This window comes from Micrococcus sp. Mcc89 (assembly GCF_024519795.1).
GTDB lineage: Bacteria > Actinomycetota > Actinomycetes > Actinomycetales > Micrococcaceae > Micrococcus > Micrococcus luteus.
Genome location: NZ_JALJRI010000078.1, coordinates 1 through 56778 on the forward strand (window position 1 = coordinate 1; position 56778 = coordinate 56778).

53 protein-coding genes, 1 tRNA gene and 1 pseudogene (1 of these 55 only partly in view) are annotated in these 56778 nt (G+C 73.4%); 34 read left to right on the forward strand and 21 right to left on the reverse strand.

The genetic code is table 11. The features are described 5' to 3' along the window. A pseudogene (locus NR072_RS07710) lies at positions 1 to 202 on the forward strand (hypothetical protein); the annotation flags it as partial. Positions 203 to 385: 183 nt separating this feature from the next. Here NR072_RS07710 and NR072_RS07715 read toward each other — a convergent pair. From NR072_RS07715 to sdhC, 4 genes are all read right to left on the reverse strand, one after another. After that, the gene (locus tag NR072_RS07715; RefSeq protein ID WP_010079347.1) at positions 386 to 1177 is read right to left on the reverse strand and encodes a succinate dehydrogenase iron-sulfur subunit; all 792 of its coding nucleotides are present in this window, start codon (positions 1175 to 1177) and stop codon (positions 386 to 388) included. Next, positions 1177 to 2964: a succinate dehydrogenase flavoprotein subunit gene (gene sdhA / locus NR072_RS07720; RefSeq protein ID WP_036314558.1), complete on the reverse strand. Its 1788-nt coding sequence runs from the start codon at positions 2962 to 2964 to the stop codon at positions 1177 to 1179. Before sdhA ends, NR072_RS07715 begins: the two co-directional genes overlap by 1 nt. A 77-nt stretch (positions 2965 to 3041) precedes the next feature. Beyond that, positions 3042 to 3521, reverse strand: coding sequence for a succinate dehydrogenase hydrophobic membrane anchor subunit (locus tag NR072_RS07725; RefSeq protein WP_036314556.1), 480 nt, complete (start codon positions 3519 to 3521; stop codon positions 3042 to 3044). Positions 3522 to 3524: 3 nt separating this feature from the next. Next, a complete protein-coding gene (gene sdhC / locus NR072_RS07730; protein WP_078025777.1) occupies positions 3525 to 3929 on the reverse strand; it encodes a succinate dehydrogenase, cytochrome b556 subunit in 405 nt (134 codons plus the stop codon). Between the two features lie 246 nt (positions 3930 to 4175). Between sdhC and NR072_RS07735 the strand changes: the two genes are divergently transcribed. The 20 genes from NR072_RS07735 (at position 4176) to ilvA (ending at position 27327) form a co-directional block, all read left to right on the forward strand. Then, positions 4176 to 5327 carry a mannose-1-phosphate guanylyltransferase gene (locus tag NR072_RS07735; RefSeq protein ID WP_144818790.1) on the forward strand — a complete coding sequence of 384 codons (1152 nt, stop codon included), beginning with the start codon at positions 4176 to 4178 and terminating at the stop codon, positions 5325 to 5327. 61 nt (positions 5328 to 5388) lie between these two features. Beyond that, positions 5389 to 6645, forward strand: a complete 1257-nt coding sequence (locus NR072_RS07740) for an amidohydrolase (RefSeq protein WP_036314553.1) — start codon at positions 5389 to 5391, stop codon at positions 6643 to 6645. 144 nt (positions 6646 to 6789) lie between these two features. Then, entirely contained in the window at positions 6790 to 7947 is a 1158-nt protein-coding gene (locus tag NR072_RS07745) for a BMP family protein (RefSeq protein WP_256836743.1), read from the forward strand. A 126-nt stretch (positions 7948 to 8073) separates the two neighbouring features. Further along, entirely contained in the window at positions 8074 to 9672 is a 1599-nt protein-coding gene (locus tag NR072_RS07750) for an ABC transporter ATP-binding protein (RefSeq protein ID WP_036313325.1), read from the forward strand. Continuing rightward, the gene (locus tag NR072_RS07755; RefSeq protein ID WP_134416298.1) at positions 9669 to 11084 is read left to right on the forward strand and encodes an ABC transporter permease; all 1416 of its coding nucleotides are present in this window, start codon (positions 9669 to 9671) and stop codon (positions 11082 to 11084) included. Before NR072_RS07750 ends, NR072_RS07755 begins: the two co-directional genes overlap by 4 nt. After that, complete coding sequence (locus tag NR072_RS07760) at positions 11081 to 12388, forward strand: ABC transporter permease (protein ID WP_095347466.1); 1308 nt, start codon at positions 11081 to 11083, stop codon at positions 12386 to 12388. Before NR072_RS07755 ends, NR072_RS07760 begins: the two co-directional genes overlap by 4 nt. Before the next feature lie 2 nt (positions 12389 to 12390). Further along, positions 12391 to 12822 carry a cytidine deaminase gene (locus NR072_RS07765; RefSeq protein ID WP_010079337.1) on the forward strand — a complete coding sequence of 144 codons (432 nt, stop codon included), beginning with the start codon at positions 12391 to 12393 and terminating at the stop codon, positions 12820 to 12822. Positions 12823 to 12896: 74 nt separating this feature from the next. Beyond that, complete coding sequence (locus tag NR072_RS07770) at positions 12897 to 14231, forward strand: thymidine phosphorylase (protein ID WP_256836745.1); 1335 nt, start codon at positions 12897 to 12899, stop codon at positions 14229 to 14231. A gap of 4 nt (positions 14232 to 14235) precedes the next feature. Next, a complete protein-coding gene (locus tag NR072_RS07775) occupies positions 14236 to 14883 on the forward strand; it encodes a DedA family protein (protein WP_230277876.1) in 648 nt (215 codons plus the stop codon). Between the two features lie 24 nt (positions 14884 to 14907). Next, positions 14908 to 16119: an adenosine deaminase gene (locus NR072_RS07780; protein ID WP_036336747.1), complete on the forward strand. Its 1212-nt coding sequence runs from the start codon at positions 14908 to 14910 to the stop codon at positions 16117 to 16119. Positions 16120 to 16126: 7 nt separating this feature from the next. Continuing rightward, positions 16127 to 16933 carry a MazG nucleotide pyrophosphohydrolase domain-containing protein gene (locus tag NR072_RS07785; RefSeq protein WP_073115971.1) on the forward strand — a complete coding sequence of 269 codons (807 nt, stop codon included), beginning with the start codon at positions 16127 to 16129 and terminating at the stop codon, positions 16931 to 16933. A gap of 177 nt (positions 16934 to 17110) precedes the next feature. Continuing rightward, positions 17111 to 18388: a phosphopyruvate hydratase gene (gene eno, locus NR072_RS07790; RefSeq protein WP_060974053.1), complete on the forward strand. Its 1278-nt coding sequence runs from the start codon at positions 17111 to 17113 to the stop codon at positions 18386 to 18388. Between the two features lie 136 nt (positions 18389 to 18524). Beyond that, positions 18525 to 19343, forward strand: a complete 819-nt coding sequence (locus NR072_RS07795; protein WP_256836747.1) for a septum formation initiator family protein — start codon at positions 18525 to 18527, stop codon at positions 19341 to 19343. Positions 19344 to 19393: 50 nt separating this feature from the next. After that, positions 19394 to 20992 (forward strand): DUF501 domain-containing protein, encoded by a 1599-nt coding sequence (locus tag NR072_RS11495; protein WP_306230955.1) that lies wholly within the window; start codon positions 19394 to 19396, stop codon positions 20990 to 20992. Positions 20993 to 21045: 53 nt separating this feature from the next. Beyond that, complete coding sequence (locus tag NR072_RS07810; RefSeq protein WP_256836754.1) at positions 21046 to 22461, forward strand: NAD(P)/FAD-dependent oxidoreductase; 1416 nt, start codon at positions 21046 to 21048, stop codon at positions 22459 to 22461. A gap of 91 nt (positions 22462 to 22552) precedes the next feature. After that, positions 22553 to 22629: transfer RNA gene (locus NR072_RS07815), tRNA-Leu, on the forward strand. A gap of 184 nt (positions 22630 to 22813) precedes the next feature. Next, on the forward strand, positions 22814 to 23689 hold the full coding sequence (locus NR072_RS07820; RefSeq protein ID WP_036384970.1) for a Bax inhibitor-1/YccA family protein: 876 nt from the start codon (positions 22814 to 22816) through the stop codon (positions 23687 to 23689). Positions 23690 to 23810: 121 nt separating this feature from the next. Then, positions 23811 to 24782, forward strand: coding sequence for an aldose 1-epimerase family protein (locus NR072_RS07825; protein WP_063189020.1), 972 nt, complete (start codon positions 23811 to 23813; stop codon positions 24780 to 24782). Next, a complete protein-coding gene (locus tag NR072_RS07830; protein WP_041102929.1) occupies positions 24779 to 25996 on the forward strand; it encodes an AI-2E family transporter in 1218 nt (405 codons plus the stop codon). The genes NR072_RS07825 and NR072_RS07830 overlap by 4 nt, the downstream gene beginning before the upstream one ends. After that, positions 25996 to 27327 (forward strand): threonine ammonia-lyase, encoded by a 1332-nt coding sequence (gene ilvA / locus NR072_RS07835; protein ID WP_256836757.1) that lies wholly within the window; start codon positions 25996 to 25998, stop codon positions 27325 to 27327. The genes NR072_RS07830 and ilvA overlap by 1 nt, the downstream gene beginning before the upstream one ends. Positions 27328 to 27337: 10 nt before the next feature. On the opposite strand, the gene NR072_RS07840 is transcribed toward ilvA, so the two are convergent. The 3 genes from NR072_RS07840 to NR072_RS07850 form a co-directional block, all read right to left on the reverse strand. Further along, positions 27338 to 27976, reverse strand: a complete 639-nt coding sequence (locus tag NR072_RS07840) for a GPP34 family phosphoprotein (RefSeq protein ID WP_010079323.1) — start codon at positions 27974 to 27976, stop codon at positions 27338 to 27340. Between the two features lie 96 nt (positions 27977 to 28072). Next, the gene (gene greA, locus NR072_RS07845; RefSeq protein ID WP_002856531.1) at positions 28073 to 28567 is read right to left on the reverse strand and encodes a transcription elongation factor GreA; all 495 of its coding nucleotides are present in this window, start codon (positions 28565 to 28567) and stop codon (positions 28073 to 28075) included. 257 nt (positions 28568 to 28824) lie between these two features. Next, on the reverse strand, positions 28825 to 29271 hold the full coding sequence (locus NR072_RS07850; RefSeq protein WP_036316331.1) for a DUF4307 domain-containing protein: 447 nt from the start codon (positions 29269 to 29271) through the stop codon (positions 28825 to 28827). Between the two features lie 115 nt (positions 29272 to 29386). Here NR072_RS07850 and mca point away from each other — a divergent pair, with 115 nt between their 5' ends. Both mca and NR072_RS07860 read left to right on the forward strand, forming a co-directional pair. After that, entirely contained in the window at positions 29387 to 30379 is a 993-nt protein-coding gene (gene mca / locus NR072_RS07855) for a mycothiol conjugate amidase Mca (RefSeq protein ID WP_256836759.1), read from the forward strand. Between the two features lie 48 nt (positions 30380 to 30427). Beyond that, positions 30428 to 30832 carry a hypothetical protein gene (locus tag NR072_RS07860; protein ID WP_036384966.1) on the forward strand — a complete coding sequence of 135 codons (405 nt, stop codon included), beginning with the start codon at positions 30428 to 30430 and terminating at the stop codon, positions 30830 to 30832. A 153-nt stretch (positions 30833 to 30985) separates the two neighbouring features. Here NR072_RS07860 and NR072_RS07865 read toward each other — a convergent pair whose 3' ends face one another. Further along, entirely contained in the window at positions 30986 to 31705 is a 720-nt protein-coding gene (locus NR072_RS07865; RefSeq protein ID WP_256836760.1) for a hemolysin III family protein, read from the reverse strand. Between the two features lie 105 nt (positions 31706 to 31810). Here NR072_RS07865 and NR072_RS07870 point away from each other — a divergent pair, with 105 nt between their 5' ends. Beyond that, positions 31811 to 32584 (forward strand): isoprenyl transferase, encoded by a 774-nt coding sequence (locus NR072_RS07870; RefSeq protein WP_036316326.1) that lies wholly within the window; start codon positions 31811 to 31813, stop codon positions 32582 to 32584. On the opposite strand, the gene NR072_RS07875 is transcribed toward NR072_RS07870, so the two are convergent. Continuing rightward, positions 32563 to 33204, reverse strand: coding sequence for a rhomboid family intramembrane serine protease (locus tag NR072_RS07875; protein WP_256836818.1), 642 nt, complete (start codon positions 33202 to 33204; stop codon positions 32563 to 32565). The two genes, NR072_RS07870 and NR072_RS07875, sit on opposite strands and share 22 nt — an antisense overlap. A 227-nt stretch (positions 33205 to 33431) precedes the next feature. On the opposite strand from NR072_RS07875, the gene NR072_RS07880 reads away from it, so the two are divergent. Then, entirely contained in the window at positions 33432 to 34880 is a 1449-nt protein-coding gene (locus NR072_RS07880; protein ID WP_256836761.1) for a PhoH family protein, read from the forward strand. A 330-nt stretch (positions 34881 to 35210) separates the two neighbouring features. Then, positions 35211 to 35714: a prepilin peptidase gene (locus NR072_RS07885; RefSeq protein ID WP_126860052.1), complete on the forward strand. Its 504-nt coding sequence runs from the start codon at positions 35211 to 35213 to the stop codon at positions 35712 to 35714. A gap of 90 nt (positions 35715 to 35804) precedes the next feature. Here the strand turns inward: NR072_RS07885 and NR072_RS07890 are convergent, their stop codons facing one another. From NR072_RS07890 to NR072_RS07900, 3 genes are read right to left on the reverse strand one after another with little or no spacing between them, the layout of a single operon-like run. Continuing rightward, positions 35805 to 37226: a class II fumarate hydratase gene (locus NR072_RS07890; protein ID WP_256836762.1), complete on the reverse strand. Its 1422-nt coding sequence runs from the start codon at positions 37224 to 37226 to the stop codon at positions 35805 to 35807. A gap of 55 nt (positions 37227 to 37281) precedes the next feature. Beyond that, positions 37282 to 37953, reverse strand: coding sequence for a carbonic anhydrase (locus NR072_RS07895; RefSeq protein WP_236252094.1), 672 nt, complete (start codon positions 37951 to 37953; stop codon positions 37282 to 37284). Further along, on the reverse strand, positions 37950 to 38540 hold the full coding sequence (locus NR072_RS07900; RefSeq protein ID WP_256836764.1) for a DUF4245 domain-containing protein: 591 nt from the start codon (positions 38538 to 38540) through the stop codon (positions 37950 to 37952). Before NR072_RS07900 ends, NR072_RS07895 begins: the two co-directional genes overlap by 4 nt. A gap of 107 nt (positions 38541 to 38647) precedes the next feature. Between NR072_RS07900 and glpX the strand changes: the two genes are divergently transcribed. Next, positions 38648 to 39670: a class II fructose-bisphosphatase gene (gene glpX / locus NR072_RS07905; RefSeq protein WP_020624637.1), complete on the forward strand. Its 1023-nt coding sequence runs from the start codon at positions 38648 to 38650 to the stop codon at positions 39668 to 39670. 23 nt (positions 39671 to 39693) lie between these two features. Here glpX and manA read toward each other — a convergent pair whose 3' ends face one another. The 4 genes from manA to NR072_RS07925 are packed head-to-tail and all read right to left on the reverse strand — an operon-like array spanning position 39694 to position 44352. Continuing rightward, a complete protein-coding gene (manA, locus tag NR072_RS07910; protein ID WP_256836766.1) occupies positions 39694 to 40938 on the reverse strand; it encodes a mannose-6-phosphate isomerase, class I in 1245 nt (414 codons plus the stop codon). Between the two features lie 41 nt (positions 40939 to 40979). Beyond that, positions 40980 to 42572, reverse strand: a complete 1593-nt coding sequence (locus tag NR072_RS07915) for an LCP family protein (protein WP_256836767.1) — start codon at positions 42570 to 42572, stop codon at positions 40980 to 40982. Between the two features lie 20 nt (positions 42573 to 42592). Further along, the gene (gene purE / locus NR072_RS07920; protein WP_002854497.1) at positions 42593 to 43150 is read right to left on the reverse strand and encodes a 5-(carboxyamino)imidazole ribonucleotide mutase; all 558 of its coding nucleotides are present in this window, start codon (positions 43148 to 43150) and stop codon (positions 42593 to 42595) included. Next, a complete protein-coding gene (locus tag NR072_RS07925; protein ID WP_256836768.1) occupies positions 43147 to 44352 on the reverse strand; it encodes a 5-(carboxyamino)imidazole ribonucleotide synthase in 1206 nt (401 codons plus the stop codon). The genes purE and NR072_RS07925 overlap by 4 nt, the downstream gene beginning before the upstream one ends. Before the next feature lie 162 nt (positions 44353 to 44514). Between NR072_RS07925 and NR072_RS07930 the strand changes: the two genes are divergently transcribed. After that, positions 44515 to 45075: a GtrA family protein gene (locus tag NR072_RS07930; RefSeq protein WP_256836769.1), complete on the forward strand. Its 561-nt coding sequence runs from the start codon at positions 44515 to 44517 to the stop codon at positions 45073 to 45075. 27 nt (positions 45076 to 45102) lie between these two features. On the opposite strand, the gene NR072_RS07935 is transcribed toward NR072_RS07930, so the two are convergent. Further along, positions 45103 to 45726, reverse strand: a complete 624-nt coding sequence (locus tag NR072_RS07935) for a hypothetical protein (RefSeq protein ID WP_256836770.1) — start codon at positions 45724 to 45726, stop codon at positions 45103 to 45105. A gap of 170 nt (positions 45727 to 45896) precedes the next feature. Here NR072_RS07935 and NR072_RS07940 point away from each other — a divergent pair, with 170 nt between their 5' ends. Next, positions 45897 to 46418, forward strand: coding sequence for a WhiB family transcriptional regulator (locus NR072_RS07940; protein ID WP_148408474.1), 522 nt, complete (start codon positions 45897 to 45899; stop codon positions 46416 to 46418). Between the two features lie 55 nt (positions 46419 to 46473). Here the strand turns inward: NR072_RS07940 and NR072_RS07945 are convergent, their stop codons facing one another. Further along, positions 46474 to 47019, reverse strand: coding sequence for a hypothetical protein (locus NR072_RS07945; protein WP_256836771.1), 546 nt, complete (start codon positions 47017 to 47019; stop codon positions 46474 to 46476). A 62-nt stretch (positions 47020 to 47081) separates the two neighbouring features. Between NR072_RS07945 and NR072_RS07950 the strand changes: the two genes are divergently transcribed. The 3 genes from NR072_RS07950 to NR072_RS07960 are packed head-to-tail and all read left to right on the forward strand — an operon-like array spanning position 47082 to position 50257. Beyond that, the gene (locus tag NR072_RS07950) at positions 47082 to 47384 is read left to right on the forward strand and encodes a DUF3499 family protein (RefSeq protein ID WP_020628239.1); all 303 of its coding nucleotides are present in this window, start codon (positions 47082 to 47084) and stop codon (positions 47382 to 47384) included. A gap of 45 nt (positions 47385 to 47429) precedes the next feature. After that, positions 47430 to 48989, forward strand: coding sequence for an adenosylhomocysteinase (ahcY, locus tag NR072_RS07955; protein WP_230260086.1), 1560 nt, complete (start codon positions 47430 to 47432; stop codon positions 48987 to 48989). 47 nt (positions 48990 to 49036) lie between these two features. Beyond that, positions 49037 to 50257 carry a TIGR01906 family membrane protein gene (locus NR072_RS07960; protein ID WP_036384952.1) on the forward strand — a complete coding sequence of 407 codons (1221 nt, stop codon included), beginning with the start codon at positions 49037 to 49039 and terminating at the stop codon, positions 50255 to 50257. 75 nt (positions 50258 to 50332) lie between these two features. Here NR072_RS07960 and NR072_RS07965 read toward each other — a convergent pair whose 3' ends face one another. The 3 genes from NR072_RS07965 to NR072_RS07975 all read right to left on the reverse strand — a co-directional run bounded on the left by NR072_RS07965 (position 50333) and on the right by NR072_RS07975 (position 54780). Next, the gene (locus NR072_RS07965; RefSeq protein ID WP_113914001.1) at positions 50333 to 52171 is read right to left on the reverse strand and encodes a long-chain fatty acid--CoA ligase; all 1839 of its coding nucleotides are present in this window, start codon (positions 52169 to 52171) and stop codon (positions 50333 to 50335) included. Between the two features lie 67 nt (positions 52172 to 52238). Next, complete coding sequence (locus NR072_RS07970) at positions 52239 to 53852, reverse strand: dolichyl-phosphate-mannose--protein mannosyltransferase (protein ID WP_373021542.1); 1614 nt, start codon at positions 53850 to 53852, stop codon at positions 52239 to 52241. 55 nt (positions 53853 to 53907) lie between these two features. Beyond that, positions 53908 to 54780 (reverse strand): hypothetical protein, encoded by an 873-nt coding sequence (locus tag NR072_RS07975; protein WP_256836773.1) that lies wholly within the window; start codon positions 54778 to 54780, stop codon positions 53908 to 53910. Between the two features lie 67 nt (positions 54781 to 54847). On the opposite strand from NR072_RS07975, the gene rsmI reads away from it, so the two are divergent. Both rsmI and NR072_RS07985 read left to right on the forward strand, forming a co-directional pair. Further along, on the forward strand, positions 54848 to 55732 hold the full coding sequence (gene rsmI, locus NR072_RS07980) for a 16S rRNA (cytidine(1402)-2'-O)-methyltransferase (RefSeq protein WP_256836774.1): 885 nt from the start codon (positions 54848 to 54850) through the stop codon (positions 55730 to 55732). Between the two features lie 183 nt (positions 55733 to 55915). Further along, on the forward strand, positions 55916 to 56778 hold the 5' portion of the coding sequence (locus NR072_RS07985; RefSeq protein WP_036316357.1) for an NAD-dependent succinate-semialdehyde dehydrogenase. It continues 625 nt past the right edge of the window; 863 of the gene's 1488 nt are visible here — the first part of the coding sequence; it begins with the start codon at positions 55916 to 55918; its stop codon lies beyond the right edge, outside the window.

Here is a 56778-nt window from a genome sequence, read left to right on the forward strand (position 1 = left end):
TCAGCGGGTCATTCCCTGGCCACCTATGGGCAGCTTTTCATGGCCGCTTACAGCCTTCTGGATGGTCGACGGCGGGCGGATGGTGCAGGCCGGGGGAGGGGGTCCGGTCGTGCTGGGCGCCGTCGTCGGGATGCTCGTGTCCAGCGCGGTGTGGCTGCGTGTGGCGCACCGGCGGGAGACGCGCGCCGCCTTCGACGTCTGAGCTCGGACCGCCCCCGCCTCCGCCTCCGGTCCCGCCCGTCCCCACGCCGAGGCCCGCAGACACGCCGCTACGCCGGTCCGGTGACGGCGCGTCTGCGGGCCTCGGCGGGAGGGGCACCACGCACGACGACGGCGGCCCGCCTCCTCGAGGTGAGGAGACGGGCCGCCGTCGTGGTGCGGGGGATCAGAACTGGCGGGCCAGGATGGCCCGCTTCACCTCGGAGATCGCCTTGGTCACCTGGATGCCGCGGGGGCACGCGTCGGTGCAGTTGAAGGTCGTGCGGCAACGCCACACGCCCTCCTTGTCGTTCAGGATCTCCAGGCGCATGTCGCCGGCCTCGTCACGCGAGTCGAAGATGAACCGGTGCGCGTTGACGATGGCGGCCGGGCCGAAGTACTGGCCATCCGTCCAGAACACCGGGCAGGACGAGGTGCACGCGGCGCACAGGATGCACTTCGTGGTGTCGTCGTAGATCGCCCGGTCGGCCTGGGACTGGTAGCGCTCCTTGGTGGGCGCGTGGCCCTCGGCGACCAGGAACGGCATGATCTCGCGGTAGGACTGGAAGAACGGGTCCATGTCCACGATCAGGTCCTTCTCCACCGGCAGGCCCTTGATGGGCTCCACCAGGATGGGCTTGGACAGGTCGAGGTCCTTCAGGAGCGTCTTGCAGGCCAGGCGGTTGCGGCCGTTGATGCGCATGGCGTCGGAGCCGCACACGCCGTGGGCGCAGGAGCGGCGGAACGACAGGGTGCCGTCGTGGTCCCACTTGACCTTGTGCAGGGCGTCCAGCACGCGGTCGGTGCCGTACATGGTCAGGCGCCACTCGTCCCAGTAGGACTCCTCGGAGGACTCCGGGAGGTAGCGGCGGACCTTGAGCACGATGTCGAAGCTCTCGACCTCGCCTGCGCCGCCACCGGCGGACTGGGTCTGCGCCTGGGCCACGGGGGCCTCGGTCTCGGTTGCTGAGTGGCTCATCAGTACTTACGCTCCATCGGCTGGTAACGGGTCACGACGACGGGCTTGGTCTCGAAGCGGATGCCCTTGACGCCCTCCATCTCCGCGGTCTCGTCACGGTAGATCATGGTGTGCGCCATGAAGTTCTCGTCGTCGCGGTCGGGGTAGTCCTCGCGGTAGTGCCCGCCGCGGGACTCCTTGCGGCCCAGGGCCGCGAGGGTCATCGCCTCGGCGATGTCCAGGAGGTAGCCCAGCTCCATGCCCTCGAGCAGGTCGAGGTTGAAGCGGCGGCCCTTGTCCTGGACGGACACGTTCTCGTAGCGCCCGCGCAGCTCCTCGATCTTGGCCAGTGCGCGGCGGATCGAGTCCTCGTCGCGGAAGACCTGCATGTCCGCGTCCATCGACTCCTGGAGCTCGGCGCGGATGTCCGCGACGCGCTCGGAGCCGGTGGCGGAGCGCAGGTTCTCGATGTGCTCCACGGTCGGCAGCTCGCCGCCCTCGGGCAGCTCCACCCAGTCCGCCTGCGCGGCGTACTCGGCGGCGTAGATGCCGGCGCGGCGGCCGAACACGTTGATGTCCAGCAGCGAGTTGGTGCCCAGGCGGTTGGACCCGTGCACGGACACGCAGGCCACCTCGCCGGCGGCGTACAGGCCCGGCACGACGGTGTCGTTGTCCTGGAGGACCTCGGCCTGGATGTTCGTGGGGATGCCGCCCATGAAGTAGTGGCAGGTGGGGAACACCGGCACCGGCTCCGTGTAGGGCTCGACGCCCAGGTACGTGCGGGCGAACTCGGTGATGTCCGGGAGCTTCTCGTCGATGTGCGAGGGCTCCAGGTGCGTCAGGTCGAGCAGCACGTAGTCCTTGTTGGGGCCGGCGCCGCGGCCCTGACGGACCTCCTCGGCCATGGACCGGGCCACGATGTCGCGCGGGGCGAGGTCCTTGATGGTGGGGGCGTAGCGCTCCATGAAGCGCTCGCCGTCCGCGTTGCGGAGGATGCCGCCCTCGCCGCGTGCGGCCTCGGAGAGCAGGATGCCCAGGCCGGCCAGGCCGGTCGGGTGGAACTGCACGAACTCCATGTCCTCGAGCGGCAGGCCCGCGCGGTAGGCGATGGCCATGCCGTCGCCGGTGAGGGTGTGGGCGTTCGAGGTGGTCTTGTACACCTTGCCGGCGCCGCCGGTGGCGAAGATGACCGACTTGGCCTGGAAGACGTGGATCTCGCCGGTGGCCAGCTCGTAGGAGACGACGCCGGCGGTGCGCTTCTGCTTGTAGGCGGTGCCGTCCTCGCGCACGGCGTCCTCCTCCACCAGCAGCAGGTCGAGCACGTAGAACTCGTTGAAGAACTCCACGTTGTGCTTGACGCAGTTCTGGTACAGCGTCTGGAGGATCATGTGGCCGGTGCGGTCCGCGGCGTAGCAGGCGCGGCGCACGGGCGCCTTGCCGTGGTCACGGGTGTGGCCGCCGAAGCGGCGCTGGTCGATCTTGCCCTCGGGGGTGCGGTTGAAGGGCAGGCCCATCTTCTCGAGGTCCAGCACCGCGTCGATGGCCTCCTTGGCCATGACCTCCGCGGCGTCCTGGTCCACCAGGTAGTCGCCGCCCTTGACGGTGTCGAACGTGTGCCACTCCCAGTTGTCCTCCTCGACGTTGGCGAGGGCCGCGCACATGCCGCCCTGGGCCGCGCCGGTGTGGGAACGCGTGGGGTAGATCTTGGTGAGGACGGCGGTGTGCGCGCGCTGACCGGCCTCGATGGCCGCGCGCATGCCCGCGCCGCCGGCGCCGACGATCACCACGTCGTACTTGTGCACCTGCATTCAGGTCTCTCTTTCTGGGTGTCTGTGACGCGGCGGCCGCTCGGGCCGGCCGCACCGCAGGGCGAGCGTTTCCGAGGTCAGCCGCAGAAGGCCGGGGAGCCCTCGAGCAGGGCGCCGGAGGCGTCCACCATGCAGGGATCGAAGGTGAAGATCACCAGGGTGCCGAGGATGATGATCACGGCTGTGGCGATGTACAGGATCATCGTCAGCCAGAAGCGGGCGCTGCCGCGACGGGTGTAGTCGTTGATGATCGTGCGCACGCCGTTGGCGCCGTGCAGCATGGCCAGCCACAGGAGGGCCAGGTCCCAGAACTGCCACAGCGGGTGCGCCCACTTGCCGGCCACGAAGCCGAAGTCGATGGCGTGGATGCCGTCGCCCACCAGCAGGTTGGTGGTCAGGTGCACGGCGATCAGCACGACGAGGAAGACGCCCGAGATGCGCATGAACAGCCAGGCGAGCATCTCGAAGTTGCCGCGGCCGCCGCCGTCGCGCGTGTACTTGGGGTCCAGACGGCGGCTGCGGGGCGCCGCGATGGTGGTCTCAGCGGTGGTGCTCATGGCTCAGTGACCTCCGAGTGCGAGGCTGAAGTGACGGATGGCGAAGCCCAGGGTCAGGACGACCCACAGCCCCAGCACGATCCACAGCAGGGTCTTGTGGTGCTGGGTGCCGCCCTTCCAGAAGTCGACCAGGATGATGCGCAGGCCGTTCAGGGCGTGGAAGATGATCGCCGCGACGAGGCCGGCCTCGCCGAGCGCGAAGTACCACGTCTTGTACGAGCCGATCACGGCGTTGTAGGCCTCGGGGGAGACCCGGACCAGGGCCGTGTCCAGCACGTGGACGAGCAGGTAGAAGAAGATGACGACGCCGGTGACGCGGTGGCCCACCCAGGACCACATGCCGCCGTGGCCCCGGTACAGGGTTCCGCGGCCGTTCTTGGCCGGGGCCTGCGCAGTGGCGCTAGACACGGTTGATACCTCCAGGGGGAATGCACGATCCCGGTCCTCCGCCGTGGGACGACGACGGGCAGGGGCGTGTGCGAGTGGATTCCTCCACCTAGGGTAGACCCTTCCCGCGCCTCCGTGCCCGATCGGGACCCGGGCGACCACTGTGACGCGTGCGGCGCCCCGCCGCCGTCCTGTTCGGTCTGGGCTGTGCCCCGCCTGGGACGCGTCGAGTGGTCCCCCGTCCGGACGGTTCCGTAGTCTGGCCCGGTGAGCACCGATCCGAACCTGACCGATGCCCCGCGCGAGGCCGCGCCGGGCACGGCCCTGTCCCGCTTCCACGCCGTGATCCCCGCCGGGGGCGTGGGCACCCGCCTGTGGCCCCTCTCGCGGGCCGCCGCGCCGAAGTTCCTCCACGACCTCACCGGCTCGGGCCAGACCCTGATCCGTGCCACGTGGGACCGTCTGGCGCCCCTGGCCGCGGGCATGCTCGTGGTGACCGGGGAGGCCCACCGGGAGGCGGTGTGCATGCAGCTGCCGGCCCTGGCGGAGACGGATCTGGTGCTCGAGCCCTCGCCCAAGGACTCCGCGGCCGCCATCGGCCTGGCCGCGGCGATCCTCTCCCTGCGCGACCCGGACACGATCATGGGCTCGTTCGCGGCGGATCAGGTGATCTCCCCGGTGGAGGTCTTCCAGGACGCGGTGCGGCAGGCCGTCGAGACGGCGGCCACGGGCCGGATCGTGACCATCGGCATCGAGCCCACGCACGCGGCCACGGGCTTCGGCTACATCCGCCGGGGCCGCCGTCTCCGCGTGGCCGGCGCCCCGGACGCGCACGACGTCGCCGCGTTCGTGGAGAAGCCGGACCTGAAGGTCGCCCAGCAGTACGTGAAGTCCGGCCGCTACCTCTGGAACGCGGGCATGTTCGTGGCGCCCGTGGGCCTCATGCTGGCCCACCTCGAGGAGAACGAGCCCGCGCTGCACGCCGGCCTGATGGAGATCGCCCGCGCGTGGGAGACGCCGGAGCGGGACGAGGTCATGGCCCGGGTGTGGCCCGAGCTGACGAAGACCGCCATCGACTACGCCGTGGCCGAGCCCGCCGCCGCCGTCGGCGACGTGGCCGTGATCCCCGGCTCCTTCACGTGGGACGACGTGGGGGACTTCGCGGCGATCGCCCGCCTGAACCCGGTCAAGGACGCCTCCGGCATCACGGTGATCGGCGACACCCCGCGCGTGTACTCGGACGACGCGTCCGGCGTCGTGGTGACGGACACGAAGCGCGTCATCGCGCTGATCGGCATCGAGGACGTCGTCGTGGTGGACACCGAGGACGCGCTGCTGGTCACCACCACGGAGCACGCCCAGGAGGTCAAGAAGGCCGTCGAGGCGCTCAAGGCGGAGGGTGTGGACGAGGTCCTCTGACCGCGCCCTGGGCCGGGTCCGGCCCGCATCGACCGGCACCCCCGGAGTAGGGTGCTGGGCCATGACCACCTCCGACTCCGTGCTGACCGGGCCCCGTCCGACCTCCGTCCCCTCGGTGGGCCCCGTGGTGGCCGAGCTCGAGGACGAGATCGTGTCCTTCCGCCGGGACCTGCACCGGCATCCCGAGCTCTCCTATGAGGAGTACCGCACCACCGACCGCATCGTGGAGCTGCTCTCCGGCTACGGGCTCTCGCCCGTGCGGATGGAGTCCACGGGCGCCTACGTGGACGTCGGGGAGGGGCCGGTGGTGCTGGCCCTGCGCGCGGACATCGACGCGCTGCCGGTCGAGGAGGAGACCGGCCTGCCCTACGTGTCCGTCAATGACGGCGTCGCGCACGCGTGCGGCCACGACATGCACACCGCCGTGATGGCGGGTGTGGCCGTCGCCCTCGGCCGCATCCTCCGCGGGGCCACCGCCGACCCCGACCTGCGCGCGGTCGGCGAGCGGGTCCACGGCACGGTCCGCGTCATCTTCCAGCCCGCGGAGGAGCGGCTGCCCGGCGGCTCCCTGGCCGTGCTGCGGCAGGGGATCCTCGACGACGTTCCCCGCATCCTGGCGGCGCACTGCGACCCCCAGGTCGACGTCGGCTCGATCGGCACCCGCATCGGCGCCATCACCTCGGCGGCGGACACGATCCGGATCACCCTCACCGGACGCGGGGGGCACACCTCGCGGCCCCACCTCACCGAGGACATGGTCTTCGCCCTGTCCCAGATCGCCGTGAACGTGCCCGCCGTGCTCTCCCGGCGGATCGACGTGCGCTCGGCCGTCTCCGTGGTGTGGGGGCAGATCGCCGCCGGCAGCGCGCCCAACGCGATCGACAACACCGGCTACCTGGCCGGGACCATGCGCTGCCTCGACGCGGACGTGTGGGAGGAGGCCGGCGCGCTGCTCGACGAGGTGGTCCGACAGGTGGCCGCGCCGTACGGCGTGCACGTGCAGCTCGAGCACGTGCGCGGCGTCCCGCCGGTGCACAACACCGAGGGCGAGACGGCGCTGATCGAGACCGCGGCGCGGCGGGAGCTCGGCTCGCGGGCGATCGTCCTGACCCCGCAGTCGATGGGCGGCGAGGACTTCGCCTGGATGACCCAGAAGGTGCCCGGCTCCATGCTGCGCCTCGGCACCCGGTCCCCGGGTGGCCCCATCTACGATCTGCACCGCGGGGACTACGCGCCGGACGAGCGGGCCATCGGCGTGGGCATGCGGGTCTTCACCGCCGCCGCGCTGCAGGTGCTCACGGGCGAGGACCACCACTGACCCCACCGCCCGCCCCCGCCGGAGGGGACGGGCCCACCGTTCGGTAGACTCGCGCTCATCCGGACGGGGCCACCCGCACGGGCCCCGTCTTTCCGCGGCCACCGGCCGCGGGCCTCGCACCGTGCCTTCCGAAATGAGGACCCCATGGGCATCGCCACCCCGTCGGCCGCGCGCCGCCGTCGTCTCCTGCTCCCCGCCGCCGCGCTCGGCGTCTCCGGCCTGCTGCTGACCGCGTGCGGCGCCCCGCCGGAGCAGTCCGAGGCCTCGGGCCCCGGCGCCGCCGAGAGCGAGGCCATCGCCACCGTGGACGGCGTCGGCTCGGACAACAAGGACTACAAGGCCTGCATCGTCTCGGACGAGGGCGGCTTCGACGACCGCTCCTTCAACCAGTCCTCCTACGAGGGCCTCAAGGCCGCCGAGAAGGCCTACGGCATCACCACCAGCGAGGCCGAGTCGAACGAGCCCAGCGAGTTCACCCCGAACGTGACCGCCATGGTCAACGCCGACTGCGACGCCGTCATCGGCGTGGGCTTCCTCCTCGGCGACGCCATGAAGCCGATCGCCGCGCAGCACTCGGACACCCACTTCTTCGGCGTGGACGTCACCGCGGAGGGCTTCTCCGACAACGTCCAGAAGCTCACCTACGACACGGCGCAGGCGGCGTTCCTGGCCGGCTACCTGGCGGCGGGCACCACCGAGACCGGCACCGTGGCCACCTATGGCGGCATGGAGATCCCCACCGTCACCATCTTCATGGACGGCTTCGCCCGCGGCGTGGAGCACTACAACGAGGTCAAGGACAAGGACGTCAAGGTCCTGGGCTGGGACAAGGACGCGAAGACCGGCTCCTTCACGGGCGACTTCAAGAACGTGGCCAACGGCAAGACGAACACCGCCAACTTCATCAACGAGGGCGCCGACATCGTGATGCCGGTGGCCGGCCCCGTGGGCCTGGGCACCCTGGACGCCGTCCGCGAGGCGAACCAGGGCGGCAAGGACGTCAAGGTCATCTGGCCGGACTCGGACGGCTACGAGTCCACCAAGGACGGCAACCTGATCCTCACCTCGGTGAAGAAGAACATGGGCCAGTCCGTCGCCGACGTGATCGCCGCGGACCTGAAGGACGAGTTCTCGGCCGAGCCCTACGTGGGCACGTTGGAGAACAAGGGCGTCGAGCTGGCCCCGTTCCACGACTTCGAGGACACGGTGCCGCAGGAGCTCAAGGACGAGCTCAAGGATCTCGAGGCCAAGATCGTCTCGGGCGAGCTGAAGGTCGGCTCGGAGTACTCCCCGGAGGCCTGACCCGCCTCGCCACCGCCGCAGGGCCGGCCCGGACCCCTCCGGACCGGCCCCGCGGCGCGCGGGCGCCCGGCCCGCCCCCGCCGCCGAGCGCGGCACCACGAGCATCGACCAGACGGAAGGCCCTCGATGAGGCTCGAACTGCGCGGGATCACCAAGCGCTTCGGCTCGTTCGCCGCGAACGAGGACGTGAACCTGACCGTGGAGTCGGGGCGGGTGCACACCCTCCTCGGCGAGAACGGCGCCGGCAAGTCCACCCTGATGAACGTCCTCTTCGGGCTCTACGAGCCCACCGAGGGGGAGATCCTGCTCGACGGCGAGCCCGTCCGGTTCTCCGGCCCCGGCGAGGCCATGCGCGCGGGCATCGGCATGGTGCACCAGCACTTCATGCTCGTGCCCGTCTTCACGGTGGCCGAGAACGTGGCCCTCGGCGACGAGCACACCCGCGCCCTGGGCGTGCTCGACCTCGAGGCCACCCGCCGGCGGATCCGGGAGATCTCCGCGCAGTACGGCTTCGACGTGGACCCGGACGCCGTCGTCGAGGACCTGCCCGTGGGCGTGCAGCAGCGCGTCGAGATCATCAAGGCCCTCGTCCGCGACGCGCGCATCCTCATCCTGGACGAGCCGACCGCCGTGCTCACCCCCCAGGAGACCGACGAGCTGCTCGGCATCATCCGGCAGCTGCGGGCGGACGGCACGGCGATCGTGTTCATCTCCCACAAGCTGCGCGAGGTCAAGGCCGTCTCGGACGACATCACCGTGCTGCGCCGCGGCCGCGTGGTCGGCACGGCGGAGCCCTCCGCCGAGGCCGCCGAGCTGGCCGCCCTCATGGTGGGCCGGAACGTCGTCCTCGAGCGGCGCAAGACGGCCCCGACCCTGGGGGAGGAGACGTTCCGCGTCGAGGACCTCTCCGTCGTCTCGCCCACGGGCCAGGTGCTGCTGGACGCCGTGTCCTTCGCCGTCCGCCAGGGCGAGGTCCTCGCCGTGGCCGGTGTGCAGGGCAACGGGCAGACCGAGCTGACCGAGGCGATCATGGGCCTGGTCAAGGCCACCGGCTCCGTCACCCTGGACGGTCGGGAGCTGATCGGCCGGTCCACCCGCCAGATCATCCGCGCCGGCGTCGGCTTCGTGCCCGAGGACCGCTCCACGGACGGGCTCGTCGGCCCGTTCTCCGTGGCGGAGAACATGGTGCTCAACCGGTACGACGTCGCCCCGGCCGGCAACGCCGTGCAGATGCGCCCCGCCGCGGTGCGGGCGCTCGCCGAGCGCCGCGTGGCCGAGTTCGACGTCCGCACCCAGGGCGTGGACCTGCCGGTCTCCTCCCTCTCGGGAGGCAACCAGCAGAAGGTCGTCATGGCCCGCGAACTCGTGGACGGGCTGCGCCTGTTCATCGCCTCGCAGCCCACGCGCGGCGTGGACGTCGGCTCGATCGAGTTCCTGCACGACCGGATCATCGCCGAGCGCGACGCCGGCACCCCCGTGCTGATCGTCTCCACCGAGCTGGACGAGGTCCTCGAGCTGGCGGACCGGATCGCCGTGATGTACCACGGGCGGATCGTCGGCATCGTGCCGGGGGACACCTCGCGCGAGACGCTCGGCCTCATGATGGCCGGCCAGACCCCCGACGACGCGGCCCTCGCCTCCGGCGCAGACGTCGCCGCGGGCACGCCCGGCACCGCCGGTGAGGCGCCCGCCGCCCACCCCACCACGGAAGGAGAGCGCCCGTGAGCACCGCCGCCCCGCAGCGCCCGGCCCCCGCGTCCGACGCGGCCGCCCGGCCCGCCCCCGCCGACTCCGCCCTGCGCCGGATCCTCTCGGGCAACGGCACGGTCACCGCCCTGGCGATCCTGCTGTCCCTGCTGATCTCCGGCCTGCTGATCATCGCCGTGGACGAGGACGTCCGCGACGCCGCCGGCTACTTCTTCGCCCGCCCGGGCGACCTGCTCTCCGCCGCCTGGGCCGCGTTCGCCGGAGCCTTCGCGGCCCTGTTCCGCGGCGCCGTCTTCAACTACCGGGCCTCGGACGCGACGGGCATGCTCTACCCGCTCACCGAGACCCTCACCGTGGCGACCCCGCTGATCATCATCTCGCTGGGCATCGCCATCGCCTTCCGGGCGGGCCTGTTCAACATCGGCGGCCAGGGTCAGTTCATCTTCGGCGCCATGTTCGCCACGTGGTTCGGCGTGCACCTGCACCTGCCGGCCGGCGTGCACCTGCTGCTCGTCGTCGTGATGGGCGTGCTCGGCGGCGTGCTGTGGGGCTCCGTCGTCGGCGTGCTCAAGGCCTGGACGGGCGCGCACGAGGTGATCCTCACGATCATGCTCAACTACGTGGCGGTGAACCTGCTCGCCTACCTGTTGAACACCCCCGTCCTGCGGGCGCCCGGCACCACGAACCCGGTGTCCGCGCCGCTGGACCGCTCCGCCATGTTCCCGCGGCTGCTGGGGACCGACTTCCGGCTGCACTGGGGCTTCTTCGTCGCGCTGCTGGCCGTGCTCTTCACGTGGTGGCTGATGCAGCGCTCCACCCTCGGCTTCCGCCTGCGGGCCGTGGGCGCCAACCCGGACGCCGCCCGCACGGCCGGCATCTCCGTCAAGGGCTCCTACCTGGCCGCCATGGCGATCTCCGGCGGCCTGGCCGGCCTGGCCGGCGCCACCCACGTGGCCGGCACGGAGAGCACGCTGAACACCTCCGTGGCCGGGTCCTTCGGCTTCGACGCGATCACGGTGGCGCTGCTCGGCCGGTCCCACCCGGTGGGCGTGCTGTTCGCGGGCCTGCTCTTCGGCGCCCTGCGCGCCGGCGGCGTGACCATGCAGACCGAGACCGGGGTGCCGGTCGACATCGTCCTCGTGGTGCAGTCCGTGATCGTGCTGCTCATCGCGGCCCCGCCGCTGGTGCGCGCCATCTTCCGGCTGCCCGCCCCGGGCGCCGCGCGCGCCCGCCGCGCGGCCGACCCCGTGACCCAGCCCGCCGTGGCCGGCGCCGCGCTGACCGGCGCCGGCGGCCACGCCGCCGCCCCGTCCACGGGCGTCCAGGAGGCCGCGGCCGCCGCCGTCGCGGACCCGCAGGCTCCGACCACTGCACCCACGGACACGGCCCCGACCCACCGCCCGCACGAGCAGAAGGGGGACGCCCGATGAGCGCGACCGCCGCCCGGCCCCACGCCGACGTCGTCCGCCCCGAGGCCGCCGAGCCCGCCCGGGTCGTGGTCCGGCACTGGACCACCCCGATCGCCCTGACGATCCTGACCCTGCTGGCCCTGGCCGTCTTCGCCCTCGGCGCCCCCGAGGCGGCGGCGACCTTCCGACTCTCGAACGCGTCCGACGCCGTCGTGCTCCCGGACCTGACCGCCGACCCCGTGCTGGGGGGCTGGCTGCTCGTCGGGCTCATGGCGGTGCTGACCGCGGTGGCCTGGCTGGCGACCCTGCGCTCGGGGCGCACCCCCGGCTGGGCCGCGGCCCTGTTCGCCGTCGCCTTCGTGGCCGCGTTCCTCATCTGGGTGATCGGCTCGGCGGACAACACCACCGTGTTCCTCACCGGCCTGATCGCCGGCTCGTTCGCGCTGGCCGTCCCGCTGATCTTCGGCTCGATGGCCGGCATCCTGGCCGAGCGCTCGGGCGTGGTGAACATCGCGATCGAGGGTCAGCTGCTGGCGGGCGCGTTCACGGCCGCCGTCGTCGGCACCGCCACCGGCTCGCCCTGGGCGGGCCTGGCCGCCGCGATCGTGGCCGGCGTCCTCGTGTCCTGGCTGCTCGCCGTGTTCTCGATCAAGTACCTGGTCAACCAGGTGATCGTCGGCGTCGTGCTCAACGTGCTCGTGGCCGGCCTGACGAGCTTCCTGTACTCCACCGTCCTCACCGGCGGGGACACCGAGCTCAACGCGCCGCCGCACTTCCCGAACCTGCGGATCCCGGGCCTGGCGGACATCCCCGTGCTCGGGCCCATCCTGTTCAACCAGACGATCCTGGGCTACGCGATGTACCTGCTCGTCATCGCGCTGTGGTTCGCCCTGTTCCGCACCCGCTGGGGCCTGCGCGTGCGCGCCGTGGGCGAGCACCCCAAGGCCGCGGACACCGTGGGCATCGACGTGAACCGCACGCGGTACGCCGCCGTCCTGCTGGGCGGTGCGGTGGCCGGCATGGGCGGGGCGTTCTTCACGCTCGTCTCCGCGTCGTCCTTCACCAAGGAGATGACGGCGGGCCAGGGCTTCATCGCGCTCGCGGCCGTGATCTTCGGCCGCTGGAACCCGATCGGCGCGTTCTTCGCGGCGCTGCTGTTCGGCTTCGCCACCAACATGCAGTACGTCCTGGCGATCCTCGGCACCCCGGTGCCGAGCCAGTTCATGGCGATGCTCCCGTACCTCGTCACGGTGTTCGCCGTGGCCGGCCTCGTGGGCCGCTCGCGCGGCCCGGCCGCCTCGGGCGTGCCGTACGTGAAGGAGTAGCCGTGGCGGACGGGCAGCACACGACGACGGCGCCGCGCGTGGACTGGGACCGGCTGCGGGCCGCGGCCCTGGCCGCCACGGAGCACGCCTACGTGCCCTACTCGGGGTTCCGGGTGGGCGCCGCCGCGCTCACCGACGACGGCCGCCTCGTCTCGGGCTGCAACATCGAGAACGCGTCCTACGGGCTGACCCTGTGCGCCGAGTGCGCGCTGCTGGCCGACCTGCGCATGGGCGGGGGCGGCCGACTGGCCGCGTTCGTGTGCGTGGACGGCGAGGGCGTGCTCACCATGCCCTGCGGGCGGTGCCGCCAGCTGCTGTACGAGTTCCGCGCCCCCGGGCTCGTGCTGCTCACCCCGGCGGGGGAGCGGGGGATCGACGCGGTGCTGCCGGACGCCTTCGGCCCGGCCGACCTGGAGCGGGCGGACCGTCCCTGACCTGCGGCGCGCTCCCGGGCCCGCTCGCTAGAGTCGGAGGCTGACCGTCGCAGCCGTCCTCCGAGGAGAACCCCATGACCGCGCAGCCGCAGGCCGAGCCCTTCGACGCCGTCGAGGTGATCCGCACCAAGCGGGACCGGGGGACGCTGTCCCCCGAGCAGATCGACTGGGTGGTGGACGCGTACACCCGCGGCGTGGTGGCGGACGAGCAGATGTCCGCCCTGGCCATGGCGATCCTGCTCAACGGCATGGACCGCGCCGAGATCGCCCGCTGGACGGACGCGATGATCGCCTCGGGCGAGCGCATGGACTTCGGCGGGCTCACCACCCCGGACGGCCGCCCCCTGGCCACCGCGGACAAGCACTCCACCGGCGGTGTGGGGGACAAGATCACCCTGCCGCTGGCCCCCCTCGTGGCCTCCTTCGGGGTGGCCGTGCCGCAGCTGTCCGGCCGCGGCCTCGGCCACACCGGCGGCACCCTGGACAAGCTCGAGGCGATCCCCGGGTGGCGGGCCGACCTCAGCAACGAGGCGATGCTGCGCCAGCTCTCCGAGGTGGGCGCCGTGATCTGCGCGGCCGGCTCGGGCCTGGCCCCGGCGGACAAGCGCCTGTACGCCCTGCGCGACGTCACCGGCACGGTGGAGGCCATCCCGCTGATCGCCTCCTCGATCATGTCCAAGAAGATCGCCGAGGGCACCGGCGCCCTCGTGCTGGACGTCAAGTGCGGCTCGGGCGCGTTCATGAAGGACGAGGCGTCCGCCCGCGAGCTGGCCCGGACCATGGTGGACCTCGGCCGGGACGCCGGGGTGGACACCTCGGCGCTGCTCACGGACATGTCCGTGCCCCTGGGCCGGACGGCCGGCAACGCCCTCGAGGTCCGCGAGTCGGTGGAGGTGCTCGCCGGCGGCGGCCCGGCCGACGTCGTGGAGCTCACCGTGGCGCTCGCCGCCGCGATGCTCGCCGGCGCCGGGGTCACGGACGTGGACCCGGCCGAGCACCTGGCCAACGGCCGGGCGATGGACGTGTGGAACCGGATGATCGAGGCCCAGGGCGGCGACCCGCGCGCGGCCCTCCCGACGGCGGCCCACACCGAGGACGTCGTCGCGGAGACGGACGGCGTCCTCACCGAGCTGGACGCGATGGCCGTGGGCCTGGCCGCGTGGCGCCTCGGCGCCGGGCGGGAGCGACAGGGCCAGGCCGTCCAGGCCGCGGCCGGCGTCGAGGTGCACGTGCGCCCCGGCGAGCGCGTGGCCCGGGGCCAGAAGGTGCTGACCCTGCACACGGACACGCCGGAGCGCTTCGAGCGGGCGAAGGCCGCGCTCGCCGGCGGCTGGGCCGTCGGCGAGCTCGACGACGACGCCGCCCAGACCCTTCGCGAGCGCTCCGTGATCCTGGACCGGATCGGCTGACCGGATGCTCGCGTGGCTCGAGGAGGCGATCCTCCACGCCTCCGCGCAGTGGTGGGTCCTGCCGCTGACGCTGCTGCTGTGCCTGCTCGACGGCATCGTGCCGATCTTCCCGTCGGAGTCGGTGCTGGTGGCCCTCGGCGCGATCGTCCGCGACGGGCACCCGTTCTCCCTGTGGGCGCTGTGGGGGGTCGGCTTCGCGGGCGCGTTCCTGGGGGACGTGGCCGCGTACGCGATCGGCCGTGCCGTGGGCGTGGAGCGGTTCCGGTGGATGCGGCTGCGGCGGGTGCGGGCCACGGTCGAGGTCGCCCGGCACCACCTGCACAGCCACGGCGCGCTGCTGCTGTTCACCGCCCGGTTCATCCCCGGCGGCCGCGTGGCCCTGAACCTCACGGCCGGCGCCACCCGCTATCCGCCGGTGCGGTTCGTGGCGCTGGACCTGCTCTCCACGGCCAGCTGGGCCGCGTACTCGATCATGATCGCGCGCCTGACCGCAGGCTGGCTGGAGAACCCGGTGCTGCAGATCGCCGCCTCCGTGACGGGTGCCGCGCTCGTGGGCCTGCTGCTGGACCGCCTGCTCAAGGCCCTGCTGCGCCGCCGGCTGGGCGCCGGGGTGAAGGGCCTCACCCTGGCCGAGCAGGAGGCCCTGCGCTGAGCGCCCTGCCGTAGAGTGACGCCCGTGACGACGACGCAGCTTCCGGACACCGCATCCCCCTCCCCGCTCGAGGTCGACCTGGCCGTCCTGCCCAAGGTCTCCCTCCACGACCACCTCGACGGCGGCCTGCGCGTGGGCACCGTCCTCGACCTGGCCCGCGAGGCCGGCGTCGAGGTCCCCGCGGACACCGTCGAGGGCCTGGCCGAGTGGATCGCCGAGCACGCCAACGGCGAGTCCCTCGAGAAGTACCTGCAGGTCTTCGCCCTGACCACCGCCGTGATGCAGACCCGCGAGCAGCTGCGCCGCGTGGCCCGCGAGTTCGTCGAGGACCTGGTCGCCGACGGCGTCGTCTACGGCGAGATCCGCTGGGCCCCCGAGCAGCACCTGGCCGGCGGGCTGAGCCTGGACGAGGCGGTCGAGGCCGTGCAGGCCGGCCTGGACGAGGCGGTCGAGGCCGCCGACGCCGCGGGCCACGTGATCCGCGTGGGCCAGCTGGTCACCGCGATGCGGCACGCCGACCGGGCCCAGGAGATCGCCGAGCTGGCCGTGCGCCACCGCGAGGCCGGCGTCGTGGGCTTCGACATCGCGGGCGCCGAGGCCGGGTTCCCGCCCTCCCGCTTCGCCGACACCTTCACGTGGCTGGCCGCCCACCACCTGCCCGTCACCGTGCACGCGGGCGAGGGCGACGGCTTGGACTCCGTCCGCTCGGCCCTCGTGGACGGCCGCGCCCTGCGTCTGGGCCACGGCGTGCGCCTGGCGGAGGACATCTCGGTGGAGTACGGCGGCGTGGACGAGGACGGCGAGCAGCTGGACGAGCTGACCGGCCTCGTGGACCTGGGCGAGACCGCCGCGTGGGTGCGGGACCGGCAGATCGCCCTGGAGGTCTGCCCGTCCTCGAACCTGCAGACCGGCGCGGTGGACGCCGCGGCGGGCATCGCGGGCCATCCCATCGACCTGCTCGTGCAGCTCGGCTTCCGCGTCACCGTGAACACGGACAACCGGCTCGTCTCGGACGTGTCCCTGACCGACGAGCTCTACCTGCTCGCCGAGACCTTCGGCTACTCGCTCTCCGAGCTGCTGGACCTGCAGCTCAACGCCGCCGAGGCCGCCTTCCTGTCCGTGGACGAGCGCGAGGACCTCGCCGAGATCCTCGTGGCCGGCTGGGGCGAGGTCATCTCCGGCGACGCCGTCGGCCCGGTCCTCGAGGAGCTGGACGACGAGGACGAGGACGACTGATCCGCCCGTGAGCGCGAGTGTGGACCGTCTGGTGGCGGTGGTCGAGGCCCTGCGCGACCACTGCCCCTGGACGGCCGCGCTCACCCACGCCGACCTCGCCGAGTACCTCGTGGAGGAGGCGTACGAGGCGGTGGCGGAGATCGAGTCCCGCGACGCCGCCGCATGGGCCGACGTGCCCGCGCGTCGGGCCGACGGCGCGTACCCCGCCCTGGCCGCCGAGCTCGGGGACGTCCTGTTCCAGGTGGTGCTGCACGCCGCCGTCTCCCGGGCGCCGGGCGCCCCGGCGGAGACGGCCGGGTTCCGCCTGGACGACGCCGCCGACGCCCTCACCGCCAAGATGATCCGGCGCAACCCGCTCGTGCTCACTCCCGAGGGCGGCCTGCGCCCGGCCGAGGAGCTCGCCGCCGTCACGCCCGAGGCCGTCGAGCTGGCCTGGGAGCGGGTCAAGGCGCAGGAGCGGGCCGCCGCGGGGCTCTCGTCCGCCGCCCCGGCCCACGGCGACGGCGGCACCGGCCCGGGCCTCGACGTCGGCGACATCCCGGCCCGGCTGCCGGCGCTGGCCGCCGCCGCGAAGGTGGTCGACCGCGCGGCCCGGCAGGAGCCGGACCCGCTCGCGGCGCACGTCCCGGTGCCGGCCGCGGAGGCGGGGGAGCGTCCGGTGGCGGTGTGGCCGGACGAGACCGCGCTCGGGGCGGAGCTGTTCGCGCTGGTGTTCCGGGCCCGGGCGGCGGGGCTGGACCCCGAACGGGCCCTGCGCACCACGGTGGCGCGAGTGCGTGCGGGGGACTGGTCGGCGCTGCGTCCGTCCGGCTGACGCGACGCCGCGCCGGCCCGGCCGCCGCCCCGACCGCGCCCCAGCGACATCGCAGCCGGGGGGAACGGCGGTCTTGTCGCCGGCGCGCGGCCGCCTGGAACCGGAGGTCCCCGCTAGGCTGAGGCCGTGTCCACGCCGCGGGCACGACTTCCGACTTCGATTGAAGGAGACCCGTCCATGGCCCTGATCGACGCCATCCACGCTCGCGAGATCCTCGACTCGCGCGGCAACCCCACCGTCGAGGTGGAGGTGCTGCTGACCGACGGCTCCCTGGGCCGCGCGGCCGTGCCCTCGGGCGCGTCCACCGGCGAGTTCGAGGCGGTCGAGCGCCGTGACGGGGACAAGAAGCGCTACGGCGGCAAGGGCGTGCTGGACGCCGTCGCCGCCGTCGAGGGCATCGCGGAGGAGCTCGAGGGCGAGTTCGCCGCGGACCAGCGCGCCGTGGACCGCGCGATGCGGGACCTGGACGGCACCCCCAACAAGGGCACGCTGGGCGCGAACGCGATCCTGGGCGTGTCCATGGCCGTCGCCGCCGCCGCCGCGCAGGCCTCCGACCTCATGCTCTACAAGTACCTGGGCGGCCCGAACGCCCACGTGCTGCCCGTGCCGATGATGAACATCCTCAACGGCGGCGCCCACGCGGACTCCAACGTGGACATCCAGGAGTTCATGATCGCCCCGATCGGCGCCCCGTCCTTCCGCGAGGCCCTGCGCTGGGGCACCGAGGTCTACCACGCCCTGAAGACCGTGCTGCAGGAGAAGGGCCTGTCCACCGGCCTGGGCGACGAGGGCGGGTTCGCCCCGTCCCTGGAGTCCAACCGCGCCGCCCTGGACCTCATCGCCGAGGCCGTGACGAAGGCCGGCTACCGCCTGGGCGAGGACATCGCGCTGGCGCTGGACGTCGCCTCCTCCGAGTTCTTCGACAAGGGCTCCTACACCTTCGAGGGCCAGCAGCGCTCCGCCGAGGAGATGGCCGCCTACTACACCGAGCTGGTGGACAACTACCCGATCGTCTCCATCGAGGACCCGCTCGACGAGGACGACTGGGACGGCTGGCAGCACCTGACGGCGCAGCTGGGCGATCGCGTCCAGCTGGTGGGCGACGACCTGTTCGTCACCAACGTGGAGCGGCTGCAGCGCGGCATCGACGAGAAGGCCGGCAACGCCCTGCTCGTGAAGGTCAACCAGATCGGCTCCCTGACCGAGACCTTCGACGCGATCGCCCTGGCCCAGCGCCACATGTTCCACTGCATGATCTCGCACCGCTCGGGCGAGACCGAGGACACGTTCATCGCGGACCTCGCGGTGGCCACCAACGCCGGCCAGATCAAGACCGGCGCCCCGGCCCGCTCGGACCGCGTGGCCAAGTACAACCAGCTGCTGCGCATCGAGGAGGACCTGGCCGACGCCGCCGTCTACGCGGGCCGCTCCGCCTTCCCGCGCTTCCGCGGCTGACCGTCCCCGACGACGACGCGCGGGCCCGCCCGGATCCTTCCGGGCGGGCCCGCGCCCGTCCCGGCGCGACCAGGATCCTGCCAGGGGCGGGCAGTAGGCTGGGAGGGTTCCCGCAGTGCGTCCGAAGGAGTCCGCGATGAGTCCGCGCCGCCCCCGCGTGCCCCGTGTCGACCCGACGACGGGCGCCCCGCGCCGGACCGCCGTCGCGGCCCCGGCGGCCCCGACGACGGCCTCCCCGAAGCCGGACGCGCCCACGCCGACCCCCGCGGCCCCCACGCCGGCGCCCGCGGCGACGGACGCCGAGGTCATCGACCTGCAGAGCGTCCAGGAGCGCCGCCAGGCCGGTCACCCCGGACACCTGGACGGGCACCCGGACGCGGACCGGGCCGACACGGCCTCCGCCGGGGACACCGCCGCCCCCGCATCCCCGTCGGCACCCCCGCGCCGCACGGCTCCGGCCCGCCCGGCCGGGCGTCGGCCCCGGCCCGCCCCCCGCGGCGCCGCATCCGCCGCCGCCACGGCCGCCCGCCGTCGGGCCCCGCTGCCGGAGCCGGTGCCGGCCCGGCAGATCACGGGCCGCTCGCTCATCGTCGTCGCCGTGCTGCTGGTGGCCGCCGTCCTGGTGGCGCCCACGCTGCGCGCGTTCCTGAACCAGCAGCTGGAGATCTCGGCCGCGCGCGAGGAGATCGCCACCATGCAGGCCCAGCGCGAGGACTACGAACGGCGGATCCAGCTGTGGGACGATCCCGCCTACGTGACCCAGCAGGCGCGTGAGCGTCTCGAGCTGGTCATGCCGGGGGAGACCCTGTACTCCGTGACGGGGCGGCCCTCCGAGACCGACACCGCGACCGAGACCGAGGACACGCCCGCCGCCGGCGCGGACGAGGTCGTCAACACCCGCCTGCCGTGGGCCGAGGGCCTGTGGGACTCGGCCGTCCGCGCCGGGCTCGAGTGAGCCCCGCGTCCCGCCCCCGCCCGCACCACCCCCGCACCCCCGAGGACACCATGACCGTCAGCCCCCGCCCCGCCCAGGACCGCACCGTCACCGAGAAGGACCTGGACACCCTGTCCCGCCAGCTCGGCCGCCCGGTCCGGGACGTCGTGGAGATCGGCGCCCGCTGCGTGTGCGGCAACCCCCTCGTGGCCACCACCGCGCCGCGGCTCTCCAACGGCATCCCGTTCCCCACGACCTTCTACCTGACCCACCCCGTGCTGACGGCGGCGGTCTCGCGCGTGGAGGCGGACGGGGAGATGGCGCGCATGAACGACCGCCTCGCCCAGGACCCCGCGCTCGCGGCCGCGCACCGCGCGGCGCACGAGGCCTACATCGCCGAGCGGGACCGGGTCGGGGCCGAGGCCGGCACGGGGCCCGTCCCGGAGATCGCCGGGGTCTCGGCCGGCGGCATGCCCGAGCGCGTGAAGTGCCTGCACGCCCTCGTGGGCCACGCGCTCGCGGCCGGGCCGGGGGTGAACCCGCTCGGGGACGAGGCGATCGCCCTGGTGGCCCCGTGGTGGACGCCCGAGGTCTGCGCGTGCGAGGGCGCGTGGGACGAGGCCGCGGCGGTGCCCACGAAGGACCTCTCCCGGCACGTGAAGCACCTCGAGCGCGTCGCCGCGCTGAAGGAGGTGACGGTGGCCGGCGTGGACTGCGGCACGAACTCCATCCGCCTGCTGATCTCCCGGCCGGCCGGGACGGACGAGACCACCGGCGCCGGGGCCGACCCGGCGGCGCCGCTGGCCGACGTCGTGCGCGAGATGCGCGTGGTGCGCCTGGGCGAGGGCGTGGACGCCACCGGCGCGTTCTCCGACGCCGCGCTGGAGCGCACCTTCGCGGCGGTCGACGAGTACGCCCGCCTGGTCCAGCGCCACCACGCCGGCCGGGTCCGGTTCGTGGCCACCTCCGCCAGCCGGGACGTCTCCAACCGGGCCGCGTTCGTCGACGGCGTCCGGGAGCGGCTCGGCGTCGAGCCGGAGGTCGTCTCGGGCGCCGAGGAGGCCGGCCTGTCCTTCGCGGGCGCCGTCTCCGCCGTCGAGACCGCGGACCTGGGCCCGGAGGACCTCGTGCTCGTCGTGGACCTCGGCGGCGGCTCCACCGAGCTGGTCGTCGGCACGCCCGCGGGCGAGGTCGTGGGCGCGGTCAGCCTGGACATGGGCTGCGTGCGGTTCACCGAGCGTCATCTGCGCTCCGACCCCCCGACGTCGGACGAGGTCGCCGCGGCCCGCGCGGACGCCCGCCGCCTCCTCGACGACGCCGCCGCCCGCCTGCCGCTGGAACGCGTGGCCCGCGTGGTCGGCGTGGCCGGCTCGGTGACCACCGTGACCGCCGAGGCCCTCGGGCTCAGCACGTACGAGCCCGAGGCCATCCACGGCGCGCGTCTGCCGATCGCGGAGTTCCGCGCGGCGGCGGAGGGCCTCGTGGCCGCGACCCGGGCCGAGCGCTCCGAGCGGGGGTTCATGCACCCGGGACGGGTGGACGTGATCGGCGCGGGCGCGCTGCTGTGGAGCACCGTCCTGGAGCGGGTGGCCGAGGTCGCGGGCGTCACCGAGGCCTGGGCGAGCGAGCACGACATCCTGGACGGGATCGTGCTCTCGCTGCGGTCCTGACCACGACGGCGGAGAGTGGAGGGGCCGGGCCCGTGCGTGCGTAGACTGGCGGTATGTCTCTCACTCCTGAACTGTCTCCCAAGCCGCGCCTGCTGATCGTCGGCGGCGGCTACGCCGGGTTCCATGTCGCCCGCGAGCTGCAGAAGAAGGTCGCCGAGCGCGGCGGCGTCGTGACCGTCGTCGACCCCCGCCCGTACATGACGTACTACCCGTTCCTGCCCGAGGTCGTGGGCGGCCACATCGAGGGCCGCCACGTGAACGTGGACCTGCAGACGCACCTCAAGGACGCCGAGGTCGTCCGCGGCGCCGTCGTGTCCGTGGACCACGCCGGCCGCACCGCCGTGGTGCGCGGCGAGGGCGGCGACGAGTTCGAGATCCCGTACCAGGACATCGTGATGACCGCGGGCGCCGTGACCCGCGTGTTCCCGATCCCGGGTCTGGGCGAGCAGGGCATCGGTCTGCGCTCGGTCGAGGAGGCCGTCCAGCTGCGCAACCAGATCCTGGAGCGCCTGGACGCCGGTTCCCTGATGACGGACGCCGAGGAGCGCAAGCGTGCCCTGACCTTCGTGGTGGTGGGCGGCGGCTTCGCCGGGATCGAGGCCATCGCGGAGATGGAGAACCTCATCCGCAACGCCGTGGAGCGCAACGAGCGCCTCTCCCAGTCGGAGATCCGGATCGTCCTCGTCGAGGCCATGGGCCGCATCATGCCCGAGGTCTCCGAGGAGCAGGCCCAGGGCGTGGTGGAGCATCTGAAGTCCCGCGGCGTCGAGGTCCTGCTGAACACCTCGCTGGGCGACGCCACGGACGGCGTCATGAAGCTCGTGGCCATGCCCTCCAAGGAGGAGGCGGAGACCTTCGCGGCGGACACCCTCGTGTGGTGCGCCGGCGTGGTGGCCAACTCCGTGGTCAAGAGCACCGACTTCCCGGTGGACGACCGCGGCCGCGTGGAGGCCACCCCCACCCTGCAGATCAAGGACGGCGAGGCCGGCGCGCTCGAGGGTGCGTGGGCCTGCGGCGACGTCTCCGCCGTGCCGGACCTGACCGGGGCCGGCCCGGGCGGCTTCTGCGTCCCGAACGCCCAGCACGCCATCCGTCAGGCCAAGCGTCTGGCCGCCAACTACATGGCCGTGCGCCACGGCAAGGGCGAGGTGCAGGAGTACGTGCACAAGTCCCTGGGCACCGTGGCGGGGCTGGGCTTCGGCCGCGGCGTGGGCAACCCGCTGGGCACCAAGATCGCCGGCATCCCGGCGTTCCTGGCCCACCGCGGCTACCACGGCTACGCGATGCCCACCCTGGAGCGGAAGTTCCGCATCCTGTCCGGCTGGGTCGCCGAGACCCTGTTCGGCCGTGACTCCACCTCGGTGGCGGGCCTGGACACCCCGTTCAACCCGTTCCGCCGCGCCGCGGGCGTCGAGCTCGAGCCCGGCCGCTTCGAGCGGCAGCGGGCCCTCGAGTCCTCGAAGGGCTGATCCCGCAGCCAGCGGGCCGCCGGCCCCGTCCGAGCGCATCGGGCGGGGCCGGCATCGTCCGCACCCGGGCCCGCGTCCACGGGCCCGCCACGCCCCCGTGGCCCAACTGGCAGAGGCGGCCGACTTAAAATCGGCGTGTTGCGGGTTCGAGTCCCGCCGGGGGCACCACGCGTCTCCCCGCGCGCCTCGCTTCTGCGCCCACCGTGAACAGCCGGTGAACCGGCGCGGATCCACGCTCCGACCCCGCGCGCGGACACAGACCTCCCGATAGGATCGTGCTGAACCCCGGGGCACGAACGCGGCTCACTGCGGCGGCGTGCGACCGGGCCGACTCGACCCGAAGGAGTGAGCCGTGGCGAATCCGGTCATGAACTCTCAGAACTTCCAGCAGCAGATGCAGGGCGGCGGACAGGCGCAGCCCGGTTGGTACCAGGGCGGGCAGCAGTCCGCGCAGTCCCCGTACGGCCAGCAGCAGAGCCCGTACGGCCAGGCCCAGGCGTTCGGCGCCGGCCAGGCGGCCCAGCAGTACGCGCACCAGCAGTCCATGGAGGACGCCTTCCGCGCGCCCTCCGCCGGCCCGGAGCAGACCGGCCGGATGACCTTCAACGACGTCGTCGGCAAGACCGGCCTGATGCTCGTGCTCGTCGTGGTGGCGGGCGCCGTGGGCTGGTTCTCGCCGGGCCTGATGATTATCGGCGCGATCGCCGGCCTCGTGCTGGGCCTGGTCAACGCGTTCAAGCGCGAGCCCTCGCCCGTGCTGATCATGGCCTACGCCGTGGCGCAGGGCCTGTTCCTGGGCGGCATCTCGGCGTTCTTCGAGGGCGCCTACCCGGGCATCGTGGTGCAGGCCGTGCTCGGCACCTTCTCCGTGTTCGCGGTGATGCTGGCGCTCTACACCTCGGGCAAGTTCCGCCCGACCCCGCGCATGACGAAGATCGTCATGGGCGCCATGATCGGCTACCTCGTCTTCATGCTCGTCAACCTGGTCCTCACCTGGACCGGCATCGGCAACATGCGTGAGGGCGGCCTGGGCCTGATCATCGGCGCGATCGCCGTGCTGCTCGCCGCGTACTCGCTGACGATGGACTTCGAGATGGCCGCCGTGGGCGTGAAGAACGGCGCCCCGCAGAAGTACTCCTGGTCCGTGGCCTTCGGCCTGACCGTGACCCTGATCTGGCTGTACATCGAGATCCTGCGCATCGTCGCCATCCTGCGCGGCAACGACTGACCGGCGCCCCGTCCCCGCACGGAGACCCGCACCGCCGCCCCGGTCCTGCACAGGGCCGGGGCGGTCTGCGTCCGCGAGGGCGTAGATTGAGGGGGTCCCTCGCCGCCACTCAGGAGGTCCCGTGACCGAGACCAGCGACCTGCCCGCCTTCGGGGCTCCGGACGCCACCGGCACCCAGCACCGCCTGCACCGCGGGTCCGCGGAGGCCGTCGTCGTCGGCCTGGCCGGTGCCCTGCGCAGGTACCGCGTGGGCGGCGTGGACCTGACCGAGCCGTACGGCCAGGACGTGGTCCCGCCCGCCGCCAACGGCATCCAGATGAGCCCGTGGCCGAACCGCGTCGCCGGCGCCCGCTGGATCCTGGACGGCGTCGAGCAGCGCCTGGACGTCACCGAACCCGCGCGCGGCCACGCCAGCCACGGCCTGCTGCGCAACACCCACTTCGTCACCGAGACGTTCTCCGCCCACGCGGTGACCCTGCGCGGTGAGATCCACCCCCAGCACGGCTGGCCGTTCCGGCTCACCCACCGCGTCACGTACGAGCTCGAGGCGGACGGCGGCCTCACCGTCACCGCCGAGGTGCAGAACCACACGGACGCCACCGTGCCCGTGGCGGTCGGCTCCCACCCGTTCCTGCGCATCGGGGACGTCCCGACGGCGGAGCTGAGCCTGCGCGTGCCCGCGGACGCCTGGATCCGCACGGGGGAGGACCTCATCCCCGTGGAGACCCTGCCGGTGGACGGCACCGAGCTGGACTTCCGCCGCGGCCGGGCCGTGGGCGAGGCCGCCCTGGACGTGTGCCTCACCGGCCTGACCCCGGACGCCGACGGCCGGCACCGCCAGACCCTGCTCGCCGCGGACGGCCGCGCCGTGACCCTGTGGTCCGACCACGCGTTCGCCTACACCCACGTCTTCGTCACGGACCGGCTGCCCGGCCGTGACACGGCGCTCGCGGTGGAGCCGCTCACCGCTCCCGCGGACGCCCTGAACTCGGGGGAGGGCCTGCACCGGCTCGCCCCGCACGCCCGCTGGAGCGTCCAGTGGGGTCTGACCCCCCATGTCCCCGACCACCCACACGAGGAGGATCGCGCGTGAGCTCGACCCTGGCGGCCCAGACCAAGATCGACAAGGACGTGCCCTACGGGCTGACGGTGGCCGCGGCCTGGTCCTGGCGGCTGGTGGCCGTCGTCATCGGCATCGGCGTCGTGGTGTACCTGCTGGGCTTCGTGAGCCTCGTGGTGATCCCGATCCTCGTGGCCGCGCTGCTGGCCACCCTGCTGGCCCCGGTGTTCCAGGCGATGCGGCGCATCAAGGTGCCGGGCGTCGCGGCCGCCCTGCTGTGCGTGCTGCTGTTGGTCGTCGTCGTGGTGGGCCTCATGGGGCTCGCCGGTCAGCAGATCGTCCAGGGCTTCGCCGAACTGGGCGGCCAGCTGGGCCAGGCCGTCGACGACGCGATCGCCTGGCTGGCCGGCGTGGGCGTGGAGATCCCCCGTTCCGGTGCCGGGCTGGAGGGCCTGTGGCAGACGCTGCGGGACAACTCCGCCACGCTCATGAACAGCGCCGTCTCGTTCGGCTCCACGGCCGTCAACATCGGTGCGGGCCTGTTCATCGCCCTGTTCTCCCTGATCTTCTTCCTCTACGACGGCGACCGCATCTGGCGCTTCCTGCTGATCTTCGTGCCGAAGGCGCACCGGGCCACCGTGGGCCGCGCGGGCCGCTCGGGCTGGCAGTCGCTCGGCTCCTACGTGCGGGTCCAGATCTTCGTGGCGTTCATCGACGCCGTCGGCATCGGCATCGGTGCCCTGATCCTGGGCGTGCCGCTGGCCATCCCGTTGGCCGTGCTCGTGTTCCTGGCCTCGTTCATCCCGATGATCGGCGCCACCCTGACCGGCGCGATGGCGGTGCTCCTGGCGCTGATGTCCAACGGCCTGGTCAACGCGCTGCTCATGCTGGGCGTGGTGCTGCTCGTGCAGCAGATCGAGTCGAACGTCCTGCAGCCGCTCGTGATGGGCAAGGCCGTCGCGCTGCACCCGCTGGCCGTGTTCCTGGCCGTCGCCGCCGGCTCCACCGTCCTCGGTCTGGCGGGCGCCGTGTTCGCCGTGCCGGTGCTGGCCTTCGTGAACAGCTTCGTCCGCGCCCTCACCGCCGACACCCCCGAGGAGCTCACGGAGCGGACGGGCCACGCCCTCGAACCGGGCGGCGCGGAGGACGAGACGGCCGGCTCCCACCGGTACCGCCCCTCGGCGCACGACGACGCCGCCCTCGCCTCCGAGGCCGACGCGGGCACCCGGCACGGGGACGACGCCTGATGGGCGCGGCGCAGGCCACGGACACCCCGGACCGGACCGTCCCGACGCCGTCGCCCCGGTGGGTGCGGCCCGCCGGCGGCCCGCCGGCCCCGACGGCGCTGCCCGTCACCCTCGAGGAGATCGAGCGGGCGCGCGAGACGCTGCGCGGGATCGCCGAGCGCTCCCCGCTGCAGCACTCCCGGGCGCTCTCCCGGGCCGTGGGCACGGACGTGCACCTGAAGTGCGAGAACCTGCAGCGGGCCGGCTCGTTCAAGGTCCGCGGCGCCTACGTGCGGATGGCGCAGCTGAGCGAGGAGGAGCGCGGCCGCGGCGTCGTGGCCGCCTCGGCCGGCAACCACGCCCAGGGCGTCGCCCTCGCGGCCGCCAAGCTCGGCATCCGCGCCCGCATCTTCATGCCGCACGGCGTCGCCCTGCCCAAGCTGCAGGCCACCCGGGACCACGGCGCCGAGGTCGTCCTGCACGGCTCCACCGTGGACGAGTCCCTCGCCGAGGCGCAGCGGTGGGCCACGGAGACCGGTGCCGTGTTCATCCCGCCGTTCGACGACCCGGCCGTGATCGCGGGCCAGGGCACCGTCGGCCTCGAGATCCTCGACGTGCTGCCGGACGTGGACACCGTGATCATGGGCATCGGCGGCGGGGGGCTCATCGCCGGCACGGCCGTGGCCCTCAAGGAGGCCGCCCGGCGTCGTGGGCGCACGGTGCGCGTCATCGGCGTGCAGGCGGCCACCGCCGCCGCGTTCCCCGGCTCCCTCGAGGAGGGCCGCGTCCAGGTGCTGGAGAGCGTGTCCACCATCGCGGACGGCATCGCCGTCGGCAGGCCCGGGGCCCTGCCGCTGCGGATCGCCGCCGAGCTGGTGGACGCCGTCGTGACCGTCACGGACGACGAGATCGCCGCGGCCCTCGTCCACCTCCTCGAGCGCTCCAAGCTCGTCGTGGAGCCGGCGGGCGCCGTCGGGGTGGCCGCCCTGCTGGCGGGCCGCACGGCGGACCTGGGCTTCGAGCTCGGCACCACCGCCGTGATCCTCTCCGGCGGGAACATCGATCCGATGCTCATGCTGAAGTCCATCCAGGCCGGACTGTCGGCCGCGGGGCGCTACATGACCGTGCGCATCCCGCTGCGGGACCGCGCGGGCGAGCTGGCCACGATCTCACGGATCATCGCGGACACGGACGCCAACGTGGTGCGCGTGGACCACACCCGCGTCGGCCCGGAGCTGTCCATGGGCGGCGTGCACATCACGATCGACATGGAGACCCGCGGCACCGAGCACTCCGCCCAGGTGCTGGAGGCGTTGCGCGCGGCCGGCTACAGCCCGGCCCCGCTGCCCTGACCGGGCCGGCTCAGGCCACGGAGCCGGCGGCGGCCGCGGTGACGGTGCCACAGGTCCCGCCCACCGCGCGGCGCACGGCCTGGACCAGGAGGTCCTCGCGCGTCAGCGTCTCGATGCGGCGGACCATCTCGCGGCGGTCGTAGCGCTCGCGGACGCCCGGCAGCAGGCGTCGGGCCAGGTTGAGGTGCTGCAGCACGCCGAGCAGGAGCACGTCCTCGTCGGAGGGCTCGGCCTCGTCCAGGACCACGGCGGTCAGGTGCGCGAGCAGCTCGGCGCGCTCGGTGCCGCGGGGGACGTGCCGGGTGGCCAGGAAGGCCTTGCGCTCGGTGAGGCGACCGGTCTCGGTCAGATGCGCGACGACGGCCTTGCGCAGATCCGGCTTCCCGGCCGCCAGGGTGGCCACGAGCGGCCGGCCGGCCAGGGCGTCGACCTCTCCGAGGGAGGAGTCCAGGACGGGGTCGCCGGTGGTGCCGGCCGCGGTCACGAGCACGCGGGCCCGGTCCACGGGGACGTCCTCGAGGGTCACGATCCCGGCGGAGCGGTGGTCGGCCAGCGCGGCGGCCGCGAGGGCCACGCGGTGGTGGGAGGGGCTCTCGGAGAGCCCGTCCTCGCGGGTGAGCAGCAGGTGCGCCTTCTCGACGGTCAGCATGGGGCCAGAGTAGCAACGGGGGCGCGGTGGGACCCGGGACGGACGACGGCCGCGGCCCCTGGAGGGGACCGCGGCCGTCGTCGGAGTCGGGGTCGGTCAGCCGGAGTAGGGCTGGACGTCCTTGACCTCGACCTTGATGTCCTTGCCGTTCGGGGCGGTGTAGGAGACCTTGTCGCCCTTCTTGGCACCGTTGATGGCCTCGCCGAGCGGGGAGCGCTCGGAGTAGACCTCGAGCGACTCGTCGTCCGCGGCGATCTCGCGGTTGCCGAAGAGGAACGTCATCTCGTCGCCGGCGACGACGGCGGTCACCACGGTGCCCGGGTGCACGGCGCCGTCGTTCTCGGCGGCCTCGCCGACGCGGGCGGTCTCGAGCAGGTGCTTCAGCTCGGCGATGCGGCCCTCGTTCTTGGACTGCTCCTCGCGGGCGGCGTGGTAGCCGCCGTTCTCCTTGAGGTCGCCCTCATCGCGCGCGGCCTCGATGCGCTCGATGATCTCCTGGCGACCGGGGCCGGAGATGTGCTCGAGCTCCTTGGAGAGGCGGTCGTACGCCTCCTGGGTCAGCCACGGGGCGTCGGACTGGCTGGTGGTCATGCTCTGTTCCGCCTTTCTGTCTCGGGTGATGCGGAGTCCGGGGCGCGGCGCACCGTATCCGGTGCGCGATCCGCGTCCGGCGGACGCGCCCGCATGCGAAAGACCCCGCCGACCAGGAGGACGCGCGTGACCCGAGGGCTCCGTGCGACGCCTGCCTGACTCACCGGCGGGGCGGGAATGCTCCGACGAGTCTATCCGGGCGGCGTGCGTCACACCAAAGGCGGCCGCTACGCCGAGGGCGGAGCGGCCGGGAGGGCTCAGACCTTGCGGCAGGTCTCGACGATGCCGGAGTCGCCCCGCACCACGGTGCGCACGTCCACGGTGTAGCGCTGCTGCGCGTCCGAGGGGGAGTCCCGCCGGTCGGCCGGCAGGGTCTCCAGGCGGACGGTGCGGAAGCCGACGGGGGCGGCGTGGGAGTCGGTGACGAGCACATCGCATTCGGCCTGCACGCCCTCCGGGACGGAGGCCTGGAAGGTGACGGTCGCGTGGCCGTCGTCCTCGATGGTGAAGCCGACGTCCTTGTACTCGATGGCGCCCACGGACATGTTCAGGCCGATCCACACGGACAGCAGCACGGCCACGACCAGCCCGAGCCCGCCGAGGCCCGCCCACAGCCGACGACGGCCCGGACGCGTGTGGTTCGTGCCGTACCGGTTGGCTAATGTGGGGTCCTGCGCGCGGACCGCGGGGGCGTGGTGAGACATCCCCTCCACCCTAGCCGCTGCCCGCCGCCGGAGGCCGATGACGACGTCGGCCTGGACCCCTCACGCCGCCGCCCCCGCGGCGGCCCCGCCATCCGGACAGGAGTGTGCGATCCCCGTGACCCATCAGACCCCCCAGGCCCAGCCGGCCGCAGGCACCGCCCTGCCGCCCTCCACCGGGCTGCGTCTCATGGCGGTGCACGCCCACCCGGACGACGAGTCCTCGAAGGGGGCCGGCACGATGGCCGCCTACGCGGCGGCCGGGGCCGAGGTCATGGTCGTCACGTGCACCGGCGGCGAGGCCGGCACCCTGCTCAACCCGTCGTTCGGGGACACCACCCGGGCGGACCGGGACATCGCGGCCGTGCGCCGCGAGGAGATGGCCGAGGCCGCGGGCATCCTCGGCATCCGGCACGCCTGGCTCGGCTTCCTCGACTCGGGCCTGCCCGAGGGGGATCCGCTGCCCGCCCTCCCGGCGAACTGCTTCGCCGAGGTCCCGCTCCAGGATGCGGCGACCCCGCTGATCTCGCTCGTGCGCCGGTTCCGCCCGCACGTGCTCATCTCCTACGACGAGGTCGGCGGCTACCCGCACCCGGACCACCTGCAGGCCCACGCCGTGACGATGGAGGCCTACCGGGCCGCCGGCCTCGCGGACGAGTACCCCGAGGCCGGGCCCGCGTGGGAGGTCTCGAAGGTCTACTACGACTGCGGGTTCAACCCGCGGAAGTTCCGCACGATGGCCGCGGTGGCCGAGGCCGACGGCGAGGACGTGCCGTTCGCCCGACGCCTGATGATGTTCGACGCGATGGACGCGATGCGCGAGGTGCTGCGCCGCCGCGAAGCCGGGGAGGACGTGCCCGACCCGGAGGTCATCCCGCCGTGGGTCACCGCGGACCACGACGTCACCACCCAGGTGGACGTCACCGGCTTCCTCGACGAGCGCGACGCCGCCCTGCGGGCGCACCGCACGCAGATCGACCCCGACGGCATGTTCTTCGACGCCCCCCACGACCTGCAGCGGCGCGCCTGGCCGTGGGAGGACTTCGCGCTGATCGACTCGCGCGTGCCCTCCGAGCTGCCGGAGCACGACCTCTTCGCCGGCCTGCGCTGAGTCGCCCCGGCTCGGGCCGTGCGGCCGGGGCCGGTAGAGTGGGGCGGCGTGACACCCCTGTCTGGCCTTCCCCTCGTCCTCACCGCGCTCGCGGCCGCGAGCCCCGCGCCGGTGCCCGCCGTCCCGGAGCCGACGCTGCGCCCCGGGCTCGAGGAGGCGGAGGTCACCCCCGGCATCGAGGGGTTCCTGTTCACCGCGCTCATGGTGGTCATGGCGATCATCGTCCTCCGCGTCATGGTCCGCTCGGTGCGCCGCGTCCAGCAGCGTTCCCCGGAGGCCGAGGCCATGCTCGTGGAGCGCCATCAGCAGCACCTGCCGGACGAGGTCCGCGCGGGCGGCGAGCACCTGGACGCGGACTCCGAGGACCGGCTGCGCCGCCTGCAGGAGAAGTACCCCGGCTACCTCCAGGAGCCGGCCCCGGAGCCCCAGGCCCCGGACACCGGACGCGACTGACCGCCGTCGGGCCCGGGCACGCTCAGGCACCGTCCCTGACTCGACGCCCGAACCCTTGAGGCCCGCAGACGCGCCGCCACCTCCATGCCGTAGCGGCGCGTCTGCGGGCCGCGGCGCTGCCGGGCGGGCCGCAGACCCCCTTCCTCGACACGCTCAGGCGACGACGAGCACCGCCCGGTAGATGGCGACGGCGTGGCACACGAAGCCGGCCACCGTGAAGGCGTGGAACAGCTCGTGGAAGCCGAACCACTCGCGGTGGATCGTGGGGGCCTGCAGCGCGTAGCAGACCGCGCCCGTGATGTACGCGACGCCGCCGGCCACGATCAGCCACCCCGCCGCCGCATCCGCGGCGAAGAAGTCCCCCAGGTACAGCAGCGCCGCCAGCCCGAGCACCACGTACACCGGCGTGTAGAGCCAGCGCGGCGCGTCCGTCCACAGCACCCGGAACGCGACGCCGGCCACGGCCCCCACCCACACCAGGGTGAGCAGCACACGCGCCCGGTCCGGAGCCAGCAGGGCCAGGGAGAGCGGCGTGTAGGTGCCGGCGATGACCAGCATGATGTTCGTGTGGTCCAGCCGCTTGAGGACACGGGAGACCACCTCGTTCCACTGCACCAGGTGGTACGTCGCCGAGACCGCGAACAGCAGCAGGCCCGTCACGGTGTAGACCGCGCTGGCCCACCGCAGCGTCGCGGTCGGCGCGAGCGCGATGAGCACGATGCCGGCCGCGAGCGTCAGCGGCGCCATGACCGCGTGGATCCAGCCGCGCAGTCGGGGCTTGTACAGCGGATGGTCGGGGTCGCGGATGCGCTCGATGCGCCAGCGCAGGCGGCGGGCGGCGTCGGTCTCGCGGAGGGGTGTCACAGGGTCCATGCCTCCATTGTCGTCGGTCGGCCCGGGGCCGGGGCACGGGATGGTCGCTGTGTGCCGCGCGCGTATCCTGGAGGCTCGCAGGACCGTCCGAGAGGGGAGCGCGCCGTGGGTCGACCCGAGGCCTTCTACCGCCTGTACGAGCGGCGGCTGACGCGCGGCCTGGACCCGGAGCGCCTGCCCCGGCACATCGGCGTGCTGGTGGACGGCAACCGTCGCTGGGCCCGCGCGTTCGGGGCGTCCACGCAGCAGGGCCACCAGGCCGGCGCCGAGCGCATCCTCGACTTCATCGGCTGGTGCGACGAGGCCGGCATCCCCGTGGTCACGCTCTACATGCTCTCCACCGAGAACCTGCGGCGTCCGGCGGAGGAGCTCGCCCCGCTCCTGGAGATCATCCAGACGACGGCGGAGCGCCTCGCCCAGCCGGCCGAGGGCCGCGCCCCCGTGCGCGTGCAGCCGGTCGGCGCGGTGGACCTGCTCCCCGAGCCCATGGCGCGACGGCTCGCCGAGGTGGCCGAACAGACCAAGGACCACGACGGCGTGCACGTGAACGTGGCCGTGGGCTACGGGGGCCGCCAGGAGATCCTCGACGCCGTGCGCGAGCTGCTGCGGGACGAGCACGCCCTGGGCCACAGCGCGGCGGAGGTGGCCGAGTCCGTCACCGTCGAGCAGATCGCGGACCGGCTCTACACGCGCGGCCAGCCGGACCCGGACCTGGTCATCCGCACGTCCGGGGAGCAGCGGCTCTCCGGGTTCCTGCTCTGGCAGTCCGCGTACTCGGAGTTCTACTTCTGCGAGGCCATGTGGCCCGCGTTCCGCAAGGTCGACTTCCTGCGTGCCCTGCGCGACTACGGCAGCCGTCAGCGCCGGTTCGGCACCTGACGGTCGGCGCGGCCCCACCACAGGCCCAGCAGCACCCCGACGACGGCCCCGGCCAGGTGGCCGGTCCACGAGATGCCGGGTGCCGGCAGCAGGCCGATCAGGCTCGAGCCCAGGTGCGTGAGCGCAACGAGCACGGAGACGACGACCGCCCCGATCCGCCGCACCGCGACCCCGTAGACGATCAGGAACGCGATCAGCACGTACACGATCCCGGAGGCGCCGATGTGCACGCCCGGGGTGCCGATCAGCCAGGTCAGCAGGCCCGAGCCCAGCCAGGCGCAGACGAGCAGGGCCACCGGCCGGCGCGAGACCAGGGCGGCCAGCGGACCGAGGACGACCAGCGCCGTCGTGTTGCCGATCAGGTGGGCCCAGCCGGCGTGCAGCACGGGGGAGAACAGGACCCCGTCGAGGCCGTCGAGGCGCCGCGGGATCAGGCCCACGCCGGGGATGATCACCCGGCCCAGGAAGATCAGCACGAACTGCGCGACCCACATGGCCGCGATCAGCACGGCGGTGGGCGCGACGGCGCCCAGCAGGCGGCCCCCGGCGCGCTCGGCCAGGGTCGGGGCGGGGGCCGGGCCGCCCGGCAGATCGGGCAGGCCGGGGGACGGGCGGTGCATGCTCAAGGGCCCTCCTGGGGACGGGGAGCGGGCGGCCGTCGGGACGTCGGCGGCGCGTCTCCAGTGTAGGGAGCGCGGGACGTGGGGGCCGTGGCGGAGCCCGGACGGACCGTCACCGCGACTTCATCCCGGGTTCACCGTGCCGGGCCCCGGCGGACGACGCCGCTTCCTAGCGTGGCCCGTGGGCGGACCCCCGCCCGCACGGTTCACCGGCACAGGAGGCAGACATGGTGGCAGAGCTCGTGGAGCACGCGCAGACCCGGCAGGAGCCGTCGAGCCGGCCGGGCCAGGCGCGTGCCGAGGCGGGGCCGGCGGACGCGACCGGCCTGCGGACCTACGTGGTGGACACGTCCGTGCTGCTCTCGGACCCGCGCGCCCTGCTGCACTTCGCCGAGCACGAGGTGGTCCTGCCGCTCGTGGTGGTCTCGGAGCTCGAGGCCAAGCGCGCCGACCCCGACCTCGGCTACTACGCGCGCACGGCCCTGCGCCTGCTCGACGACCTGCGCGGCCGCCACGGCGCGCTGGACCAGCCCGTGCCGATCACCCCCGAGGGCGGCACGCTGCGGATCGAACTGAACCACGTGTCCGTGGACGTGCTGCCCCTGGGCATCCGCGGCACGGACAACGACTCCCGCATCCTCGCCGTCGCGAAGGCGCTCGCGGACGAGGGCGCCACGGTCACGGTCGTGTCCAAGGACCTGCCGATGCGCGTGAAGGCGGCGGCCATGGGCCTCGCCGCGGACGAGTACCGCCACGAGCTCGTGCGTGACTCGGGCTGGCGCGGCACCGTCTCCCTCAGCGTGGCGCAGGAGCGGCTGGACGCCCTCTACGACGACGGCGAGGTCGACCTGGCCGGCGTCCCGCTGGGGACCCTGACCGGCACGAGCGTCGAGACCGGGCCGGAGGAGGCCCCGGCCGAGGCGGACCGCCTGCCGGTCAACACGGGGCTGGTGCTCACCGCGCCCCGGGGCTCCGCTCTGGCCCGGGTCGGCGAGGGCGGCCGAGCCTGCCTGGTGCGCGGGGACCGCGACGTGTTCGGCCTGCACGGCCGCTCCGCAGAGCAGCGGCTGGCCATCGAGCTGCTGACGGATCCGAGCGTGGGCATCGTCTCCCTCGGCGGCCGCGCGGGCACCGGCAAGTCCGCGCTGGCGCTGTGCGCGGGCCTCGACGCCGTGATGGAGCGCCGCGAGCACCGCAGGGTGGTCGTGTTCCGCCCGCTGTACGCCGTCGGCGGCCAGGACCTGGGCTACCTGCCCGGCTCCGAGGGCGACAAGATGGGCCCGTGGGCGCAGGCCGTGTTCGACACCCTGGGCGCGCTCGTCTCCCCGTCCGTGGTGGACGAGGTGGTGGACCGCGGGATGCTGGAGATCCTGCCGCTGACGCACATCCGCGGCCGCTCGCTGCACGATGCGTGGGTGATCGTGGACGAGGCGCAGTCGCTCGAGCGGAACGTGCTGCTCACGGTGCTGAGCCGGATGGGCCGCAACTCGAAGGTGGTGCTGACCCACGACGTCGCCCAGCGGGACAACCTGCGCGTGGGCCGGCACGACGGCATCGCGGCCGTGGTGGAGCGCCTCAAGGGCCACCCGCTGTTCGGACACGTGACGCTGACCCGTTCCGAGCGCTCGCCGATCGCCGCGCTGGTCACGGACCTGCTGGAGGAGGGCCGAGCCTGAGCCGGGCATGAAAAAGGGGCCGCTGCCGAAGCAGCGGCCCCCGGCGGGGGTGCTCGGCCCCGCGGAGGGGGGATGGGGGGCCGAGGAAGCCCGCCACCATGGCCCCTTTGAAACGGGATTGAGGCCATGGGGTCTGTGTGAGCCCCGTACGTCCATCAGACGGCCGGAAGCTCGTGACTTCACAGTAGACCCACGCGAGGGCTCGTCGCAATGGGCGGATCCGGTTGCGCTGTCGGCAGAACACCGGGTGGCCGGACCGTGAACGCGAGGTGGCCTGATCGCCTGTGGACGACGGCCCGGCGGGTGCGCCGCCCGACCTAGGCTGGGCGCATGAGCGGGGTGGGATGGGCGTGGACGCACGGCGCGCCGGCGACGGCGGTGCTGTGGTCCCTGGGACTGGTGTGGTTCGCGGTGTGCACGGGCGTGCTCGTGCGCACGGACCTGCGCGAACATCGGCTGCCGAACCGATGGACGCTGCGGCTGGCGCTGGGCGGGTTGACGATGATGACCGGGGGAGCGCTGCTGGCGGGCCGGGGTGACCTGACCCTCTGCAGCCTGCTGGGCGGTCTCGGTTACACCGTGGCGATGCTCGCGCTGCACGTGCTCAGCCGCGGCGGCCTCGGGATGGGCGACGTGAAGCTGGCCGGCGGGCTGGGCGTGTACACGGGGGTGCTCGGCCCGACGGCGGTGCTCGCCGCCGGGGTGGGCGCGATCCTGCTCGGCGGAGTGGTGGCGGGGCTGCTGGTGCTCGCGGGTCGGGCGACGGGGCAGACGGCGCTGCCGTTCGGACCGGCGATGGTGGCGGCGGCCGCCGGAGTGCTGGTGCTGGCGTGAACGACGGACGGCCGCCCTCCGCACGGGAGGACGGCCGCTCGTCGTCGTGGTCCGGGAGGCGGCGTCGCGCCGCTCACCGGATCCGCCGGATCACTCCGGGTGGGTCATGGACATGGTGTCCAGGGCCTTGTCCAGCTGCTCCTCGGTGACCTCGCCGCGCTCGACGTAGCCGAGGTCCACGACGGCCTCGCGCACGGTCATCTTGTTCGCGACGGAGTGCTTGGCGATCTTGGCGGCGGCCTCGTAGCCGATCACCTTGTTCAGCGGGGTCACGATGGACGGCGAGGCGCCGGCGAGGAAGGCGCAGCGCTCCTCGTTGGCCTCGATGCCGTCGATCATCTTGTCCGCCATGACGCGCGTCGTGTTGGCCAGCAGGCGGATCGACTCGAGCAGGTTGGCGGCCATCACCGGGATGCCCACGTTGAGCTCGAACGCGCCGTTGGTGGAGGACAGGGCGACGGTGGTGTCGTTGCCGATCACCTGGGCGCACACCATGATCGCGGCCTCGCAGATCACGGGGTTGACCTTGCCCGGCATGATCGAGGAGCCCGGCTGCAGGTCCGGGAGGGCGATCTCGCCGAGGCCGGTGTTCGGGCCGGAGCCCATCCACCGCAGGTCGTTGTTGATCTTCATGATCGAGTACGCGATGTTCCGCAGCTGACCGGAGGCCTCCACGAGGCCGTCACGGTTGGCCTGGGCCTCGAAGTGGTTGCGGGCCTCGGTCAGCGGCAGGCCGGTCTCCTCGGCGAGCAGCTCGATCACGCGGGCGGAGAAGCCCTGGGGCGTGTTGATGCCGGTGCCCACGGCGGTGCCGCCGAGCGGGACCTCGGCCACGCGCGGCAGCGCGGACTGGATGCGCTCGATGCCGTAGCGGACCTGCGCGGCGTAGCCGCCGAACTCCTGGCCCAGGGTCACCGGGGTGGCGTCCATGAGGTGGGTGCGGCCGGACTTCACGATGCCGGCGAAGTCCTCCGCCTTCTTCTCGAGGGAGACGGCCAGGTGGTCCAGCGCCGGGACGAGGTCGTTCACGAGGGCGGCGGTGACGGCCACGTGCACGGAGGTCGGGAACACGTCGTTCGAGGACTGGGAGGCGTTGACGTGGTCGTTGGGGTGCACCTCGTCCTCGGAGCCGGCCTCCTGGAGGGCACGGGTGGCGAGGGTGGCGAGCACCTCGTTGGTGTTCATGTTCGAGGAGGTGCCGGAGCCGGTCTGGAACACGTCGATCGGGTACTGGTCGTCATGGTCGCCGGCGATGACCTGGTCCGCGGCGGCGACGATGGCGTCCGCGCGCTCCTGCGAGATGATGCCCAGCTCGGCGTTCGCCTTGGCCGCGGCCTTCTTGACCTGCGCGAGGGCGTGGATGTGGGCGGGCTCGAGGCCCTTGCCGGAGATCGGGAAGTTCTCCACGGCGCGCTGGGTCTGGGCGCGGTAGAGCGCGTCCACCGGCACCTTCACCTCGCCCATGGTGTCGTGCTCGATGCGGAACTGCTGATCGGTGTTCTCTGCGGTCATGATCACATCCTAGGACGGCGCGGGCGCCCGGTGCCGCACCGGACGCCCGTCGTCGTCAGACCGCCAGGTCGCCGTGCACGCGGCCCGGCCGCGCGGTGCCCTCGGACAGCGAGTAGGTGAGCCCGACGACGGCGGTGCGCCCCGACTCGACGGCCGCGCGGACGGACTGCGAGGTCTCCATGAGGTGGTCGCAGGTCTGGTCCACGTGCTCGGCCACGAACTCGTCGACCTCCTCCAGACCGCGGCGGCGCCCGGCCAGCACGGACGGGATGATGCGCTCCACGAGGGGGCGCACGAAGCCGCGCGGCATGGTGCCGGAGATGTAGGACTCGACCGTCGCCGTGACGGCGCCGCACGAGTTGTGGCCCAGGACGATGACGAGCGGGATCTCCAGCACGTCCACGCCGTACTCGATGGAGCCCAGCACGGCGTCGTCGATCACGTGGCCGGCCGTGCGCACCACGAACACGTCGCCGAGGCCCAGGTCGAAGATGATCTCGGCCGCCAGGCGCGAGTCGGCGCAGCCGAAGATCACGGCGACGGGGGCCTGGCCGGCCGTCAGCCCGCTGCGGCGCTCGGCGTTCTGGTTCGGGTGGCTCGGCTCGCCCGCCACGAAGCGGCGGTTGCCCTCGACGAGGACCTCCCACGCCTCCGCGGGGGTCAGGTCGGAGGTGGGGACGACGACGTCGGGGGCCGGCGTCGTCTCGGGGCGGGTGTGGGGGGTCATCGTGTCTCCTTCGCGACGCCGTGCGCCAGGTCTTCGAGGACGGCGTGGTCGCCGGTGGTGGTCAGCACCACGGTGCTGCCGTCCACCTCCGCCACGAGCCGTCGCTCCGGCTTCTTCGGATCGGCGTGGAGGTCCCACGCGATCCCGTCGATCTCGATCGTCTCCGACGTCGGGACCTGGTCCACCCGCAGGCTCACCCAGGTGGGGTCGACGTCCTCGGCCTGCTGCAGGCCCGCGAACACCGTGTCCGTGACCACCCAGCCGACGTCCCACGTGGAGACGCCGTCCAGCTTCTGCAGGCGGGCGTAGTTGGCGTACCAGGACTCCGGCACCTCGGGCGCCAGGGCCGGCAGGTCGCCGTCGTCGTGGGGGACCGTGGCGGCCTCGGCGGCGACGTCGACGCGGTCCTCGCGGGGCCGCTGCGGCGGCTCCGGGTTGAGCAGGAGGACCACGGCCACGATCGCCAGCAGAGCCACCAGGGAGAGCACCATGGCCATCCACGGCTGCCGGGCCCGCTGCGCCTGCTTGGCGGTCAGGACGGGGCGGGGGGCGGGGGAGTGGGGGTCGGCGGAGCTCACGGTCAGCATTGTGCCACCCGCGGGAGACCGCCCCCGTAGGATGAGGACCGGGGCAGAGCCGCCCTCACGCCCCGTCCCGTGCGGACGGAGCGCCGCGAGCAAGGATCGGAGCAGCGATGACCAGCGCGTCCTCGGAGAAGACCGGCTACGAGAATCACGTCCCGGACCGCAACCTGGCCATGGAGTTGGTGCGGGTGACCGAGGCGGCGTCCATCGCCGCGAGCCCCTGGGTGGGTTACGGGGACAAGAACAAGGCGGACGGCGCCGCGGTGGACGCGATGCGCGCGTTCATGGACACCGTGGCCATGGACGGCACCGTGGTGATCGGCGAGGGCGAGAAGGACGAGGCCCCCATGCTGTTCAACGGCGAGCAGGTCGGCGACGGCTCCGGCGCCGCCGTGGACGTGGCCGTGGACCCGATCGACGGCACCCGCCTGACCGCCATGGGCTACAACAACGCGCTCTCCGTCTTCGCGGTGGCCGAGCGCGGCACCATGTTCGACCCGTCGGCCGTGTTCTACATGGACAAGCTCGTGGTGGGCCCCGAGGCCGCCGACTTCGTGGACATGCGCCTGCCGGTGAAGCAGAACGTGAACCTCGTGGCCAAGGCCCTGGACAAGCCCGTCTCGCAGGTGACCGTGTGCGTGCTGGACCGCCCCCGCCACGAGGGCCTGGTCAAGGAGATCCGCCAGGCCGGCGCCCGCGTGAAGTTCATCCTGGACGGCGACGTCGCCGGCGCCATCGCCGCCGCCCGCCCGGACACCGGCGTGGACATGATGATGGGCATCGGCGGCACCCCCGAGGGCATCGTCACCGCGTGCGCGATCAAGGCCACCGGCGGCATCATCCAGGGTCGCCTGGCCCCCACCGACGACGCCGAGAAGCAGAAGGCCCTCGACGCCGGCCTCGACCTCGACGCGGTGCTGACCACGAACGAGCTGGTCACCTCCGACCACTGCTACTTCGCGGCCACCGGCATCACCGACGGCGACCTGCTGCGCGGTGTGCGCTTCGCCGACGGCCGCGTGCACACGCAGTCCATCGTGATGCGCTCGTCGTCCGGCACGGTCCGCACCGTGGACGCCGAGCACGACGTGAAGAAGTGGTCCAAGTGGCTGGGGGACCGCGACGCCCGCTGAGCCCGCGGGCCGGTCTGCCGGGCTCAGCCCCGCGGCAGGCCGGCCACGTGCACCGTCGCCGGGGCGCCGGCCGCGGCGCGGACGGCCAGCGGGCCGGACGCCGTCTCCGCTGCGGGCAGGAACACGGCCTCGCCCGGGCCCAGCTCGATCTCCTGGCCTGCCAGGGCCAGGCTCGCCGTGCCGCGGGTGACCACCGCGATCCCGGGCCCGTGCACGTCGAGCCCGTGGACGGCGTCGTCCTCGAGGGTGGCCTGGAGCAGCTCGAACTCCTCGAACGGCGGGCGGAAGGCCACCACGGAGTCCGCCACGCGCTCGGGCTCGGTGGAGGGCACCGGCAGCGCCTCGAAGGTGACCACGCGGCGCAGCTCGGGCACGTCCACGTGCTTCGGGGTGAGCCCGCCGCGCAGCACGTTGTCCGAGGCCGCCATGACCTCCACGCCCAGCCCGTGCAGATACGCGTGCACGTTGCCGGCGGGCAGATGGATGGCCTGACCCGGGGCCAGGTCCACGCGGTTGAGCAGGATGGCCACCACCACGCCGGGGTCGTCCGGGTGGTGCTGGGCGACCTCGAGGGCCGTGGCCAGCGAGGGGTCGCGCTCGGCCAGGTCCGGCGCGGCCCGCAGCACGTCCACGACCTGCGCGACGGCGCCGGGGGAGCCCCACACGGAGTCGGGGTCGAGGATCGAGGTGAACGCGTCCTCGAGGTCGCCGGCGGCGAGGGCCTGGCTGATCCAGGCGGCGGCGACGGCGACGGCGGACGTGTCCCCGTCCGCCCGCTCGGTGAGGGCGCGGGCCAGGGCCTCGAAGCTGTCCGAGGAGACCTCGGGGGAGCGGAAGCCGCACATCGCCGAGAAGGGGGTCAGCGCGAGCAGCATCTCCGGCTTGTGGTTCGCGTCCTTGTAGTTGCGCTCCGGGGCGTCGACCGGCACGCCGGCGGCCTCCTCCGCGGCGAAGCCCGCGCGGGCCTGCTCCAGGGTGGGGTGCGCCTGGATGGACAGCGGGGCGCCCGCGGCGAGCAGCTTCATGAGGAAGGGCAGCCGGCCCTCCGGCGCGGCGGGTCCGAGGCAGCGCTCCGGGTCCGCGGCCACCACCTCGTCCAGGCCGATGTGGGCGCCGTCCGCCACGACGGCGACGCACGGGGCGCCCGGATGGTCGCCCAGCCACAGCTCGGCCTCGGGGCGGCCGGTGGGCTCGCGTCCCTGCAGGTCGGCGAGGAGCGTGGGGGAGCCCCAGGCGTAGTCACGGATCACGGGCTTCAGGACGTGCATGCGCCCAGCCTAGGTCAGCCCGTCGGCCCGCGCGCCGCGCCTCACGGGGCGGGGACGCACAGCCCGTTCGTCGAGGACGCGTGGTTCAGCACGTCCTCCTGGCCCAGGTCCTCGGCCGTCATCAGGTCCTCGGCGGTGAAGGGCTCGCCGTCGGAGCGGGTCGGCGGGGCCGGCCACGTGGCCGGGTCGTCCTCGTCGACGTCGGGGGTCTGCGTCTCCTGCGCGACGACGGCCAGCACGGTGAGCAGCGGCGTCGCCGAGACCCCGGTCGGCTCCGATCCGGCGGTCGGGGAATCGTCGGCCAGCATCTCGTCCACGCGGCGGTGGACGAGGTCGTAGTCGGGGTAGGTGGTGAAGTGGGTGCCCGTGTCGCCGAAGTCGGGCGGGCCGATGGTCAGCCGCCGCATCTTCTGGCCGCGCGAGCGCTCGGCGAGGTCCGCGAACGTGCCGAGCTGGGACTGCGGCAGGTCGGTGGTCACGATCTGCTGGCCCGCCGCGAGGATCCCCTCGAAGCGGGTGAGCACGGTGGCGGGGCTGAACTGCTCCAGCATCGCCGCCTGCATGCACTGCTGCCGGCGGATGCGGGCGTAGTCGGTGGACCAGTGCCGGGAGCGGGCGAAGGCGAGCGCGTCGTCGCCGTTGAAGTGGTGGGTGCCCGGCTCCCACCAGATGTTGCCCCAGGCGCCGTCGGGTCGGACGCCGCGGTGCACCACATAGCCGCCGCTGACGACGTCCACCCCGCCCATGGCGTCGATCAGCTGGGCGAAGCCGCCCATGTCCATGAGGGCGTAGCCGGAGACGTCCAGTCCGAGGATGCCGCCGGCGGCGTCCTTCATGGCCTCGGCGCCGGGGTGTTCGGCGTCCGGGTAGAGGTCTGCGTGATGCTCCTCCACGTCCGTGTAGAGGGCGTTGAGGATGCACTCGTCGCCGCAGTCGAAGCCGTTCGGGTACACGTCCCACAGCGGGGAGCCCTCGACGAACGGCGCGTCCTGGAGGTTGCGGGGCAGGGAGAACATCACGATGGCGCCGGTGCGGGCGTCCACGGAGACCACGTGCATGGAGTCCGGGCGCAGCCCCTGCCGACCCTCGCCGGCGTCCGCGCCCAGGACCAGGATGTTGTAGCGGCCCTCGGCCTCCGGGACGGCCGGCCCCTCCTGGAAGACCTCGCCGAGCGCCCCGCGGCTCGTGTTCGCGGCCCAGCCGCCGTAGAGCAGGGCGCCGCTGGTGAGCACGAGGGCGAGCGCGGTGACCGTCGCCGTGATCTTCCGCGCGCCGGGGGCGAGCAGGTGCAGCCGGATCAGCCGGAACGTGTCCACCCACAGCACCGCCCAGCCCACCGCCAACGCCGCCAGGACCACCGCCAGCCCGAGCAGCACGCCGTCCCGGGCCATCAGCGAGATCAGGCTCGCGCGGGAGACCAGCCACCACAGCAGCCCGAGGATCAGCACGGCCCACACGGTGACGGTGGCCCGCAGCGCCACGCGACCGAGCCGGCGGCTGCCGGCGACGAGCTGGGCGCCGCCGGGGACCAGCAGGGTCAGGGCGGTGAGGATCAGCGCCCGGCGGGTGCGCTCGGTGGGGGAGGCGACGCGTGGATCCCGGAGCGGGTCGGGCTGCGCGTGACCGGCGGGCACGGATCCGGTGGCGGGCGACATCAGCGGTCGGCGGCCATCCGCTCGCGCAGGCGGGCCCCCTTGGCCCGGGCCTGGGCGTTGAGCTCGTCGGCGTGCTCGGCGAGGGCGGCGCGCAGGCGGTCGCCCTCCGCGGTGTCGGCCGAGGCGAGGATGCGGGCGGCCAGCAGGCCGGCGTTGCGGGCGCCGTCGATGGAGACGGTGGCCACCGGCACACCGGCGGGCATCTGGACGATCGAGAGCAGGGAGTCCATCCCGTCCAGGCTCTTGAGCTTCACGGGCACGCCGATCACGGGCAGGGGGGTGACGGCGGCGAGCATCCCGGGCAGATGGGCCGCGCCGCCCGCGCCGGCCACGATCACGCGGATGCCGCGCTCGTGCGCGCGGGCGCCGAACTCCACCATCTCGTGGGGCATGCGGTGCGCGGAGACCACGCCGACCTCGACGGGCACGTCGAGCTCGCGCAGGGCCTCGGCGGCCGCGCTCATCACGGGCCAGTCGGAGTCGGAGCCCATCACGACGGAGACGACCGGGGCGTCGTCCTGCAGGGGCTGGGCGGGGGTCTGGGGCGTGGCGGTCATGGGCGGGCCTCCGTCTCGGTGCCGGTGGTGGGGGCGTCGTCGCGCAGCAGTGCGGCGGCGGACTCGGCGGTCCGCACGGCCTCCTCGAGGCTGAGGCCGTGGTCCGCGACGACGTTGACGTGACCGACCTTGCGGCCCGGGCGCACGTCCTTGCCGTAGAGGTGGACCTTGGCCTGCGGGTGGGCGGCGAGGGCCGCGACGCTGCCGGCGTGCAGGTCCTCGCGGGCGCCGCCGAGGACGTTCTTCATCACGACGCCGACCCCGCGGGAGGCCGTCTCGCCCAGCGGCAGGTCGAGCACGGCGCGGACGTGCTGCTCGAACTGACCGGTGACGGCGCCGTCCATGGACCAGTGGCCGGAGTTGTGGGGGCGCATGGCCAGCTCGTTCACCTGGAAGCCCGGGCCGACCCCCGGCGTCTCGAACAGCTCGACCGCGAGCATGCCGGTGACGTCCAGCTCCTCGGCGAGGCGGACGGCCGCGGCGGTCGCGGCCGCGGCGACGGCCGGGTCGAGGTCCTGGGCCGGGGCGACCACGAGGTCGCACACGCCGGCCACCTGGACCGAGTCGACGACGGGGTAGACGGCCACCTCACCGGAGGGGGTGCGCGCCACCTGCGCGGAGAGCTCACGGGAGAAGGGGACGAGGGCCTCGGCCAGCAGCGGGGCGATGCCGGCGCCGAGCCACGCGGCCAGGGTGCCGTCCGCGGCGGAGGCGCGGGCGTCGTCGGCGTCGTCGAGCTTGAGCACGCCCTTGCCGTCGTAGCCGCCGCGGGCGGTCTTGAGGATCATGGGCCAGCCGTGCTCGTCGCCGAAGGCGAGGACGGCCTCGAGGTCGTCGACCGGCGCCCACGCCGGGTTCGGCAGGCCCAGCCGCTCGACGGCGGCGCGCATGACCAGCTTGTCCTGCGCGTGCTGCAGCGCCTCGGGGCCGGGGCGCACGGCGACGCCGGCCTCCTGCAGGGCCCGCAGGTGCTCGGTGGGCACGTGCTCGTGGTCGAAGGTGACCACGTCCACCGTGGCCGCGAACGCGCGCAGGTCCGCCAGGTCCGCGTGGTCGCCGACCACGTGGGGGGCGACCTGGGCCGCTGACGCGTCCGGGGCCTCCGCGAGCACGCGGAAGGGCACGCCGAGCTCCGCGGCGGCGCCCGCCATCATGCGGGCCAGCTGCCCGCCACCGATCACACCGAGTCGAGGGGAAGTCACCCGCACAGGGTAGTCGGACCGGCTGAGGACTCCGTCACGGAGGGGCGGCCGATGCCGGATCCGGGGAGGTCTCGCGCCGGGGGCGCGGCTACAGTGTTCCCCAGCCCTGCGCGGGTCCGGCCCGCGTGCACACCCCCGTCCCGAACCGAGGAGTCCACGCCCATGCTGTCCGATCTCTGGGGCCGCCTGACCGGGATGGTCTCCCTGCTGTGGCGGGAGGTGGCCAAGTTCGGCACCGTCGGTGCGGCCGCGTTCGTGGTGGACTCGCTCGTCTTCTGGTGGATGATGACCGGCCCGCTCGAGGGGTCCAACGTCAAGGCCAAGATCGTGGGCGGCGTCGTTGCCACCCTGTTCAGCTGGGTGGCCAACCGCTACTGGACGTTCCGGGACAAGCGCTCCTCGAACAAGACGCGCGAGCTCGTGATGTTCCTGATCATGAACGCGATCGGGCTGGGCATCCAGGCCGGCTGCGTGGCGATCGCGCAGTACCTGATGGGCGTGACCGACCCGACCGGCCTGTTCATCGCCGGCAACGTGATCGGCCTGTTCTTCGGCACCGTGTTCCGCTACTTCGCCTACCGGTTCTGGGTGTTTAAGGAGGAGCTGGACGTGGAGCCCGGCTTCGCCAACGACCTCGCGATCATCACCGGTCAGATGCCCGTGCTGCGCGAGGACCAGCTGCCTCCGCACGGCCGGCACCGCGCCCCCGACGCTGGGGTCTGAGCGTCCCGGCCTGACCCCGCCGCCCCGTCAGGGGCGCACGGTCACCGCCCGGCCCGCGTCCCACGCCTCCAGCGCGGCCCGCACTCCCGCCCACGTCAGGCGGGGGCGCGGGCCGTCGTCGTCCGGGGCGACGTCGGCCCCGGCCGGGATCGACGCGGGCCGCACGTGATCCACGGGGCCGGGCAGGGCATCCGGCTGGGCGCGGATCTCGGCGGCCACGTCCACGACGGCCGGATCGGCGGCCGGGCCGTCGAACTCGGGCTCGAGGCCGCGCGGCAGGGCGACGGCGAACACGGTCACGGACGGGTCCGGCCACGCCTCGGGCCGGTCCGTGAGGACGGCGGCGGGGGAGTCGCCCTCGAGGGCGGGCTCGGCCTCGGCGCAGAGCACGCCGAGGGCGAGGGCGTGGGAGAGCCAGTGGACGGGCAGGTCCAGGGCGACGGCGTCGCCCGCCCCCACGCCGTCGTCGCCGAGCAGGCCCGCGAACTTGGCGGCCCAGTTCACGGCCACCCGGCCCGAGAGCTCGATGCGCTGGTCCACCGCGCCGGGCTCGTCCGGGGCCCCCGGCTCCTGGACGAGCGCGGGCCGCGGGGAGGAGGCGAGGCGGAGCACGAGGGGGCCGGTGGACCGGGGTGCAGAGAGGGAGACCATGGGCCCAGTGTGGCACCCGCTCGGTTTGACTCGGCATGAATCACACCGATGTAATGAACCCGGGCCAACGGTCCCGCCAGGAGGGGCCCGCCGGCGTGCCCGGCACCCGCGCGGACCGCATGGTCACCCGGCCCACACTGCCACGTCGATCCCGGGAAGAGGCGTCACACATGGAGCAGACCCAGCGAGTCGAGGACGCGCACCGCGCCGATCCCGCGCCGGCGCCTCGTCCGCGGAGCGTCCCCAGCGACTGGTTCCTCGACCCCGCCGACCCGCAGGCCGGCGTCCCCGGCGCGAGCCTCGAGGATCAGGCGACCGCCTTCCTCACCGCCCACGACCTCGACGGCGAGACCGGCACCCCGGCCGCCACCGTCACCGCCCTCTTCCCCGGTGACGCGCGTCCGGTCGAGGCCGTGCCCGTCTCCGCCGACTGGGCCGCCATCCCGGGCGTGACCACCGAGCCCGTCGAGGGCGAGCTGGCCTGGCAGGCGGACGCCCTGTGCGCGCAGACGGACCCCGAGGCGTTCTTCCCGGAGAAGGGCGGCTCCACGCGGGACGCCAAGCGTGTGTGCGAGGCCTGCACCGTCAAGGACGCGTGCCTGGAGTACGCCATGGCGAACGACGAGCGCTTCGGCATCTGGGGCGGGCTCTCCGAGCGCGAGCGTCGCCGCCTGCGCCGCGCCCGCGCCTGACGCGCGGCGCCCGTCCGTCGGGCGCGGTGCCCGGCGCGGACCGCCCGGTCCGGGCTCAGCCGCGGCCCCAGCTGGGGTCGAGCACCTGCGGGTCCACGCCCAGCGCCTCGGCGCAACGGCTCAGCGCCACCCCGTAGACGGCCCCCTCGAGGTCGGCCGGGTCGGCCGCGTCCCGCAGCGGCCGCTCGAACAGGGTGATCAGCACCCCGTCCCGGCCCTGCCGCTCGGCCCGCGCGAACAGCGCCTCCTCATCCCGTTCCCGGCCGGCGTGCAGCTCGCGCAGCCGCTCGTCGAGCCGGTCCGGGATGCGCTCCACCCGCGCGGTCACGTGCCGCAGCCCGGGCGCGTCCAGGGAGCCCAGCCGGTCCACCGCCTTCTCGACGGCGGTCAGCAGCACCTCGCCCCGGCCCCGCTCCGAGCGCGCACCGAACGGGCGCGGATGCCGCAGCCCTCGGCCACGGCGGTCCCGGCCGCCGCGCCCCGCGGGGGAGGAGACGCCGGCCTCGGCCAGGCCGCCCTCGACGCCCGGCTCCGCCCCCGCGGCGTCGCCCGCCCGGAACGGCAGGGGGTCGAGGGGATCGGAGGAGGCGGACGCGGTCATGCGCGCCATGGTAGGCCACCGCTCCGGGCCGTCCGCCGAGTAGGGTGGCGGGCGTGGGACCCATGCGACGCTGCAGCAAGACCGGATGCCAGAGCCCTGCCCTGGCCACGCTGACGTACAACTACGCGGACTCGCAGGTGGTCATCGGGCCCCTGTCGCGCCGGGCGGAGCCGCACACGTACGACCTCTGCGGCGAGCACGCTCGGCGCACCACGGCCCCGCGCGGTTGGGAGGTGCTGCGGCTGGAGCTGCCCGAGCACTACGAGGCCGTCGACGCGGACGGCGGCGTGCGCACGGTCCCCACCCGGCCCATGGCCGTCCCGCCGGCCCGCCCCGGGCTGCGCGTGGTACGTGACGGGGACTGACGCGGCGCGTCTCGTGCCGTCCGGGGCCTCGCTAGGCTGGAGGGCATGACTGAGACCTCCGCAGAGTTCCGCACCCCCGACGTCGACCCGGCCTTCGCCAACCGCACCACCGTGCCCGGTGCCTCGTTCGACTTCACGGTCCGGGACCTGTCCCTGGCCGAGGCGGGCCGCCACCAGATCCGCCTGGCCGAGCACGAGATGCCGGGGCTGATGTCCCTGCGCGAGGAGTACGGGGAGGCCCAGCCGCTGAAGGGCGCCCGCATCGCCGGCTCCCTGCACATGACCGTGCAGACCGCCGTGCTCATCGAGACCCTCATCGCCCTCGGCGCCGAGGTCCGGTGGGCCTCCTGCAACATCTTCTCCACGCAGGACGAGGCCGCGGCCGCCGTCGTCGTGGGCTCGGGCACCCCCGAGGACCCGCAGGGCGTGCCGGTGTTCGCCTGGAAGAACGAGTCCCTCGAGGACTACTGGTGGACCGCCTCGCAGATCCTCACCTGGCCGGGCGCGGACGAGGATCCGGAGCTCGGCCCCAACATGATCCTGGACGACGGCGGCGACGCCACCCTGCTGGTGCACAAGGGCGTCGAGTTCGAGGCCGCGGGCGCCGTGCCCAGCGCCACCGAGGACGATCCCGAGGAGTACCGGATCATCCTCGAGACGCTGCGCCGCTCGCTGGCCCGCGACCCGCAGCACTGGACCCGCACCGCCGGCACCCTGCGCGGCGTCTCCGAGGAGACCACCACGGGCGTGCTGCGCCTCTACCAGCTGGCGCAGGAGGGCCGTCTGCTCTTCCCGGCGATCAACGTGAACGACGCCGTGACCAAGTCCAAGTTCGACAACAAGTACGGCATCCGCCACTCCCTGCCGGACGGCATCATGCGCGCCACGGACGTGCTGATCGGCGGCAAGGTCGCCGTGGTCTGCGGCTACGGCGACGTCGGCAAGGGCGCCGCCGAGGCCCTGCGCGGCCAGGGCGCCCGCGTGATCGTCACGGAGATCGACCCGATCTGCGCGCTGCAGGCCGCGATGGACGGCTACCAGGTGGCCCGCCTCGAGGACGTGGTGGGCGAGGGCGACATCTTCGTCACCACGACCGGCGGCAAGGACATCATCATGGCCGAGCACATGGCCGCCATGAAGGACAAGGCCATCGTGGGCAACGTGGGCCACTTCGACAACGAGATCGACATGGCCGGCCTGGCCCGCATCCCCGGCGTCGTGAAGACCGAGATCAAGCCGCAGGTCCACGAGTGGACCCTGGACGGCGGCACGGAGGCCGAGCGCAGCATCATCGTGCTCTCCGAGGGCCGCCTGCTGAACCTCGGCAACGCCACCGGCCACCCCTCGTTCGTGATGAGCGCGTCCTTCACCAACCAGGTGATGGCGCAGATCGAGCTCTTCGGCGGCTCCACGGGCACCGGCGCCCTGACCGGCGAGCACTACGAGAAGCGCGTCTACACGCTGCCCAAGGTGCTCGACGAGAAGGTCGCCCGCCTGCACCTGGACGCCCTCGGCGTCGGGCTGACCGAGCTGACCAAGGCCCAGGCCGAGTACCTCGGCGTGGACGTGGCCGGCCCCTACAAGGCCGACCACTACCGCTACTGATCCCCGGCGCCCGCGGGCGGACGGACCCACTCGAGAGAGGCACGAGCATGGCTTCCCATCAGGCCGGCCGCGGGCGCGACGAGCGCGCGGGGGCGGAGGACTTCGAATCCGGGCTGGACTACGGCGCGTTCGTCGAGGACGACGCCGCCGACGATCCGAACCGCACCCAGGCGCTGCCCGCCATGGGCCGGGACGACGACGGCGGCGCCCAGCACACCTCGGCGCTCAGCCCCGAGGACCTCGCCGCGCTGCGCGGCGGGGACGCGGCGGCCGCGGACCGACGCGACGCCGGCCGCCCGGTCGCGGACGCCGACCGCGACATCGTCGCCTCCCGGGCCGTGCCCGAGGGCGACCGGCGGCCGTTGCCCGGCGCCGACGAGCTCGGCCCGCTGAGCGCCGCCGTCGGGGCCCGCCCGGCGGGGTCGAGCACAGCCGCCCCGGTCGACCGCTACCCCGAGGACGGCACCGCCGCCCCCGTGGCGCAGGCGGCGGCCCTGCAGGGGCCCACGCCGGAGGAGCGCGCGCGCCTGCCCAAGGCGGGCCCGCGCCTGGCGCAGGTGCTGCTGGCGATCCTCGCCCCGCTCGCCCTGCTGCTGGCCGCCGTCCGCCTCGTGGCGAGCCCGGTGTTCCTGTGGCTGGAGTACCACCGGCCCGGGTTCCCCGCGGACCGGTTCGGCTTCACCCTCGCCGACCGCATGCACTACGGCTCCGCCGGGCTGGACTACGTGACCAACCTGGCCGGCCCGCGGTACCTCAGCAGCCTCACGCACCAGGGCGCGCCGCTGTTCACCGAGGTCGAGGTCGACCACATGACGGATGTGAAGACCGTGCTGTGGATCGCCGCCGCGGCGCTCGTGGTGCTCGTGGTGGTGTGCGCCCTGCTCATCGCGTCCCTGCTGCGCACCAGCCCCGGCGGGGTGCGCCGCGCCCTGTTCGCCGGCGCCGTGTGGCTGCCGCTCGCGGTGATCGCGCTGGCGGTCCTGGCGGTGCTGGGCTGGGAGACGTTCTTCGCCGGGTTCCACTCGCTGTTCTTCGCGGACGGCACGTGGACGTTCTCCGTGCGGGACGCCCTCATCCGCCTCTACCCCGAGCAGTTCTGGGTGGACGCGGCCGTGGTGGTCGGGCTGGTGACCCTGCTGGCGTCCCTCGTGACGCTCGTGCTCACGTGGCCCACGCGCCGCCGTCGTGAGCTGAGCGCGGACCGCCGCGAGCAGCTGCTGCGCACCCGCCTGCGCTGGGCTCGGGAGGACGACGCCGTGGTGCGCTGACCGCCGCCGGACGACACCGGGAACGGGCCGGGAGGACGAGGCGTCCTCCCGGCCCGTCGTCGTCCGGGGGCGGGGTCAGCGGCGGTAGAGGGCCTCGACGTCCTCGGCGTGGTCCTCGATCACCTGGGCCCGCTTGAGCTTCTGGGACTGGGTGACGTGCCCGGAGTCCTCGGTGAACGGGTGGTCCAGGATGCGGAAGCGGCGGATGGACTCGGCGCGGGAGACGCCCGCGTTGACCTGGTCCACCGCCTCCTGGATCGAGGCCAGCACGGTGGGGTCCGTCGCGGCCTCGGCCGGCGTGAGGCTGAGCTCGCGGTCCAGGGCCCACTGGGTGAAGGCCTCGGTGTCCAGGGTGATGAGGGCGCCCACGAACGGGCGGTTCTCCCCGACCACCACGACGTGCTCGATGAGCCGGTGCTGGCGCAGCGCCTCCTCCATGGGCGTGGGGTACACGTTCTTGCCGCCGGCGGTGATGATCACGTCCTTCTTGCGGCCGGTGATCCGCAGGAAGCCGTGCTCGTCCAGCGCACCGATGTCCCCGGTGCGGAAGAAGTCGTCCTCCATCGCCTCCGCCGACGCCTTCGGCATGCCGTGGTAGCCGTCGAACACCACGGGGCCGCGGATGAGGATCTCGCCGTCCTCGGCGATCTTCACCGTCACCCCGGCCACGGGCAGGCCCACGGTGCCCACGCGGTGCGCGCCGGGGATGTTCACGGTGGCCGGCGCGGTGGTCTCCGTGAGGCCGTAGCCCTCCACGATCGGAATGCCGGCGCCGCGGAAGAAGTGCACCAGCTCCGGGGAGAGGGCGGACGCGCCGGACACGCACGAGATCACCTCGCCGCCGAGGGCCTCCCGGATCTTGCGGTAGACCAGCCGGTCGAACAGCGCGCGCCGGGCGCGCAGCAGGGCCGAAGGCCCGGGGCCGTCCCCGAACTCGGCCTCGTCCACGGCCGTGGACCACTCGATGGCGGTGCGCTTGGCGGCCGCGTAGATCGGCCCGGTGCCGCTCTTCTGGGCCTTGGCCTCGATGCCGGCCTCGACCTTCTCGAACACGCGCGGCACGGCCAGCAGCCACGTGGGGTGGAAGGAGGCGAGGTCGCCGAGCAGCGTGGCCGGGGAACCGGAGTGGGCCACCTGGATGCGGGCGTACAGGCAGATGACCTGGACGGCGTGGGCGAGCACGTGGGCCAGCGGGAGGAAGAGCAGGGTGCGCGACGTTGTCGTCTCCGGGGACCACTGGACCACCTCGCGCGCGAAGTGCAGCACGTTGATGGCCGCGCCCACGAAGTTGCCGTGCGTGATCACGGCGCCCTTCGGGCGGCCGGTGGTGCCGGAGGTGTAGACGATCGAGGCGGGGCTGGCGAGGGTCGCCAGGGAGCGGGCGTGCTCGACGGCGTCGTCCGCCACGAACGCGCCGGCCTCGGCCAGCTCCGCCAGTCCGGCGTCCGTCAGCGGGAACGTCGCCACGTCCACGCCCGCGTGCCCGGCGGCCTCGGCGACGCGCTCGCCGAGCTCCTCGCTGCCGACGGCGACCACCCGCAGGCCCGAATCCGTGACGATGTGCTCCACCTGGTGGGCCGAGGAGGTCTCGTAGATCGGCACGGAGACGGCGCCGGCGAACCACACGGCCTGGTCGAGGACGGCCCACGCGTAGGAGGTGGGGGAGAACAGGCCCACCCGGTCCCCGGGCTGGACGCCGCGGGCGATGAGGCCGGCCGCCACGGCGCGCACCTGGGTGAGGAACGCGGTGAAGTGGACGTCCACCCAGCCGCCCGCGCCGTTGCGCACGGCGTACACGGGGGCGTCCGGCCGGTCGGCACAGGAGGTGACGATCAGGTCCGTGATGTTGGAGTCCGCCGGCGGCATGCCGACGAGCTCGGTGGCGGACTCATGGACGGGGCTCTGGTTCTGCACGGTCCGAGGGTATCCATTCCGGGCGTGCGGCGCGCGGTCGGGCACGCCCGCGCCCGGGACGCGACCGTCAGATCCAGCTGCTGAACCACATCCGCCAGCGCCACTGGTCGTACGGGATCACGTCGCCGATCCAGACGGGCAGGAAGAACAGGGACACGGCGACGGCGATCGTCACGTACGCCAGCACCAGGGCCGAGCCCCAGCGGGGCCCGGGTCGGCGGCCCGGCCGGAGCAGCAGCGAGAGCGCCAGGGCGATCATCATCACGAGGAAGGGCTCGTAGGCGATCGTGTAGAAGAAGAACATGGTCCGCTCGGGCCACAGGAACCACACCAGCTGCCCGGCCGCGTAGGCGCCGAGCAGGGCGCCGGCCCGCCAGTCCCGGTGGCGCACCAGCAGCCACACGCACACGAGGACGGCGGCCAGGCCCGTCCACCACACGAACGGGTTGGCGATGTCCGTGATGGCCGACGAGCACGCGCCCGCGGCGTCCGCCGGGCAGATCCCCTCGCCGGGCTCTGCACCCTCGTAGTAGTAGCTCACGGGCCGGCCCATGAACGGCCAGGTCCACGGGTTGGCGGCGTAGTCGTGGGGGCTGGTGAGGCCCTGGTGGAAGGTCGTGGACTCCACGTGGTAGTGCCACAGGGAGCGCAGCGGACCGGGGACCAGCCCGGCGAGCAGGCCCTCCGGCGGGTTGTCCCGGTGCCAGTCCCGGTAGTAGCCGCCCTCCGTGACGAACCAGCCGGTCCACGAGGCCAGGTAGGCGACCAGGCCGCCGCCCACCACGGCCACGAACGCGTACAGGCCGTCCTTCTCGACGCCGGCCCACGCCCAATGCCGCACCCCGGCGGTCCGGCGCGCGGACATGTCCCACAGGACCGTGAGCAGGCCGAAGGCCGCCATGAACGCCAGCCCGGAGAGCTTCACGGCGCAGCCGGCGCCCAGCAGCACGCCCGCCAGCAGTCGCCACGGGCGCCAGCCGAGCCACGGCCCGCTGGCCAGGGCGTCGCGTCCTAACCGGGCGACGTCGTGGGCGAGCCGCGCCGCGAGCAGCCGCCGCCCGTGGACGCGGTCGGCCAGCAGCGCGGCGAAGGCCGCGAGCACGAAGAACGAGAGGAAGATGTCCAGCAGCCCGATGCGGGACATCACCAGGTGGTGGCCCTCCACGGCCAGCAGCAGCCCGGCGACCGCGCCCAGGGACACCGAGCGCAGCAGGTGCTGCGTGGCGAGGGCGACCAGCAGGACGGACAGCGTGCCGGCCACCGCGGCGCTGAACCGCCAGCCCACCCCGTTGTCCGGGCCGAACGCGAGCATGCCCAGGCCGATCAGCCACTTGCCCAGCGGCGGGTGCACCACGTAGGCGGCCCCCTCGAGCGGCTCCGCCTCGCCGCGCGCGAACGCGTCGTTGACGTCCTCGTCCCACCGCCGCTCGTAGCCGGACTCCAGGAGGGAGTAGGCGTCCTTGGGGTAGTAGGTCTCGTCGAAGATCAGCTGGTCCGGGTGGGCCAGGTTCGTGAACCGCAGGACGCCGGCGATCGCCGTGACCAGCAGCGGCAGGATCCAGTGCCACCGCGTCAGGGGCGCCGCGCTCACCCCGAGGCGGGCGCGCAGGGCGGCGACGCCGAAGGGGCCGTCGTCGACCGCGACGGCGGCGGGGCGGGAGGCGAGGGCGGTGGCGGGCACGGGCTCCATGCTAGGGGGACGGGTGGAGCAGGCCTCCTCGACGTGCGGCCTGCTCTCAGGCGTGGCCGAGCGGCCACCGGCGGCGCACGGCGGGTGGAAGGAATCCTGCGACTCGCAGGATCCGGCCCTTGTGGGGGCGGAGCCGGTACTTGACCGCTGCCAGCGTGTCCACCGAGCGTTCCCGCCAGGCACGGCGGGCGCCCCTCAGGGGGCTGCGCACTCTGACGTGATACTTGTCCAGGAGCGGCTCAGGGACGATCTCCTGTCCGATGTCGAAGCGGTCGGCGAAGCGGGCGATGCCGAGTTCCTTGTCCGGATAACCCGTGAAGTGCATGACGAACGCGTCCGTCAGGGAGCCCTCGTAGTAGTGCCCGCGCGAGTTCAGCTCTCGGTGGCCGACGATCCGGACGCGCTCGGCGTGCCCGCCCGTCTGGATGGCCCACCACATCTGGTCCTGGTCGCCGTGGGTGAAGAGACCGTCGCGATCGTCGTCCCACCAGGCCCGGACCGTGGCCAGGTCCGCTGTCGAGGTCGACTCCACGATCGTGCGCGCCGTCTCGTCGTTCCGGAGCAGCATGACCCCGGTGTTGATGCGTGACCAGAACCCGTTCGGCTCTGTGGGCCCTTCGGCGATGACCAGGCTGATGCCGTCACGCTCGGCCTCGGAGATCAGGCGTCGCAGGTTGTCCGACTCGAAGTCGGTGAAGAAGGCATCGTCGTCCATCCACACGAGCCAGTCATAACGCGGGAGCAACCGGCGGAGGATGGCGATCTTGTAGTCGAACTTGGTGACGATATGCGGGTCGATGCCCGTCTCGAGCCGGTAGTCCAGCCCGTGCTCTCGAGCGTAGATCGCGTGGTTGACGTAGGAGCGCAGGCGGATCTCGTCGCCACCGGACGTGATGCAGATGCGGGGCTCGACGGGCATGGTCCTGACCTTTCGGAGAGGCGTGGGCCCGGGCGGGCTCGGGGCGGTGCCTCTACGATCTTGACATATGACCCCGAGACCGACTGATCTGCCGTCCCCGTCCGGCCGCATCGTCCTGGCCGCCACCCCCATCGGCCACCTCGGGGACGCGTCCGCGCGCCTGCGTGAGCTGCTGGCGGAGGCGGACGTGATCGCCGCCGAGGACACCCGGACCGCGCGGCGCCTGTGCGCCGGACTGGGCGTCACCCCGACGGGCAGGGTGGTGGCCCATCACGAGCACAACGAGGCGGCCTCCACCCAGGGGCTGCTGGACCAGGTGCGGGGCGGTGCCACGGTGGCGGTGGTCTCGGACGCGGGCATGCCCACGGTCTCGGACCCGGGGTACCGGCTCGTGGCGGCCGCGGTGTCCGCAGGGCTGCCCGTGACCTGCGCGCCCGGCCCCTCCGCCGTGACCACCGCGCTCGCCCTCTCCGGCCTGCCGACGGACCGGTTCGCCTTCGACGGCTTCGTCCCCCGCAAGGACGGGGACCGACGGCGATGGCTCACCTCCCTGCTGACCGAGGCCCGCACGGTGGTCGCCTTCGAGTCGCCGCAGCGTCTGGCGGGCGCGCTGGCCGTCGTCGTGGAGGTCCTCGGTGCGGAGCGGCCGGTGTGCGTGGCCCGCGAGCTCACCAAGCTGCACGAGGAGGTGGTGCGCGGCACCGCGGCCGAGGTGCATGCCTGGGCTGCGGAGCGGCACGCAGGGGAGGGGATCCGCGGGGAGATCGTGCTGGTGATCGGGCCGGCCGCCCCCGGCGCCGAGGGCGAGGCGTCCGAGGCGGACGCCGTCGCCGAGGTGGCGGTGCTGGTGGAGTCCGGCACCCGGCTCAAGGAGGCCGTGGCCGCGGTGGCCGGAGCCCACGGGATGCGCAGCCGGGAGCTCTACCAGGCGGTGCTCGCGGCCCGGGGCTGACACGTCCCCGGCTACACAGATGATCATGCGCGATGGCGCGGCCCCGGGGCCTGGCTAGGATCAGCCGTGGAGCCGCTGCCGACCGCCGCCGGACGGCGTCGGAATACCCGTGCCCGTCCACCCGTTCCCCTGAGGGACGCGGGGCGTGCCGCCTCCGACCACCGACCCCGAAAGAGGTGCATCATGACCGTGACCGCTGAGCGCGAGAAGGCGCTGCTGGAGTCCGTCCCCACCGGCCTGCTGATCGACGGCGAGTGGCGAGATGCCTCCTCCGGCAAGACCTTCGACGTGAAGGACCCGGCCACCGGCAAGGTCATCGCGAGCCTGCAGGACGCGAACTCCGACGACGCCATGGCCGCCTTCGACGCCGCCTGCGCCGCGCAGGCCGACTGGGCCCGGACCCCGGCCAAGGAGCGCGCCGACATCCTGCGCCGCGCCTACGATCTGATCAACGAGCGCGCCGAGGACTTCGCGCTGCTGATGACCCTCGAGATGGGCAAGCCGCTCGCCGAGGCCCGCGGCGAGGTCACGTACGGCAACGGCTTCCTGCGCTGGTTCTCGGAGGAGGCCGGCCGCCACTACGGCCGCACCCTGACCGTGCCCGAGGGCACGCTGCGCATGCAGGTGCACCACCGCCCGGTGGGCCCGTGCCTGCTGATCACCCCGTGGAACTTCCCGCTGGCCATGGCCACCCGCAAGGTGGGCCCCGCCGTCGCCGCTGGCTGCACCATGGTCCTCAAGGCCGCCAAGCTGACCCCGCTGACCACCCAGCTGTTCGCGCAGGTGATGCAGGAGGCCGGCCTGCCCAAGGGCGTGCTCAACGTCGTGGCGGGCTCCTCCGCCTCGTCGATCTCCAGCCCGATCCTGCAGGACCGGCGCCTGCGCAAGGTGTCCTTCACCGGCTCCACGCCGGTCGGTGTGCGCCTCATGAAGGACGCCGCGGACAACGTGCTGCGCACCTCCATGGAGCTCGGCGGCAACGCCCCGCTCATCGTCTTCGAGGACGCGGACCTGGACGCCGCCGTCGAGGGCGCTTTCGCCGCGAA

Coding starts and splice junctions, on each gene's coding strand:
- NR072_RS07900 (WP_256836764.1), bottom strand. CDS start 38,540: ATGCTGACCGTGAGCTCCGCCGACCCCCACTCCCCCGCCCCCCGCCCC.
- NR072_RS07840 (WP_010079323.1), bottom strand. CDS start 27,976: ATGCTGACCGTCGAGAAGGCGCACCTGCTGCTCACCCGCGAGGACGGG.
- glpX (WP_020624637.1), top strand. CDS start 38,648: ATGACCAGCGCGTCCTCGGAGAAGACCGGCTACGAGAATCACGTCCCG.
- NR072_RS07715 (WP_010079347.1), bottom strand. CDS start 1,177: ATGAGCCACTCAGCAACCGAGACCGAGGCCCCCGTGGCCCAGGCGCAG.
- NR072_RS07935 (WP_256836770.1), bottom strand. CDS start 45,726: ATGGTCTCCCTCTCTGCACCCCGGTCCACCGGCCCCCTCGTGCTCCGC.
- NR072_RS07940 (WP_148408474.1), top strand. CDS start 45,897: ATGGAGCAGACCCAGCGAGTCGAGGACGCGCACCGCGCCGATCCCGCG.
- NR072_RS07750 (WP_036313325.1), top strand. CDS start 8,074: ATGAGGCTCGAACTGCGCGGGATCACCAAGCGCTTCGGCTCGTTCGCC.
- NR072_RS07880 (WP_256836761.1), top strand. CDS start 33,432: ATGGTGGCAGAGCTCGTGGAGCACGCGCAGACCCGGCAGGAGCCGTCG.
- NR072_RS07930 (WP_256836769.1), top strand. CDS start 44,515: ATGCTGTCCGATCTCTGGGGCCGCCTGACCGGGATGGTCTCCCTGCTG.
- NR072_RS07895 (WP_236252094.1), bottom strand. CDS start 37,953: ATGACCCCCCACACCCGCCCCGAGACGACGCCGGCCCCCGACGTCGTC.
- NR072_RS07975 (WP_256836773.1), bottom strand. CDS start 54,780: ATGCCCGTCGAGCCCCGCATCTGCATCACGTCCGGTGGCGACGAGATC.
- NR072_RS07950 (WP_020628239.1), top strand. CDS start 47,082: ATGCGACGCTGCAGCAAGACCGGATGCCAGAGCCCTGCCCTGGCCACG.
- NR072_RS11495 (WP_306230955.1), top strand. CDS start 19,394: ATGACCGTCAGCCCCCGCCCCGCCCAGGACCGCACCGTCACCGAGAAG.
- NR072_RS07760 (WP_095347466.1), top strand. CDS start 11,081: ATGAGCGCGACCGCCGCCCGGCCCCACGCCGACGTCGTCCGCCCCGAG.
- NR072_RS07795 (WP_256836747.1), top strand. CDS start 18,525: ATGAGTCCGCGCCGCCCCCGCGTGCCCCGTGTCGACCCGACGACGGGC.
- NR072_RS07865 (WP_256836760.1), bottom strand. CDS start 31,705: ATGGACCCTGTGACACCCCTCCGCGAGACCGACGCCGCCCGCCGCCTG.
- eno (WP_060974053.1), top strand. CDS start 17,111: ATGGCCCTGATCGACGCCATCCACGCTCGCGAGATCCTCGACTCGCGC.
- NR072_RS07745 (WP_256836743.1), top strand. CDS start 6,790: ATGGGCATCGCCACCCCGTCGGCCGCGCGCCGCCGTCGTCTCCTGCTC.
- greA (WP_002856531.1), bottom strand. CDS start 28,567: ATGACCACCAGCCAGTCCGACGCCCCGTGGCTGACCCAGGAGGCGTAC.
- NR072_RS07960 (WP_036384952.1), top strand. CDS start 49,037: ATGGCTTCCCATCAGGCCGGCCGCGGGCGCGACGAGCGCGCGGGGGCG.
- manA (WP_256836766.1), bottom strand. CDS start 40,938: ATGCACGTCCTGAAGCCCGTGATCCGTGACTACGCCTGGGGCTCCCCC.
- NR072_RS07725 (WP_036314556.1), bottom strand. CDS start 3,521: ATGAGCACCACCGCTGAGACCACCATCGCGGCGCCCCGCAGCCGCCGT.
- NR072_RS07740 (WP_036314553.1), top strand. CDS start 5,389: ATGACCACCTCCGACTCCGTGCTGACCGGGCCCCGTCCGACCTCCGTC.
- NR072_RS07850 (WP_036316331.1), bottom strand. CDS start 29,271: ATGTCTCACCACGCCCCCGCGGTCCGCGCGCAGGACCCCACATTAGCC.
- NR072_RS07885 (WP_126860052.1), top strand. CDS start 35,211: ATGAGCGGGGTGGGATGGGCGTGGACGCACGGCGCGCCGGCGACGGCG.
- NR072_RS07770 (WP_256836745.1), top strand. CDS start 12,897: ATGACCGCGCAGCCGCAGGCCGAGCCCTTCGACGCCGTCGAGGTGATC.
- ilvA (WP_256836757.1), top strand. CDS start 25,996: ATGGGCGCGGCGCAGGCCACGGACACCCCGGACCGGACCGTCCCGACG.
- NR072_RS07875 (WP_256836818.1), bottom strand. CDS start 33,204: ATGCACCGCCCGTCCCCCGGCCTGCCCGATCTGCCGGGCGGCCCGGCC.
- NR072_RS07775 (WP_230277876.1), top strand. CDS start 14,236: ATGCTCGCGTGGCTCGAGGAGGCGATCCTCCACGCCTCCGCGCAGTGG.
- sdhA (WP_036314558.1), bottom strand. CDS start 2,964: ATGCAGGTGCACAAGTACGACGTGGTGATCGTCGGCGCCGGCGGCGCG.
- purE (WP_002854497.1), bottom strand. CDS start 43,150: ATGACCGCCACGCCCCAGACCCCCGCCCAGCCCCTGCAGGACGACGCC.
- ahcY (WP_230260086.1), top strand. CDS start 47,430: ATGACTGAGACCTCCGCAGAGTTCCGCACCCCCGACGTCGACCCGGCC.
- NR072_RS07945 (WP_256836771.1), bottom strand. CDS start 47,019: ATGACCGCGTCCGCCTCCTCCGATCCCCTCGACCCCCTGCCGTTCCGG.
- rsmI (WP_256836774.1), top strand. CDS start 54,848: ATGACCCCGAGACCGACTGATCTGCCGTCCCCGTCCGGCCGCATCGTC.
- NR072_RS07810 (WP_256836754.1), top strand. CDS start 21,046: ATGTCTCTCACTCCTGAACTGTCTCCCAAGCCGCGCCTGCTGATCGTC.
- NR072_RS07890 (WP_256836762.1), bottom strand. CDS start 37,226: ATGACCGCAGAGAACACCGATCAGCAGTTCCGCATCGAGCACGACACC.